At 61.0% G+C, this 57,671-nt stretch carries 50 protein-coding genes (1 of these 50 running past the window's edge); 24 read left to right on the top strand and 26 right to left on the bottom strand.

Features of this window, described 5'->3' with window-relative positions:
• Positions 1 to 268 carry the end of a DNA topoisomerase (ATP-hydrolyzing) subunit B gene (gene gyrB / locus FHT85_RS25035; protein ID WP_112400240.1) on the top strand. The gene continues 2,168 nt to the left of window position 1, outside the view, so only the last 268 of its 2,436 coding nucleotides appear in the window; the start codon falls outside the window, past its left edge; its stop codon occupies positions 266 to 268.
• Between the two features lie 62 nt (positions 269 to 330).
• Here gyrB and FHT85_RS25030 read toward each other — a convergent pair whose 3' ends face one another.
• A complete protein-coding gene (locus tag FHT85_RS25030; RefSeq protein ID WP_015338178.1) occupies positions 331 to 930 on the bottom strand; it encodes a nitroreductase family protein in 600 nt (199 codons plus the stop codon).
• A 79-nt stretch (positions 931 to 1,009) separates the two neighbouring features.
• On the bottom strand, positions 1,010 to 1,300 hold the full coding sequence (locus tag FHT85_RS25025) for a DUF2218 domain-containing protein (RefSeq protein ID WP_112338599.1): 291 nt from the start codon (positions 1,298 to 1,300) through the stop codon (positions 1,010 to 1,012).
• A 161-nt stretch (positions 1,301 to 1,461) separates the two neighbouring features.
• Here FHT85_RS25025 and FHT85_RS25020 point away from each other — a divergent pair, with 161 nt between their 5' ends.
• The 6 genes from FHT85_RS25020 (at position 1,462) to FHT85_RS24995 (ending at position 8,051) form a co-directional block, all read left to right on the top strand.
• Positions 1,462 to 2,415, top strand: a complete 954-nt coding sequence (locus FHT85_RS25020; RefSeq protein WP_112410473.1) for a glutathione S-transferase family protein — start codon at positions 1,462 to 1,464, stop codon at positions 2,413 to 2,415.
• A 63-nt stretch (positions 2,416 to 2,478) separates the two neighbouring features.
• Entirely contained in the window at positions 2,479 to 3,897 is a 1,419-nt protein-coding gene (locus tag FHT85_RS25015; protein WP_112410472.1) for a pyridoxal phosphate-dependent decarboxylase family protein, read from the top strand.
• Between the two features lie 132 nt (positions 3,898 to 4,029).
• Complete coding sequence (locus FHT85_RS25010) at positions 4,030 to 4,872, top strand: fumarylacetoacetate hydrolase family protein (protein WP_112410471.1); 843 nt, start codon at positions 4,030 to 4,032, stop codon at positions 4,870 to 4,872.
• 286 nt (positions 4,873 to 5,158) lie between these two features.
• Positions 5,159 to 6,436, top strand: coding sequence for a polyhydroxyalkanoate depolymerase (gene phaZ, locus FHT85_RS25005; protein WP_112410556.1), 1,278 nt, complete (start codon positions 5,159 to 5,161; stop codon positions 6,434 to 6,436).
• Between the two features lie 323 nt (positions 6,437 to 6,759).
• A complete protein-coding gene (locus tag FHT85_RS25000) occupies positions 6,760 to 7,200 on the top strand; it encodes a DUF2852 domain-containing protein (RefSeq protein ID WP_112410470.1) in 441 nt (146 codons plus the stop codon).
• An 89-nt stretch (positions 7,201 to 7,289) separates the two neighbouring features.
• Positions 7,290 to 8,051, top strand: coding sequence for a M48 family metallopeptidase (locus tag FHT85_RS24995; RefSeq protein ID WP_112410469.1), 762 nt, complete (start codon positions 7,290 to 7,292; stop codon positions 8,049 to 8,051).
• 99 nt (positions 8,052 to 8,150) lie between these two features.
• On the opposite strand, the gene FHT85_RS24990 is transcribed toward FHT85_RS24995, so the two are convergent.
• Positions 8,151 to 8,582 carry a winged helix-turn-helix transcriptional regulator gene (locus tag FHT85_RS24990; protein WP_112410468.1) on the bottom strand — a complete coding sequence of 144 codons (432 nt, stop codon included), beginning with the start codon at positions 8,580 to 8,582 and terminating at the stop codon, positions 8,151 to 8,153.
• An 89-nt stretch (positions 8,583 to 8,671) separates the two neighbouring features.
• On the opposite strand from FHT85_RS24990, the gene FHT85_RS24985 reads away from it, so the two are divergent.
• The 7 genes from FHT85_RS24985 (at position 8,672) to FHT85_RS24955 (ending at position 15,812) form a co-directional block, all read left to right on the top strand.
• Positions 8,672 to 9,487: an oxidoreductase gene (locus FHT85_RS24985; RefSeq protein ID WP_112410467.1), complete on the top strand. Its 816-nt coding sequence runs from the start codon at positions 8,672 to 8,674 to the stop codon at positions 9,485 to 9,487.
• Positions 9,488 to 9,557: 70 nt separating this feature from the next.
• Positions 9,558 to 10,559 (top strand): NADP-dependent oxidoreductase, encoded by a 1,002-nt coding sequence (locus FHT85_RS24980; RefSeq protein WP_112410466.1) that lies wholly within the window; start codon positions 9,558 to 9,560, stop codon positions 10,557 to 10,559.
• 111 nt (positions 10,560 to 10,670) lie between these two features.
• Positions 10,671 to 11,345, top strand: a complete 675-nt coding sequence (locus tag FHT85_RS24975; protein WP_112410465.1) for a phosphoribosylanthranilate isomerase — start codon at positions 10,671 to 10,673, stop codon at positions 11,343 to 11,345.
• Positions 11,342 to 12,556 carry a tryptophan synthase subunit beta gene (gene trpB, locus FHT85_RS24970; RefSeq protein ID WP_112338588.1) on the top strand — a complete coding sequence of 405 codons (1,215 nt, stop codon included), beginning with the start codon at positions 11,342 to 11,344 and terminating at the stop codon, positions 12,554 to 12,556. The genes FHT85_RS24975 and trpB overlap by 4 nt, the downstream gene beginning before the upstream one ends.
• Positions 12,557 to 12,566: 10 nt before the next feature.
• Entirely contained in the window at positions 12,567 to 13,406 is an 840-nt protein-coding gene (trpA, locus tag FHT85_RS24965; RefSeq protein ID WP_112338587.1) for a tryptophan synthase subunit alpha, read from the top strand.
• Positions 13,407 to 13,515: 109 nt separating this feature from the next.
• Positions 13,516 to 14,427 (top strand): acetyl-CoA carboxylase, carboxyltransferase subunit beta, encoded by a 912-nt coding sequence (accD, locus tag FHT85_RS24960; RefSeq protein ID WP_112338586.1) that lies wholly within the window; start codon positions 13,516 to 13,518, stop codon positions 14,425 to 14,427.
• Positions 14,428 to 14,459: 32 nt separating this feature from the next.
• On the top strand, positions 14,460 to 15,812 hold the full coding sequence (locus FHT85_RS24955) for a bifunctional folylpolyglutamate synthase/dihydrofolate synthase (RefSeq protein ID WP_246780086.1): 1,353 nt from the start codon (positions 14,460 to 14,462) through the stop codon (positions 15,810 to 15,812).
• A 250-nt stretch (positions 15,813 to 16,062) separates the two neighbouring features.
• Here the strand turns inward: FHT85_RS24955 and trxA are convergent, their stop codons facing one another.
• The 12 genes from trxA to FHT85_RS24895 all read right to left on the bottom strand — a co-directional run bounded on the left by trxA (position 16,063) and on the right by FHT85_RS24895 (position 33,916).
• Entirely contained in the window at positions 16,063 to 16,383 is a 321-nt protein-coding gene (trxA, locus tag FHT85_RS24950; RefSeq protein WP_015338194.1) for a thioredoxin, read from the bottom strand.
• A 75-nt stretch (positions 16,384 to 16,458) separates the two neighbouring features.
• A complete protein-coding gene (gene addA / locus FHT85_RS24945) occupies positions 16,459 to 20,025 on the bottom strand; it encodes a double-strand break repair helicase AddA (RefSeq protein ID WP_112410464.1) in 3,567 nt (1,188 codons plus the stop codon).
• A complete protein-coding gene (addB, locus tag FHT85_RS24940; protein ID WP_112410463.1) occupies positions 20,018 to 23,209 on the bottom strand; it encodes a double-strand break repair protein AddB in 3,192 nt (1,063 codons plus the stop codon). The genes addA and addB overlap by 8 nt, the downstream gene beginning before the upstream one ends.
• Positions 23,210 to 23,213: 4 nt before the next feature.
• Positions 23,214 to 23,945 carry a nucleotidyltransferase family protein gene (locus FHT85_RS24935; protein WP_112410462.1) on the bottom strand — a complete coding sequence of 244 codons (732 nt, stop codon included), beginning with the start codon at positions 23,943 to 23,945 and terminating at the stop codon, positions 23,214 to 23,216.
• A 72-nt stretch (positions 23,946 to 24,017) separates the two neighbouring features.
• Positions 24,018 to 25,529: a tRNA (adenosine(37)-N6)-threonylcarbamoyltransferase complex ATPase subunit type 1 TsaE gene (gene tsaE / locus FHT85_RS24930; protein ID WP_112338582.1), complete on the bottom strand. Its 1,512-nt coding sequence runs from the start codon at positions 25,527 to 25,529 to the stop codon at positions 24,018 to 24,020.
• Entirely contained in the window at positions 25,526 to 28,096 is a 2,571-nt protein-coding gene (locus FHT85_RS24925) for a PAS domain-containing sensor histidine kinase (RefSeq protein WP_112410461.1), read from the bottom strand. The genes tsaE and FHT85_RS24925 overlap by 4 nt, the downstream gene beginning before the upstream one ends.
• Before the next feature lie 204 nt (positions 28,097 to 28,300).
• On the bottom strand, positions 28,301 to 29,701 hold the full coding sequence (gene ahcY, locus FHT85_RS24920) for an adenosylhomocysteinase (RefSeq protein ID WP_112338580.1): 1,401 nt from the start codon (positions 29,699 to 29,701) through the stop codon (positions 28,301 to 28,303).
• A 177-nt stretch (positions 29,702 to 29,878) separates the two neighbouring features.
• Positions 29,879 to 30,154, bottom strand: coding sequence for an HPr family phosphocarrier protein (locus FHT85_RS24915; RefSeq protein WP_015338201.1), 276 nt, complete (start codon positions 30,152 to 30,154; stop codon positions 29,879 to 29,881).
• A gap of 19 nt (positions 30,155 to 30,173) precedes the next feature.
• A complete protein-coding gene (locus FHT85_RS24910; RefSeq protein WP_015338202.1) occupies positions 30,174 to 30,575 on the bottom strand; it encodes a PTS sugar transporter subunit IIA in 402 nt (133 codons plus the stop codon).
• Positions 30,576 to 30,727: 152 nt separating this feature from the next.
• Complete coding sequence (locus tag FHT85_RS24905; protein WP_112410460.1) at positions 30,728 to 31,180, bottom strand: HPr kinase/phosphorylase; 453 nt, start codon at positions 31,178 to 31,180, stop codon at positions 30,728 to 30,730.
• A gap of 8 nt (positions 31,181 to 31,188) precedes the next feature.
• Positions 31,189 to 33,027, bottom strand: coding sequence for a sensor histidine kinase (locus tag FHT85_RS24900; RefSeq protein ID WP_112338578.1), 1,839 nt, complete (start codon positions 33,025 to 33,027; stop codon positions 31,189 to 31,191).
• A 157-nt stretch (positions 33,028 to 33,184) separates the two neighbouring features.
• Positions 33,185 to 33,916 carry a response regulator transcription factor gene (locus FHT85_RS24895; RefSeq protein WP_197923095.1) on the bottom strand — a complete coding sequence of 244 codons (732 nt, stop codon included), beginning with the start codon at positions 33,914 to 33,916 and terminating at the stop codon, positions 33,185 to 33,187.
• Positions 33,917 to 34,266: 350 nt separating this feature from the next.
• Between FHT85_RS24895 and FHT85_RS24890 the strand changes: the two genes are divergently transcribed.
• The 3 genes from FHT85_RS24890 to FHT85_RS24880 all read left to right on the top strand — a co-directional run bounded on the left by FHT85_RS24890 (position 34,267) and on the right by FHT85_RS24880 (position 37,327).
• A complete protein-coding gene (locus FHT85_RS24890; protein ID WP_112400228.1) occupies positions 34,267 to 35,877 on the top strand; it encodes a phosphoenolpyruvate carboxykinase in 1,611 nt (536 codons plus the stop codon).
• Between the two features lie 118 nt (positions 35,878 to 35,995).
• Entirely contained in the window at positions 35,996 to 36,430 is a 435-nt protein-coding gene (gene arfB, locus FHT85_RS24885; RefSeq protein ID WP_183774364.1) for an alternative ribosome rescue aminoacyl-tRNA hydrolase ArfB, read from the top strand.
• A gap of 288 nt (positions 36,431 to 36,718) precedes the next feature.
• A complete protein-coding gene (locus tag FHT85_RS24880; RefSeq protein WP_112413177.1) occupies positions 36,719 to 37,327 on the top strand; it encodes an alpha-ketoglutarate-dependent dioxygenase AlkB family protein in 609 nt (202 codons plus the stop codon).
• Between the two features lie 3 nt (positions 37,328 to 37,330).
• Here the strand turns inward: FHT85_RS24880 and coaA are convergent, their stop codons facing one another.
• Genes coaA through hisB form a run of 7 tightly spaced genes read right to left on the bottom strand, consistent with a single transcriptional unit; the run spans position 37,331 to position 42,000 of the window.
• Complete coding sequence (coaA, locus tag FHT85_RS24875) at positions 37,331 to 38,326, bottom strand: type I pantothenate kinase (RefSeq protein ID WP_112413176.1); 996 nt, start codon at positions 38,324 to 38,326, stop codon at positions 37,331 to 37,333.
• A gap of 7 nt (positions 38,327 to 38,333) precedes the next feature.
• A complete protein-coding gene (locus FHT85_RS24870) occupies positions 38,334 to 38,648 on the bottom strand; it encodes a phosphoribosyl-ATP diphosphatase (protein WP_112338573.1) in 315 nt (104 codons plus the stop codon).
• A gap of 14 nt (positions 38,649 to 38,662) precedes the next feature.
• Positions 38,663 to 39,451, bottom strand: coding sequence for an imidazole glycerol phosphate synthase subunit HisF (hisF, locus tag FHT85_RS24865; RefSeq protein ID WP_112413175.1), 789 nt, complete (start codon positions 39,449 to 39,451; stop codon positions 38,663 to 38,665).
• Positions 39,448 to 40,191, bottom strand: a complete 744-nt coding sequence (hisA, locus tag FHT85_RS24860) for a 1-(5-phosphoribosyl)-5-[(5-phosphoribosylamino)methylideneamino]imidazole-4-carboxamide isomerase (RefSeq protein ID WP_112413174.1) — start codon at positions 40,189 to 40,191, stop codon at positions 39,448 to 39,450. The genes hisF and hisA overlap by 4 nt, the downstream gene beginning before the upstream one ends.
• 25 nt (positions 40,192 to 40,216) lie before the next feature.
• The gene (gene hisH / locus FHT85_RS24855) at positions 40,217 to 40,867 is read right to left on the bottom strand and encodes an imidazole glycerol phosphate synthase subunit HisH (protein WP_112413173.1); all 651 of its coding nucleotides are present in this window, start codon (positions 40,865 to 40,867) and stop codon (positions 40,217 to 40,219) included.
• Positions 40,868 to 40,869: 2 nt separating this feature from the next.
• Positions 40,870 to 41,367 carry a DUF2628 domain-containing protein gene (locus FHT85_RS24850; RefSeq protein ID WP_112413172.1) on the bottom strand — a complete coding sequence of 166 codons (498 nt, stop codon included), beginning with the start codon at positions 41,365 to 41,367 and terminating at the stop codon, positions 40,870 to 40,872.
• Between the two features lie 24 nt (positions 41,368 to 41,391).
• Positions 41,392 to 42,000, bottom strand: a complete 609-nt coding sequence (hisB, locus tag FHT85_RS24845) for an imidazoleglycerol-phosphate dehydratase HisB (RefSeq protein ID WP_112413171.1) — start codon at positions 41,998 to 42,000, stop codon at positions 41,392 to 41,394.
• Between the two features lie 213 nt (positions 42,001 to 42,213).
• On the opposite strand from hisB, the gene hslV reads away from it, so the two are divergent.
• The 6 genes from hslV to FHT85_RS24815 all read left to right on the top strand — a co-directional run bounded on the left by hslV (position 42,214) and on the right by FHT85_RS24815 (position 51,106).
• On the top strand, positions 42,214 to 42,744 hold the full coding sequence (gene hslV / locus FHT85_RS24840; RefSeq protein ID WP_112338568.1) for an ATP-dependent protease subunit HslV: 531 nt from the start codon (positions 42,214 to 42,216) through the stop codon (positions 42,742 to 42,744).
• Positions 42,745 to 42,788: 44 nt separating this feature from the next.
• Entirely contained in the window at positions 42,789 to 44,099 is a 1,311-nt protein-coding gene (gene hslU / locus FHT85_RS24835) for an ATP-dependent protease ATPase subunit HslU (protein WP_075853300.1), read from the top strand.
• A 163-nt stretch (positions 44,100 to 44,262) separates the two neighbouring features.
• Positions 44,263 to 45,216, top strand: a complete 954-nt coding sequence (locus tag FHT85_RS24830; RefSeq protein WP_112400218.1) for a DUF1402 family protein — start codon at positions 44,263 to 44,265, stop codon at positions 45,214 to 45,216.
• A 118-nt stretch (positions 45,217 to 45,334) separates the two neighbouring features.
• A complete protein-coding gene (locus FHT85_RS24825) occupies positions 45,335 to 46,729 on the top strand; it encodes a cytochrome P450 (RefSeq protein WP_112413170.1) in 1,395 nt (464 codons plus the stop codon).
• Positions 46,730 to 46,815: 86 nt separating this feature from the next.
• Positions 46,816 to 48,819: a hydantoinase/oxoprolinase N-terminal domain-containing protein gene (locus FHT85_RS24820; RefSeq protein WP_112413179.1), complete on the top strand. Its 2,004-nt coding sequence runs from the start codon at positions 46,816 to 46,818 to the stop codon at positions 48,817 to 48,819.
• A gap of 118 nt (positions 48,820 to 48,937) precedes the next feature.
• Positions 48,938 to 51,106: a malate synthase G gene (locus FHT85_RS24815; protein WP_112413169.1), complete on the top strand. Its 2,169-nt coding sequence runs from the start codon at positions 48,938 to 48,940 to the stop codon at positions 51,104 to 51,106.
• Positions 51,107 to 51,285: 179 nt separating this feature from the next.
• On the opposite strand, the gene FHT85_RS24810 is transcribed toward FHT85_RS24815, so the two are convergent.
• Entirely contained in the window at positions 51,286 to 51,960 is a 675-nt protein-coding gene (locus FHT85_RS24810) for a L,D-transpeptidase (protein ID WP_112338657.1), read from the bottom strand.
• A 181-nt stretch (positions 51,961 to 52,141) separates the two neighbouring features.
• Here FHT85_RS24810 and FHT85_RS24805 point away from each other — a divergent pair, with 181 nt between their 5' ends.
• Complete coding sequence (locus FHT85_RS24805) at positions 52,142 to 52,678, top strand: MmcB family DNA repair protein (RefSeq protein WP_112413168.1); 537 nt, start codon at positions 52,142 to 52,144, stop codon at positions 52,676 to 52,678.
• A 59-nt stretch (positions 52,679 to 52,737) separates the two neighbouring features.
• Here FHT85_RS24805 and FHT85_RS24800 read toward each other — a convergent pair whose 3' ends face one another.
• From FHT85_RS24800 to hrpB, 3 genes are all read right to left on the bottom strand, one after another.
• Complete coding sequence (locus FHT85_RS24800; protein WP_015338224.1) at positions 52,738 to 53,325, bottom strand: ActR/PrrA/RegA family redox response regulator transcription factor; 588 nt, start codon at positions 53,323 to 53,325, stop codon at positions 52,738 to 52,740.
• 75 nt (positions 53,326 to 53,400) lie between these two features.
• Entirely contained in the window at positions 53,401 to 54,693 is a 1,293-nt protein-coding gene (locus tag FHT85_RS24795; protein ID WP_183774371.1) for an ActS/PrrB/RegB family redox-sensitive histidine kinase, read from the bottom strand.
• 47 nt (positions 54,694 to 54,740) lie between these two features.
• On the bottom strand, positions 54,741 to 57,206 hold the full coding sequence (hrpB, locus tag FHT85_RS24790; RefSeq protein ID WP_112413167.1) for an ATP-dependent helicase HrpB: 2,466 nt from the start codon (positions 57,204 to 57,206) through the stop codon (positions 54,741 to 54,743).
• Between the last annotated feature and the right edge of the window lie 465 nt (positions 57,207 to 57,671).

The following is a 57,671-nucleotide window of genomic DNA, read 5'->3' as shown; positions in this document are numbered from 1 at the left end:
TTCCGGCCCTCGCCAGCTGCTGGACACGATCTTCGCCGGCGGCCGCAAGGGGCTGACGCTGCAGCGTTATAAAGGCCTCGGCGAGATGAATGCCGAGCAGCTCTGGGAAACGACGCTCGACCCGAACGTCCGCTCGCTGCTGCAGGTGAGGGTCACGGATGCGACCGATGCAGATGGCCTCTTTGCCCGGCTCATGGGCGATGAGGTCGAGCCGCGGCGCGAGTTCATTCAGGACAATGCGCTGAACGTCGCCAATCTCGACATCTGATTGTTTGACGAAGACACAAAAGGCCCGCCGGATAGTTTCGGCGGGCCTTTCTTTTTTATCGATTACTTGGCGATGAAGGTACCGTTGAAGGCCAGTCCTGAAAGCGGATTGCGCTGGCTCGGCACTTCGCGCTCGCGCAGCTTTTCCGGAAGTTGATTCTTGTCGCCGATCTTGCCGATCGCAACGGCAGCCTCGACGCGGAAGCCATCCGGAATGCCGAGAACCTCATACGCCTTTTCGACGTGGAAGCCCGTCATGCCATGAGCTTCATAGCCGGCTAAATGTGCTTGGATGGCCAGGAAGCCCCAAGCCGCGCCCGCATCGAAAGAGTGGCTGTAGCTGGGCTTCTGCTCGGCGGAGCCAAGCTCGCCGCTGTGAGTGCGGGAAATGACAAAAAGCAGCGCACCAGCGGATTTCACCCAGCCCTGATTGAAGTCGATCAGGACGCTCAAAAACCGGTCCCAATGTTCCGAGCCGCGCAGAGCATAGAGGAAACGCCAGGGCTGCAGGTTCGAGGCGGAGGGTGCCCAATGCGCCGCTTCCAGAATGGTCAGCAGGTCGGCTTCCGGCAGGGTCTCGTTGGAAAAGGCGCGCGGCGACCAGCGGTCGAGAAAGAGCTTGTCGATCGGATATTGGGATTCGCGGCTATTGCTTGATGTCATGAGGGCTTCTTCCTTAGAGAGCATTTGCCGCAGGCGATCGAAACTGGCCGTTGGCTGGTTATAAATAGCGGATGAAAACTTAAATTCGAGCAGCCCAGCTTACGTCGAGCTCCTCGCGGAAGGCGAAGCGCTTGAGGTGGTCGGCAACGACGTTCTGCATGCGCTCGAGGTCTTCGGGCTTCTCGACCGTCAGCGTCATGACGAGGTTGCCGGGTTCGGCCGCCAGATCGAGGAAGTTTTCCGCGCCGAACGGCACCCTGCCGGCAGCCGCATCGAATTCCACGCTGAAGCGATGGCTCCAATGCTTGCAGAGCTGCTGGAGATAGCGGCTGGCATGGTCGGTCCTGACGTTGGAAACGGATGTCGCCATGGGATTTCTCCGATAAACCTGATCGCAAACGCGTCATTTGATACATAGAGGCATCTGCATTCGCCAGGTAGACAGTCTGTTTCAAGTTTGCGTTATTCCAGTGAAATTTTGTTCCGCTATGCTTCGCGCCTATAGGAACGCGTGCGAGCGGAGACAGAGCCTTGCTGGTAAATGGAAAATGGACTGAGGATTGGCAGCCGGTCCAGGCCAAGGATGAGAAGGGCGGTTTCGTTCGCCAGATTTCGAGCTTCCGCAACTGGGTCACGCCCGATGGTCGTGCAGGACCGACGGGTGACGGCGGTTTCAAAGCAGAGGCCGGCCGCTATCATCTTTACGTCGCTCTGATCTGCCCCTGGGCTTCACGTACCCTGATTGGCCGCAAGCTGAAGGGTCTGGAAGAGGTCATTTCCGTTTCCATCGTCGAACCCGTGTTGTCCAAGCAGGGCTGGCAGTTTGGCGACTATCCCGGTGCGACGAACGATCCGATAAACGGCGCCAGCTACATGCATGAGATCTATACCAAGGCTGATCCGACGTTTACTGGCCGCGCCACCGTACCGGTCCTATGGGACAAGCAGAAGGGCACGATCGTCAACAACGAATCCTCCGATATTCTGCGCATGCTGAATGATGGCTTTGGCGATCTTGCCCGCAATGACATCGATCTCTATCCGGCCGGTAAGCGGGATGAAATCGACAGTTTCAATGCCCGGATCTATCCCGCTCTCAACAATGGCGTCTATCGCGCGGGCTTCGCCACGACGCAGATCGCCTATGAAGAAGCCTTCAACGAGGTCTTCGATTGCCTCGATCAGATCGAAACCGAGCTGGAGAGCAGGGATTTCCTCTTTGCCGCCAATCCGACGGAAAGCGATATCAGGCTCTTCGTCACCCTCGTCCGTTTCGATGTCGCCTATCACGGCCTGTTCAAATGCAATCTCCGCCGGTTGTCGGACTATGCCAACCTCCAGTCTTTCTGCCGCCGTATGTTCGATTGGCCAGGTGTTGCCGAAACCGTTGACTTCGATCATATCAAGCGCGGCTACTACTCGATTTCGACGCTCAATCCCACCGGCATCGTACCGCTGGGGCCGGCGCTGGACGAGCTTTTCTGATACTCGACCGAGTATCGAAACCGGTCTAAGGTCCGCCCGTCCGATGGAGCAGGGAGGATCGTCATGGATTGGGAGCAGTTTCGGCAGTGGTCGGAGAAGGCGGCCAATTGGGGCGCGGATTATCGTGCTTCGCTTCGCGACAGGCCGGTCCGGGCGAAGATGGCGCCGGGCGAGATTGCGGCTCATATCGCCGATTCTCCACCGGAAACGGGCGAAACCATGGAGGATATCTTCAAAGATTTTGAGGATATCCTGGTGCCCGGTATGACGCATTGGCAGCACCCGCGCTTTTTCGCCTATTTCCCCGCCAATGCCGCTCCCGTTTCGGTCGTTGCCGAATATCTGGTCAGCGCCATCGCCGCGCAATGTATGCTCTGGCAGACATCGCCTTCCGCGACCGAACTTGAAACGAAGGTCGTTGACTGGCTGCGCCAGGCGCTCGGCCTGCCTAAAACCTTCACTGGCGTCATTCAGGATTCTGCCTCGACCGCGACCCTTGCGGCCGTGCTGGTCATGCGCGAAAGAGCGCTGGACTGGCAGGGCAACAAAAGCGGGCTTGCGGCCAACAAGGCAGTGCGCATCTATTCCACGGATCAGGTCCATACGTCCATCGACCGCGCCATCTGGATTGCTGGCATCGGCCATGAGAATCTGGTGCGTATCCCCACCGACGGTCCTAACAAGGCCATGGACCCGAAGGCGCTTGCCGAGGCGATCGAGCGTGATCGCGCTGCCGGTTTGCTGCCGGGCGGCGTCATCGCCTGCGTCGGCGGCACCAGCGTCGGTGCTTGCGACGATATCGCCGCCGTCGTTGAGGTCGCCCATGCGCATGGGCTCTATGTCCATGTCGATGCCGCGTGGGCGGGCTCGGCGATGATCTGCCCGGAATTCCGCACTCTGTGGCAAGGCGTCGAACAGGCCGATTCCGTCGTCTTCAACCCGCATAAATGGCTCGGCGCGCAATTTGATTGCTCCGTCCAGTTCGTTCGTGAGCCGGAGACGCTGGTCCGCACGCTGGCGATCCAGCCCGAATATCTGCGCACGCACGGCCACGATGGCATCATTAATTACTCGGAATGGTCCGTGCCGCTCGGCCGCCGCTTCCGTGCGCTGAAGCTCTGGTTTTTGTTGCGCTATCACGGCCTGGAAGGATTGCGCACGATGATCCGCAACCATGTGTCCTGGTCGCAGAATCTGGCGGTGCGCCTAGCTGCAGAGCCGGATTTCGAGGTTGTCACCGAGCCGTTCCTGTCGCTGTTCTCCTTCGATCATAAGGCGCCTGCGGGGGTCGATCAGGAACAGCATACGCAGCGACTGCTCAATGCCATCAACAATGACGGCCGCATCTATCTGACGCAGACCCGCGTCGGCGGCCGGCTGGTCATCCGCTTCCAGGCCGGTCAGTTCGAGGCGACGGCCGAAGACATCAATACGGCCTTTGACGTCATCGTCGAAATCGCCAGGTCATTATCCCCGAACTAGAAAAGCTGTTTTTCCAGCGCGAAGGGCCGAGCCATGCTAGGCTTTCGGAAATCGATTGATGACACTGGTGAATAACTCGTTCATATATGACGCCATCGATCTCGTCTTTGAAAATGCAGGGAAGGAAAATCCATGAAACTGTTGCGTGTTGGCGAAGTCGGCAAGGAAAAGCCGGCGCTTCTGGATAGCGACGGCAAGATCCGCGATCTCTCCGCCCATGTCGCCGATATCGGCGGCGAGGCGATTTCGCCGGCAGGTCTGGCAAAGATTGCGGCCCTCGATCCGAAGAGCCTGCCCGAGTTGCCGGAAGGGCGTCTCGGTGCTTGCGTTGCCGGCACCGGCAAGTTCATCTGCATCGGCCTGAACTTCTCCGACCATGCTGCCGAAACCGGCGCCACCGTACCGCCGGAGCCGATCATCTTCATGAAGGCAAGCTCTGCTATCGTCGGCCCGAACGACAATGTGCTGATCCCGCGCGGTTCTGAAAAGACCGACTGGGAAGTCGAACTCGGCGTCATCATCGGCAAGAAGGCGAAATATGTCAGCGAAGCCGATGCGCTTGATTATGTCGCCGGTTACTGCGTTTCCCACGATGTCTCCGAGCGTGCCTTTCAGACCGAGCGTTCGGGACAGTGGACCAAGGGCAAGTCCTGCGACACCTTTGGCCCGATCGGCCCCTGGCTCGTCACCAAGGACGAGATTGCCGATCCGCAGAATCTCGGCATGTGGCTGAAAGTCAACGGCAAGATGATGCAGAATGGCTCGACCAGGACCATGGTCTATGGCGTCTCCTATCTCGTCTCCTATCTCAGCCAGTTCATGTCGCTGCACCCGGGCGACGTCATTTCCACCGGCACGCCTCCCGGCGTCGGCATGGGCATGAAGCCGCCGCAGTACCTGAGGCCGGGCGATGTCGTCGAGCTCGGCATGGAAGGCCTTGGCACCCAACGCCAGACCTTCCTCGCCGATGCCTGAGCTCAGGAACTTTAACCTTTCGAGATCATTCTTGATGCCGGGGAAGCGATTCTCCGGCGTTTTTTATAGATAAGAACCAATTGTAGTTATGTTGCTCTGCAGCAAAAACTGCTAGGTTGGATTATAGGAAGGATGAGGATCGCGCCCGAGGAGCCGTCATTATCCTGCTGCACAGCGCGACCGGAGGAGCGCCGCAGTGAAGGCAGCGACACGCAAGAGCGTGCGCTTCAATGATTTAGGTGATTTGCGCGGCCGGATGCCCCGCATCACGAAAGGTAAAGCCCCCATGTTTTATCAGTTTTATGAACTCAATCATGCCGCTCTCGCCCCTTTTCGCGCCGCGGCGGACATGATGCGCCTAGCCTACGCCAATCCCCTTAATCCCCTCTCTCATACCGTGTTCGGCCGCACCTTGACGGCGAGCCTCGAGGTTTTTGAGCGCACTACACGGCGCTATGGCAAGCCGGAATTCGGCCTGCCTGAAACCGAGATTGAGGGCAAACGCGTCTCCGTGCACGAAAAAATCGTCTGGAAGAAGCCCTTCTGCAATCTCATCCATTTCGAGCGCAGCCTGCCCGCCGGCCATGGTGCCGATCCCCGCATTCTGATCGTCGCGCCGATGTCGGGCCACTATGCGACGCTGCTGCGCGGCACCGTGGAAGCCCTGCTGCCGGGTGCTGACGTCTACATCACCGACTGGATCGATGCGCGTATGGTGCCGATGACAGAGGGCACCTTCGATCTGGAGGATTATATCGATTACGTCATCGAGATGTTGCACCACCTCGGCCCGGATACGCATGTCGTCGCTGTCTGCCAGCCCTCGGTGCCGGTTCTGGCCGCAGCTGCCGTTATGGAAGCGGCGGGCGATCGCTTGGCGCCCTCATCCATGACGCTGATGGGTGGTCCGATCGATACCCGCATCAATCCGACTGCCGTCAACCAGCTCGCCAAGGAGAAGCCGCTGGAATGGTTTGCCGACAACGTCGTCATGAACGTGCCCTGGCCGCAGCCGGGTTTCATGCGGCCCGTCTATCCCGGCTTCCTGCAGCTTTCCGGCTTCATGTCGATGAACCTCGATCGGCACATGATCGCTCACAAGGACTTCTTCGTGCACCTCGTCAAGAATGACGGCGAACCGGCTGAAAAGCACCGCGATTTCTATGATGAATATCTGGCCGTCATGGATCTGACGGCGGAATTCTATCTGCAGACGGTCGATCAGGTCTTCATCAAACACGCGCTGCCCAAGGGCGAGCTCATGCATCGCGGCGAGCGCGTCGATCCCTCCGCCATCCGCAACGTCGCGCTTCTAACCGTCGAAGGTGAAAACGACGATATTTCCGGCGTCGGCCAGACGCATGCGGCACAGACCATCTGTACCAATATCCCCGACCATATGCGCATGCACTATCTGCAGCCGGATGTCGGCCATTACGGCGTCTTCAACGGCTCGCGCTTCCGCCGCGAGATCGCGCCGCGCATCCTCGCCTTCACCCGCGAGCATGCCCGTACCGGTCGGTCGGTCGTCAAGCGCGTCATCAAGGGCGGAAAGTCCGCCTGAAAGTAAATAAAATCAGATAGATGGAGCAGTTCGGAGCGTTGTTGAACGGCTGAGTGGTTCCTGCCGTGCAAACTATTAGCTTTTGTTGAATTATCCGGGTGGATTCAAGGACTTGTCCGATTCCGCCTGGCGATCCCATTGAAGCCTCACGAAGAGGTTACCATCTCGATTGCAGCGGTACCGCAGAGATGATCGGGCCGTTTACCGCGCCGCGCGTCCTTGGAACGCGCTGAGATGCAGGTAGAGCTTTAAAAACCGCGCAGAAGCCTGACCATTGACCGGTATCGGTCGAGGGGCGATGCGCCGTGCGAGGATACCTGACAATGAATCAATCTGCATTGCTTCGCCCGGATTGGACTCCGGCTACTATTGCCCTAATGGTGCTTGGCTTCGTGGTCTTCTGGCCGCTGGGCTTCGCCATGCTCGCCTATATTCTCTTCGGAGAACGTTTGCGGGAATTCAAACGGGATGTGAACGAAAGGACTGACGGCATGTTTGCTGGCTGCGGACGTCATCGCAATCGTCATCGCCACTCTTTCTCCTCGACCGGCAACGTCGCCTTCGACGACTGGCGCCGGGCAGAGCTTGAGCGCCTCGAGCAGGAACGCCGCAAGCTGGATGAGATGCGCGCCGAATTCGACTCCTATGCCCGCGAACTGCGCCGTGCCAAGGACCAGGAAGAGTTCGACCGTTTCATGCGCGAGCGCAACAGCGTCAAGCGCAATGACAATGGTGGCTCGCCGACTGAATTCCAGACGCCGTGACGGAAGTTCCGTCACGAGGTCAAAACCGGCATCATCCGATGCCGGTTTTTCTTTGCCAGAAATCCCTGCGAATCATATAAAACTGCCTCATGTTTCCGCTGCTCTCCAGATCCCGCAAACAGCCGGCCAAGCCGCCCGCGCCGGAAACGCGCACCCTCGAGGTCGCCGGCCGGCTGATGCCGCTGACGATCCGCCAGCACGAGCGCGCAACGCGCATCACGCTCCGGATCGAGCCCGGCGGGCGGTCGCTGAAGATGACCATTCCACGTGGGTTGGCGGCACGCGAGGTCAATGCCTTCCTCGATCGGCATCAGGGTTGGCTACTGACGAAGCTCGCGAAATTCGCGGCCGATGGCAGCCTGCGCAGTGGCAGCGAAATCCTGCTGCGCGGTGTCCGCCATCGAATCGAGCATACCGGAACCCTGCGCGGCCTCACCGAAGCGATCGTGATTGAAGGCGTTCCAGTGCTGCGCGTCAGCGGCCTGCCGGAACATGCCGGCCGCCGCATCGCCACTTTCCTCAAGAAGGAGGCGCGCGCCGACCTGGAAAAGCTTGTCGCTGTCCACGCCAAATCCATCCGCGCCACCGTCACGTCAATCGCTATGAAGGATACTCGCAGCCGCTGGGGCTCCTGCTCCTCGCAAGGGAACCTGAGCTTCTCGTGGCGCATTGTAATGGCGCCGCCGTTGGTCATCGATTACCTCGCCGCCCATGAGGTCGCGCACTTGCGCGAGATGAACCATGGCCCTCGCTTCTGGGCGCTCTGCCGCAAGCTTTGCCCCGACATGGACGAGGCCAAGGCCTGGTTGAAGCGCCATGGCAGCCAGCTGCACGCGATCGATTTTGATTGAACATGCTGTTTGGGTCGATCGAAGGCGCTCAAACTCCGCTGTGAGCCGATAGCGGCATGTTACACGAGCAAGACCTCTGCTCCTCGCGCCCGGGACATTTCATTCCGGCATGGCAATGCGGATCCGGCGCGTTCCGATGGGAGCCCCTGTCGCACGGTCAATCGTGACGGCATCGATCTCTGTTCCAGTTTCAGCGTCGAAGAAACGGGTCGCGCCGTCGCTTGGGCGATGCTTGCGCCCCCATGCCCCGATTGCAAACAGGACCGGCAGGAAATCCTGACCAGCCGCCGTCAGCACATATTCATCACGCGGAGGCCGCTCGGAGTAGCGGCGTTTCTCCAGCAGGCCGTCTTCTGTGAGCGCGGATAGCCGAGCGGTTAGCATCGTCGGCGCAATGCCGAGACTCTTGCGAAACTCGTCAAAGCGGGTGAGCCCTGCATGGGCATCCCGCAAGATTAACATGCTCCACGCATCGCCCACCAATGCGAGGCTGCGGGCGATCAGACATGGCTGGTTTGAAAGATTCTTCATGTCGATATCTTTTTGATAGTGACTTACTACTGATTTGATAGTAACAGAATGTTCATCGATGTTCCACGTGAAAATGAAAGCGAAGACCGATGAGTAAGACAGAACGCGGCGTCGCCCTGGTCACGGGCGCCTCTTCCGGTATAGGGCGAGTGACCGCGCAAGCGCTACTGCGCGAGGGATACAAAGTATTTGGAACCAGCCGGAAACCGTTGGCCGACGCTCCCGACGGCGTTTCGATGCTGGTCTGTGATGTCACGGACGATAGATCCGTGCAGGCGGCAGTCGATGATATAATGGTCCGCGCCGGAAGGATCGATCTGCTCGTCAACAATGCGGGAATTGGCTTGCTTGGCGGCGCCGAGGAATCCTCCGTGGCACAGGCGAGGGCGCTTTTCGATGTCAATGTTTTCGGCGTTCTGCGCGTGACGAACGCGATCCTGCCCGTGATGAGACGGCAGAGAAAAGGCAGGATCATCAATATCAGCTCCATCCTCGGGTTGATTCCTGCGCCCTACAATGCGCTCTATGCATCGACCAAACATGCCCTAGAGGGATATTCCGAATCCCTCGACCATGAAGTCCGCACGCAAGGCATACGCGTCGTCCTCGTCGAACCAGGCGTTACCCGCACCGCCTTCGAAGAGAACATCACGCGGCCGGATCGACCGCTCTCTGCGTACGATAAAGCTCGCGCCGATGCGGAAAAGCTGATGCGTGAGATCGTCGAGAGAGGCGACGCGCCGGAGGTGGTCGCCGACATGGTGGTCAAAGCCGCCAATGCCGCATCGCCGAAGAGACGCTATACCGCAGGCAGGATGGCAAAGCAGGTTCGCTTCATACGCCGTTTTCTGCCGGAAGCGTTCGTCGACAAAAACCTGCGCAAGTTCAACGGGCTTCCCGCCTGATAACCTCCATTGCCGATGCTGCGTCTTCGATGCCCGGCTATTCGCTACCCTGGAAACGGAAGTCAGTCCCATGAAAGCATTTCTGATCGATCGCTATGCGAAAGGCGGCGCTCTTCGGTTCGGTGAAAGCTCGGTGCCGGAGTTGAGAGAGAACGATGTGATGGTGGAGATACATGCCGCCAGCGTGAATCCTCTCGATGCCAAAATCAGAGATGGTGAGTTCAAGCTCATCCTGCCTTATCGCCTTCCGCTCATCCTCGGCAACGATGTCGCGGGCGTCGTCGTCCGGGTCGGCCCCAGTGTCCGTGGCTTCAAGCCGGGTGACGAAGTTTATGCGCGTCCGGGCCACGATCGCATCGGCACATTCGCGGAGTTCATCGCGATGAACGAGGCTGACGTGGCGCTCAAGCCGCAGAACCTGACAATGGAAGAGGCGGCGTCGGTGCCGCTCGTTGCGTTGACCGCCTGGCAGGCGCTTGTCGAGAAGGCAAAACTGAGGAAGGGGCAAAAGGTACTCATCCACGCGGGCTCGGGTGGCGTGGGAACGGTCGCCATCCAGCTCGCCAAATACCTTGGAGCGCATGTTGCGACGACGACGAGCGCAGCCAATGTCGATCTCGTCAAAAGCCTCGGAGCCGACGTCGTCGTCGACTACAAAAAAGATGATTTTGAAAAGGTATTGCAGGGTTACGACGTCGTGCTGAACAGCCTTGGCAAGGATACGCTGGAGAAATCGCTTCGTGTCCTGAAGCCGGGCGGGAAGCTCATCTCAATTTCCGGTCCACCGGACGCGGCGTTTGCCAGGCAGAATGGTTCCGGATGGTTGTTTCAGCTGCTCATGGGGCTGTTGAGCTTCGGCATTCGCAGAAAATCAAAACGTCGTGGCGTTAGCTATTCGTTCCTCTTCATGACCGCGAACGGCGGACAGCTCCGCAAGATCACCTCTTTGATAGAGGCAGGAGCCATAAGAGCGGTCGTCGATCGGGTCTTCCCGTTCCAGAGCATGAATGAGGCGCTGGCCTATGTCGAGACCGGCCGCGCCAAAGGCAAGGTCGTAATCGCCGTGAAATAAAGCGCGAACTTTTGTTTCAAGAGGCCATCGCGTGGGTCGCGGGCCGAAAAACCGCCCTTGACCCTCGCCTTTAGGCTCGACTCTTTCGAAATTTCGTGTCACTCCGCTGCCATGAACCCCGATGTCAAAATTTGCGGTCTGAAGACGCCGGAAGCGGTGGATCGTGCTCTCGAGCGCGGCGCCACCCATATCGGCTTCATCTTCTTCGAAAAGAGCCCGCGCTATATCGAGCCGGATCTCGCCGGCCAGCTGGCGGAGCGCGCGCGCGGTAAGGCCAAGGTCGTTGCCGTCACGGTCGATCCCACCAATGACGATCTCGACGAGATCATGGCGCTGGTGAAGCCCGATATGCTGCAGCTCCATGGCAATGAGAGCCCGGAGCGTGTGCTGACCATCAAGGCGGTCCATAACGTGCCGGTCATGAAGGCCATGTCGGTACGCGATGCCGACGATCTGAAGCGGGTGGAGTCCTATATCGGCATTGCCGATCGGTTTCTGTTCGATGCCAAGCCACCGGCCGGCTCTGTGCTGCCGGGCGGAAACGGGGTATCCTTCGATTGGAGCCTGATGAGCTGGCTCGACGATCGCGTGGATTACATGCTGTCGGGCGGCGTCAACAAGGACAACGTCGCCGAGGCGTTGGCTTCCACCAAGGCCAGCGGCATCGATCTTTCCTCCGCGCTGGAAAGTGCGCCCGGCGTGAAGGATCTCGGCAAGATCGACCAGTTTTTCGACGCTTTTGCAGAAGCATGTCTGCCGGAACCGGCAGCAGGGAGTAGAAAGTGAACCAGACGCCTAAACTCAATTCCTTCCGCTCCGGCCCCGATGAGGATGGCCGTTTCGGCATTTACGGCGGTCGTTTCGTTGCCGAAACGCTCATGCCGCTGATCCTGGACCTGCAGGAGGAATGGGCGAAGGCGAAGGACGATCCGGCCTTTCAGGCGGAGCTGAAGTCTCTCGGCACGCATTATATTGGCCGTCCGAGCCCGCTTTATTTCGCCGAGCGCCTGACGGCTGAGCTTGGCGGCGCGAAAATCTATTTCAAGCGCGAAGAGCTAAACCATACCGGCTCGCACAAGATCAACAACTGCATCGGCCAGATCCTGCTCGCCAAGCGCATGGGCAAGACCCGCATCATCGCCGAAACCGGTGCCGGCCAGCACGGTGTCGCGTCGGCGACCGTCGCCGCCCGTTTCGGCCTGCCTTGCGTCGTCTACATGGGCGCGACCGATGTCGAACGCCAGGCGCCGAACGTCTTCCGCATGAAGCTCTTGGGCGCCGAGGTCATTCCGGTGACAGCCGGCAGCGGCACGCTCAAGGACGCCATGAACGAAGCCCTTCGTGATTGGGTCACCAATGTCGAAGACACCTATTACCTGATCGGCACGGCCGCCGGCCCGCATCCCTATCCGGAAATGGTCCGCGATTTCCAGGCCGTGATCGGCACCGAAGCCCGCGCGCAGATCCTGGAGGCCGAAGGCCGCTTGCCGGATCTCGTCATTGCGGCCGTCGGCGGCGGCTCGAATGCGATCGGCATCTTCCATCCCTTCCTCGATGACGAGGGTGTCAAGATCGTCGGCGTCGAAGCCGGCGGCAAGGGTCTGCAGGGTGACGAGCATTGTGCCTCGATCACCGCCGGTTCGCCCGGCGTGCTGCACGGCAATCGCACCTACCTGCTGCAGGACGGCGATGGCCAGATCAAGGAAGGTCATTCCATCTCGGCCGGCCTCGACTATCCCGGCATCGGTCCTGAACATTCCTGGCTGAACGATATCGGCCGCGCCGAGTATGTCCCGATCATGGACCACGAGGCGCTCGAAGCCTTCCAGACGCTGACGCGCCTTGAGGGCATCATCCCGGCGCTGGAGCCGAGCCATGCGCTCGCCGAAGTCATCAAGCGCGCGCCCAAGATGGGCAAGGACGAGATCATCCTGATGAACCTCTCCGGCCGTGGTGACAAGGACATCTTTACCGTCGGCAAGATTCTGGGAATGTGAGTTAGACGCCATGACCGCACGTATGGACAAACGCTTCGCCGCTTTGAAGGCTGAAGGCCGCCCGGCACTCGTCACCTATTTCATGGGCGGCGATCCCGATTACGAGACCTCGCTCGGGATCATGAAGGCGCTGCCGGAAGCCGGCGCCGACGTCATCGAGCTCGGCATGCCCTTTTCCGATCCCATGGCCGACGGCCCGGCGATCCAGCTTGCCGGCCAGCGCGCCCTGAAGGCCGGCCAGACGCTGAAGAAGACGCTGCAGCTCGCCGCCGATTTCCGTAAAGTCGATGCCGATACGCCGATCGTCATGATGGGCTATTACAATCCGATCTACATCTACGGCGTCGAAAAGTTCCTCGACGATGCGCTGGCCGCCGGCATCGACGGCCTGATCGTCGTCGATCTGCCGCCGGAAATGGACGACGAGCTTTGTATCCCGGCGATCCGCAAGGGCATCAACTTCATTCGCCTGGCAACGCCGACCACCGATGACAAGCGCCTGCCGACGGTTCTGAAGAACACGACCGGCTTCGTTTACTACGTCTCGATGAACGGCATCACCGGTTCAGCATTGCCCGATCCGTCGCTGGTCTCGGGTGCCGTCGAGCGCATCAAGCAGCACACCGAGCTGCCGGTCTGCGTCGGCTTTGGCGTCAAGACTGCCGAGCACGCCAAGCTGATCGGCGCCTCCGCCGATGGCGTCGTTGTAGGCACCGCGATCGTCAACCAGATCGCCACCAGCTTGACCAAGGACGGCAAGGCAACAGCAGACACCATCCAGGCTGTCGCCACCCTGGTGCGCGGCCTGTCGACAGGAACGCGTTCCGCCCGCCTTGTTGCCGCCGAATAGTTTTCCCATATAGGCCTCTCATCAATCCCCTGCGGATTGAGGGAAAAGCCCTATGGGCATTTGGTGACGACTAGGATATCGATTAATTCGGTCGATTAGGAGTTTCGAATTGAACTGGATCACGAACTACGTCCGCCCGCGGATCAATTCCATGCTGGGCCGTCGCGAGGTTCCGGAGAATCTCTGGATCAAGTGCCCGGAAACGGGCGAGATGGTCTTCCACAAGGATCTGGAAGACAACAAGTGGGTCATCCCCGCATCCGGCTTCCATATGAAGATGCCGGCCAAGGCTCGCCTTGCTGATCTCTTCGACAACGGCGAATACGAAGCCCTGCCGCAGCCGAAGGTCGCGCAGGATCCGCTGAAGTTCCGGGATTCGAAGAAATATACCGACCGCCTGAAGGACAGCCGCTTGAAAACCGAGCAGGAGGATACGATCCTCTCTGGCGTCGGCAAAGTTCGCGGCCTGAAGCTCGTTGCCATCGTGCATGAGTTCAACTTCATCGGCGGCTCGCTCGGCATGGCGGCCGGCGAAGCTATCGTGAAGGCTTTCGAGCGTGCGATCGCCGAAAAATGCCCTGTCGTGATGTTCCCGGCTTCGGGCGGCGCCCGCATGCAGGAAGGCATTCTGTCGCTGATGCAGCTGCCGCGCACGACGGTTGCCGTCGACATGCTGAAGGAAGCAGGCCAGCCCTACGTCGTGGTTCTGACCAATCCGACAACCGGCGGCGTCACGGCCTCCTACGCCATGCTTGGCGACATTCATTTGGCCGAACCCGGGGCTGAAATCGGTTTCGCCGGCAAGCGCGTGATCGAGCAGACGCTGCGCGAAAAGCTACCCGAGGGTTTCCAGACCTCGGAATACCTGCTGGAGCACGGCATGGTGGATATGGTGGTCAAGCGTCACGACATTCCTGACACCCTGGCGACGCTTCTGAAGATCCTGACCAAGGCGCCGGCAAACGACGTATCGGTCAAGAGCAAGAATGGCGCAGCACTGGCGATAGCAGCGAGCGCCTGACATCATCGATTGCCGACGGGCGGAGGTGCGGGATGACGTCTATGGATCAGTCCGCAATGAGCGAGGCAGCACGCGAGATCGAGAAGCTCATGGGGTTGCACCCCAAGGGCTTCGATCTTTCTCTGGAGAGAATAACCCGGCTGCTCGACCCCCTCGGCAACCCTCATCAGAAATTGCCGCCGGTGATCCATATCGCCGGCACCAACGGCAAGGGATCCGTCACGGCCTTCTGCCGCGCGCTGCTCGAAGCCGGCGGCTACAGCGTCCACGTCCACACGTCGCCGCATCTCGTCAATTGGCACGAGCGCTATCGCATCGGCGTCAAGGGCGGCCGCGGCAAGCTCGTCGACGATGCCGTGTTTGCCGATGCGCTGAGACGCATCGCCAAGGCCAATGGCGGGCAAAAGATCACCGTCTTCGAAATCCTGACGGCAGCGACCTTTCTCCTCTTTGCCGAACATCCGGCAGATGTTGCCGTCATCGAGGTTGGTCTTGGCGGCCGTTTCGACGCCACGAATGTTATTTCCGATCCTGCCGTGTCGGTCATCATGCCGATTTCGCTCGATCACCAGCCCTACCTCGGCGACCGCGTCGAGCTGATCGCGGCCGAAAAGGCCGGCATCATGAAGGCAGGCCATCCGGTTGTCATCGGCCATCAGGACTATGATGCAGCACTCGACGTGCTGATCTCGACGGCCGAGCGGCTTCGTTGCCCGACCGCCGTCTTCGGCCAGGATTTCTCCGCCCATGAGGAATACGGCAAGCTGGTCTATCAGGACGAGTTCGGCCTTGCCGACCTGCCGCTGCCGCGCCTGCCGGGCCGTCACCAACACGGCAATGCGGCCGCCGCCATACGGGCGGTCAAGGCCGCTGGCTTCGTCGTGACTGAAGCGATGATGGAAAAGGCGATGACCTCGGTCGAATGGCCGGGCCGCTTGCAGCGACTGACGGAAGGAGAGCTGGTTACGCATGCGCCGGAGCGCGCCGAGATCTGGGTCGATGGCGGCCACAATCCCGGCGCCGGCGAAGTCATCGCCGAGGCCATGGCGAATTTCGAGGAGCGCCAGCCGCGGCCTCTGTTTCTGATCATCGGCATGATCAATACCAAAGATCCGATCGGCTATTTCAAAGCCTTTGTCGGCCTGGCCGAAAAGGTTTATTGCGTGCCGATCCGAGGCAGCGAAGCCATGATCGATCCAGTCATCCTGGCGAATGCAGCCTATGATGCCGGCCTTGTCGCCGAACCAATGTCCAGCGTCGTTGAGGCGCTGGATGCGATCAAGGGTGCGGCCGTGCCAAATTCGCCTCCCCCACGCATCCTGATCGGCGGTTCGCTCTATCTGGTCGGCGATGTCCTAGCCGACAACGGCACGCCGCCACGGTGATTCTGGTCGGGTGGTCAACCACCCGCCCTCGTGCTTCGAGACGGCCTGTGCCTCCTCAGCATGAGGGCTGACCTTCGCGCCCAGCCGCTACGGGCTCATTTCTTCGTTGCCTCTGCGTTGCCATGGAGACGAGGCTGCTCCATCCTCACCCCTGAGGTGCGAAGCCTCGAAGGGCAAGGATGACCCGCTCTCTCCGCACCAACAAAAAACCCCGCCGAAGCGGGGCTCTTGTTTCTACAGTCGATACCGATCAGGCTGCGCTGGAGATCCAGTTCTGCAGGGCCGTCTTGGGAGCGGCGCCGACCTTGATGTCAGCGACTTCGCCGGCCTTGAACATGGCGAGCGTCGGGATCGAGCGAACGCCGAACTGGGCGGCCAGTTCCGGATTTTCGTCGATGTTGAGCTTGGCAACCTTGACCTTGCCTTCGAACTGCACGGCAAGCTCTTCCAGAGCCGGGGCGATCATCTTGCACGGACCGCACCATTCGGCCCAGAAATCAACGACAACAGGCTCTGCAGACTGCAGCACTTCGGTGGCGAAGTTGGAGGTATCGACTTTAACGGTAGCCATAGGCTGCTCCTTACCAGGATTTGCGGGTTGCTAGATATGTGATGGTGCGGTGCCCATATTTCAATATCTGGTATTTCACTTTGTCTCGAGCTCCGCAAGCGCCAATGCAAGTGCCCTGTCTGACAGCGTGTAGATCGAGGCATTTTCGGTATAGACCAGCATGCAGTCGACGCGCTTTCCCGGATAAAGCGGCGAAAGAATCTCGCGGTAGATGGCCAGCTGAGCTTTGTGAGCGAAGGGGATGCCGCTTTCCTCGGCAGGAGGTACGCGATTCGTCTTATAGTCGAGAATGATGACGCGATCGTCCAGGTCAGCCAGCCGGTCGATACGGCCGGAGACGGCATAGGACTGGTTGGCGAGCTTCAGCGTGCCCATGATCGACACTTCCGCCTGCGCATGAGTGCTGAAGGTGCCTTGCAGATCCGGATGGGAGAGCAGCGCCATGACGGACTTCACCAGGGCCTCTTGCTCGGCCTGCGGCCAGAAGCGCGCGGCTCGCTCCGCGTAGCGTCGGGCGGCATCGGCGCGCTCTTCGGGCGCGATTTCAGGCAAGGTCTGCAGCATACGGTGGATGAAGCGACCCTTCTGCAAGGCGCGGTCGGATTTGGCTTTCTCGCCGAAAAGCGCCGAAGTCACCAGCAGATCGTCGGCTTCCTCATCGATGACGGTGCCGACGCCGGAGGGGCTCAGCGGCCGCGGCAAGCTTTTCTGCGGCGGCAATGGCCGGCTCAGACCTGCAGGCAAATCCGCCCGTTCCGAACGCTTTTCATGCTCTCTCGCGGCCTTGAATTCGAGCTGAACTTGGGCGACGCGCCAGCTCAACCCCTCCCAGTCGCCATCCGGGCCGGTGAAGGTCTTCTGTGTGCAGTGCAGCTCATCGCCGCGCAGGGCAGCTGAAATCATCGCATGCCAGGTATCGGCATTCTCGCGGATGCCGCGATAACCGCAGATGATCAGGCGGTCGGCGGCGCGGGTCATGCCGACATAGAGCAGCCGTCGATATTCCTCTTCAGCCAGCGCCTGCAGCCGCGCGGTATCGGCCTGCGTCAGCGAATTGGCAAGCGCGGAGACCGGCACCCAGACAGGCAGCGGGATTTCGTCTCTGCCGGTTTCGATCAGCCGCAGCTTCGGCAGGTGCGTATGGGTGAAGGCCTTACCGCCGCCATCGACGAGAAAGACGATCGGCGCTTCCAGCCCCTTCGAGGCATGCACCGTCATGATCCGGACTTCGTTGCGGCCCTTGTCCTGCTCCCGCTTGACCGTCGGTGCTTCCAGCTCCAGCGTCGAGATGAAGGATTGCAGACCGGGCAGGCCGCTCGTCTCGTGATCGAGCGTGAAGGTCAGGAACTCGTCGAGGATATCGCTAACCTCGGTGCCGAGCCGCGCCAGAAATTTCCGCCGGCCGCCAAAGCTGCCGAGCACGCGCGCATAGAAATCATGAACGGGAAGGTTCTTCGACAGAGCAAGGAAGGTTCGCAGCCGCTCGACCGCCTGACTGAAGCGGTCATGGCCATCTGCGGCAAATCTCTGTAGGTGGCTCCAGACGCTTTCCTCGTCGTCGCGATAGGCGGCAACGGCAAAGACATCCTCTTCGCTAAGGTCGAACAATGGGCTCTTCAGTAGCGCACAAAGCGAAAGATCGTCTTCCGGCAACAGCAGGAAGCGGCCGAGCGCCAGAAGATCCTGAATGGCGATATGGCTCGTCAGCAACAGACGATCGGCGCCGGCAACAGGAATGTTGCCACGCCGCTTCAGGGCGCGGGTCAGAGCATTGACGAAGCTGTCGCGCTTGCGCACCAGCACGAGAATGTCGCCAGCCTCGATGAAACGGGCTTTACCCTTCTCGATGATCGTTTCCCGACCGACAAGATTGCCGATCGTATGCGCCATCCGTCGCGCCAGGATGGCGGCCGGCGCACTCTCCGGTGTCGAATCGAAAGGCGCGGTCCAGTCTTCTTCCCTGGCGGCCGGCTCCGGTGCAATCATCTCCCAAAGATCGACGGCGCCGGGATGGCCGATGCGGCTGGAGCGATGCACCACCGGCTCGTTGAGGGCGCTGAGTCCTCGGGCATTCTCCGGGCTCGTAAAGACATGGTCGACGGCGCCGAGCACATCGGCCGTCGAGCGGAAGGAGAGAGGCAGGCGAATCGACGAGAATTGCTGGCCGCTCGCCGCCACGCGCCGCCGCGTGCGATCGCTTTCCTCGGAAAAGCGTTCGGGACGAGCGCCCTGGAACGAATAGATCGATTGCTTCTCGTCACCGACGGCAAAGATCGTGCGCAGGGTCGGCCGGGCGCTGTCGCCGGAGAAGAAATCCTCGGCCAGCGATTGGATGACGCTCCACTGGATCGGGCTCGTATCCTGCGCCTCGTCCACGAGAATGTGGTCGATGCCCTGATCGAGCTTATAGTGAATCCACGGCCCGACATCCTTCTTGGTCAAGAGATCGGCCGTGCGGGTGATGAGGTCTTCGAAATCGAGCTGGCTGCGGCGCTTCTTCAGCTCCTCGTAGTCGCGGTTCAGGCGATCGGCAAGAATGAGGGCCGCGTGGGTGGCGCGATACATCCGCATCAGCTTCAGCCGGTCGCGGCAGGCAATGACATGGGCGCGTGCTTCAGCGACGGCATCCGCGAGTGCCGGCGTATCCGCAAGCATCGCCTTGACGAAGAATTGGCTGTCCGACTTCGGTTCGCCCTTGGCGGTTAGCATGGCCTTTTCGAGGATTTCGGCGCGTGCGATCGGATCTGCCTCGCGCTTGGCAAGGCGCAGTGCGTAGGCCATTTCCTGCGCCTTGGCGCCGCCCTTCTCGTCTGCGAGCCTGAGATAAAGCTCCAGCGTCGCGCCTGAGAGGCCCGGCAGCGGCCAGTATTGCTCGGCAATGCTCCTTTCCGTCTCGCCTGGCGAAAGGCCAAGCCGGGCAAGCAGCGCGGCCTCGATGCCGCCTTTGCGCTCGGCCGCTTCGGTGAAGCGTCGGATAGCATTGCGATTGGCGACGATATCACCCAGTAGGGTCTCAAGGCCGGATTCATCGCCGAGATCGAGTATATAGTCGAAAGCTCGCGCCAGTTCGGCATCACCATGCGGCGTCGTTGCCGTCAGCAACGCGCGGCGTGCATCATCGAGCAGGACTTCGGCCGCTCGATCATCGAGAACGGAGAAGTGCCCGGCGACGTTTGCCTCGAGCGGGAACTGATGCAGCAAAGCCTCGCAGAAAGCATGGATGGTCTGGATCTTCAATCCGCCGGGCGTCTCCAGCGCCTTGGCAAAGAGCCGCCGCGCCTCGGCGAGCTTGAAGAGATCGGGCTCCTTGCCCTCGATATCGGCGATGCGTTTCTTCAGTTCCTCGTCCGGCATCGTCGCCCAGGCGGCAAGCCGATCGAAGACACGGTTCGACATTTCGGACGCTGCCGCCTTGGTATAGGTGAGGCAGAGGATGGCCGAAGGGCGTGCGCCTGCGAGAAGCAGGCGGATGACGCGCTGCGTCAGCACATGGGTCTTGCCGGAGCCGGCATTGGCCGAGACCCAGGCCGAGCGTTCGGGGTCGGAGGCGATCGATTGCTGGATGGTCGTCCAGCTGATCCACACACCGGGATCGTCGCTCTCGGGCAGGATGGCGATATCGTCGGCGGGAAAATCACTCATCGCCGCCGCCTTCCTGCTCGGTCTCCGCCGTCGACCATTCCGAAACGCGGGCGAGGTGATCATAGTCGCCGCCATACTCGAACTGCTGAGCAGGAATCAGCCGCGAGGAAAAGCCCTTCTCGCCGGATTGCAGCAGCGAGACGAATTTCACCAGCTGGTCCATCGATTCCTGCGCGAGATCCATAGCCGACTTCGTTTCCGTCTTGCCGCCACGGCTGGAATGCTCGTTGTTGACCTGGTCGACCTTGAAGCGGTCACCGGGCCGCAGCCGGACATAAAGCAGGTTTTCGGGGATCAGTGCGCCGATGTTGCGGAACGCGCCGGCCTTCAGCGCATAGGCTTCCAATGCCAGCTGTGGATCGAGAAGCGCGCGCGCCTGTGGCGGAGAGGGATTGTAGCCGGTCTTGTAGTCGATGAGATCCGCGCCCTTGTCGCTCTTGATGTCGATGCGGTCGGCAACGCCCGTGAGCCGAATGCCGATCGGCTCGATCTCGACGCCGGCGGGCACTTCCGTCGCCGTTTTGCGCACTTCGGGGCGCCGTTCCGCTTCCCAGGCAAGGAAGGCGCGCGCCACTTCGCGGAACCGCGGCCGCCAGACGCTGTCGATATGAACGGGAAGCCGCTCGGCATCGAAAAGCTCGGCGATGATGTGATCCATGGCGAGTGCCGCGTCCGGCGTGCCGGCCACATGCCCTTCGCGGACGAAGCGATCGATGATCTTGTGGTAGAGCGTGCCGCGCTCGGCCGGGCCGGGATCGCGGTTGAACGCATCGACCGGATCGAGCCGCAGCACGCGCCGGGCGTAGATCGAGTAGGGATCGCGCCGCAGCCGCCCCACCTCGCTGAAGGAATAGCTCTTCGGCTGCAGCTCCGCTGGCGGCTTTGGTGCCGGGCGCAGCGCCGGGGCCTGATTTTCGCCCTCGTCGATCATCGCGGCCCAATGGCGATACTGGTCGCCGCGGGCCTTCATCGCGTCCTCCAACTCCCTGCCGCCGAGCGCGATCAGCCGCTGCAGCCAGCGCGACGCGACCGTCGGCGTCGAACCCTGGCGCAGGGCGCGGGAATAGATCAGATCGCGGGTACCGTTCGCCATTTCGAAATCGTGCGCAAGCTGACCGATGCGGCGCTCCGGTGGCTCCAGACCGATCTCGGTCTTCATGCTGCGCGAAATGAAGGGGTTGTTGGCCGTCTGCCCCGGCCAGGACCCTTCGTTTAACCCGCCGAGGATCAGCGTATCGACGCTCTGCAGGCGCGCTTCCAGCGTACCGAAGATGAAGAGGCGGGGATGGCTGAGTGCGCGGGGCTTTACCGCCTGCCCCACGCAGAGCGCGGCCATGATATCGATCCACTGCACACCGTCGGCCTCCAGCTGGCCATCGGTCTCGATGACATCGCGAAGGAGCCCGGCCAGGGTGTCCCCCGCCTCGCCGGACCAGAGGCCCCCCAGGCTGCCACGCTCATCGACGGCCGCGGCTTCCAGGGCGCGGCCGGTACGCTCCGCCCAATCCGAAAGTGCGAGGAGACCCTCTGATGCGGGTAGGGAAAGCGCCGATACCAGCGGCTCGCATGCTGCAGTCACTCGCTGGGCAAGCGCCCGCGCATGCTCGATGGCCTCGGGCGGCAGCGCTTTGCGCCATTGCGGCGCATGGCGGTCATCGGCCTGTTCCGCTACGCGGTCGTCCAGCAGGGCTTCCAGCCTGCCGATGTCGATGGTGTCGACGCCGCCCCTGAGCGCCAGGATCTCCAGCGCATCGACAGCAGGTTGATGTGTCTCCGCAGGCAGGCCGAACAAGGCGAGGGGATGTTTCAGCAGCGCGACGACGGCAACGGGATCGCCGGGGCGAAGGGATGCTTCCAGCAGCAATTGCAGCAGCGTGCCCTGAGGCGTGGCGTTCAGCGGCGTACCGGCGGAATCGTCGGCGGTGATACCGAAGCGGGCAAGCTCGGCTGTTACCCGTCGGGCGAGATTGCGGTCGGGGGTAATCAAGGCCGCCTGGCTTTCGCCGCCGTTGCGCCCCGGTTTCTCCAGCGCTAGCCGCAAGGCGATGGCGATGGCGGTCGCCTCTTCGCGCTCATTGGCAGCTTCGATGAGGGCGACGTCGGCGAAAGCATCCGGGATCGCCTCGGGAGAAAGCGTCTTGCGCCAGCTTCCCCAGCCGCTCGTCGCCTTGGCCGGCGCCAGCGCGCGCGACAGGATCTGCGCCCGCATCTGCATGGTTTCAGACACATTGGCTATGGGTTCGACATCGCGCCGCGTGACCTGCAATCGCTTCAACAGCAGTGAAAGACCATATTGCGGATGGCTGCGCGTCGTCGGATCGGCTCTTTCGCCGATGGAGATTTCCGGCGCCACGAGCTGCCAATCCTCTTCCGGCATCGCAAGATCGAGGCCGGGCAGCACGATCACACCTTGCGGCAGGGCCGCGACTGCCGCAATCAGCTCAGCCGTTGCCGGCACCGAGCCGGTCGAGCCGGCAATGATGACGGGGCCGGGGTGCCGCATGGTGGATATCCGCTGCGCTTCGGCGCGCAGAATGGCGTTGCGGTTGCGGGCGGGCGATGATTTGCCGAGTTCTTCGAGGCGCGCCGGCCAGAAGGCGCTGGCGATCGCCAGGAATTCGGCCGTTAGCTGCCACCAGAGCGCATGATCCTCCGCGCTGAGAGTGGCAAGCTCGCTCCATTCCCTGTCCTCGGTCTCCAGCGAATCGATGAGTTCGGCGAGATTGCGTGCGAGCCAGATGGCATCCGCCGGGCTTGCCGGCGCCACCAGCGGCGAATCGGAGTGAATGTCGCGCACGATCTGCGGCAGCTTGTTGCGCCAGGCAAGGATCAGCCGCGCCAGTTCCAAGAGCCGTGCCGTATTGGCAAGCGGCTGCGCCAGATCGGCCGTTTCGGGCAGTGCTTCTTCGAAATAGCCGCTGTCGTCATCGGTTTCGCCGAGCGGGCGGATGACGGGCAGAATGGCGGAGCGGCCGCCGAGCAGATCGACGAATTCCGAGCGCAGCACGCGCGCCGCGCGTCGCGTCGGCAGGAAGATGCTGACCTTGGCGAGCGACAGCGGGTCGCTCGGATCATGACGGAAATGTTCGGTCAGCCGGCCATCGCAGAGCGCTGTCGCAAGCGTTTTCAGGAAGGGCAGGCCTGCCGGAATCGTCAGAATGCGCTGCCGGTGTCCGCCCGCCATAGGCTCACGCAAACGCCCGGAAATTCCGGATCGTTTCCTCCGCCTCGCCGACTGCCTCCGGCGTGCCAACGGTCAGCCAGTGGCCGTCGAGCATGGTGCCATAGAGCCGGCCCTTGGTGATGGCCCTGTCGAAATAGATGTTGATGTTGAAGGCATCATCAGGCGCATCATCGAGGAAGGATGGCTTCATGGCGAAGGCACCGGCATAGACGACACCGTTATATGGGTTGTCGCGATAGCGTGTGAGCCGACCATCGTCAGCCATGCTGAAGTCATTCTTGCCGTTGTGGCCCGTGGTCCGCTCCAGCTCGACGCAGAGCATTGCCATATCCATACGCTGTTCGTCGTAGAATCCGGCTAAATGATCGAGATTGCTCGGATGGCCGGGCTTCTCGCCGATCCAGAACAGATCGGCATTCATGACGAAAATCAGGTCGCGGCTCAGCAACTTCAAGCCTTTGACGATGCCACCGCCATTGTTCATCAGCGCGTCCCGCTCGTCGGAAATCAGGATTTCAAGGCCGCGATACCCGCGAAGATGCGCTTCCATCTGGTCGGCATGATGATGGACATTGACGACGGCCCGCTCTACACCTGCCTGCACCAACGCATCCAGCGTATAATCGATCATTGGCTTGCCGCCGATCTTCACCAGTGGCTTCGGAATGGTGTCGGTGATTGGTCGCATGCGGGTTCCAAGCCCCGCGGCCAATACCATGGCTTGCTTGATGGTCATTTCGTCTCGAACTTTCGATTCATATCTTCTTCCATAGCACAAGGCCGGAAAGCCGTCGCGGGTCTCTGGCTGTTATGCCCGGCCAATCCCGGCCTTCTCACACCATTCCTTGAGAGGCGCGAGCGCTTCGTGCTCGAAGGCGATGACGAGATAGGCGAGCGTGCGCGGCATATGCTTCAAATATCCCGGCTTGCCGTCACGCTGTAAGAGCCGCACCCAAAGGCCGGCAAGCTTGCAATTGCGCTGTGCCGACATGATCGCCCAGCTCTTCAGGAATTTCGCCTCGTCGAAGCCGCCCTGGGCGTGACGAAGTGCGAGATAGTCAGCCATCAGCTGATCATGCAGATCGCGCTCGATCGTCACCCGCGCATCCTGCACGAGCGAGGCGACATCGTACGAGGTCGGGCCGATCATCGCATCCTGGAAATCGATGATGCCGACGCGCTTGATACCCTGCTCATGCGCGCGCCAGATGATGTTCGGCGAATGCATGTCGCGCAGCAGCAGGTTCTTTTCCACGTCGTCGAGCTGGTCGATTAGTCTGTCCCAGATCGCCAGGTAGTCGGCCCGTTCCTCGTCGCTTGCCGGCGTGCCGCGCTTCCAGGGCAGATGCCAGTCGAGAAGCAGCCGCGCTTCCATCTTCATCGCGGTCCGGTCGAAATCCGGAATGTGATGGATGTGGCTGGGCGTGACTGGAATATTGTGGGGAATCGAAAGGCTGTGCAGATGCGCAAGGCAGGCGACGCTAGCCCGATAACGCTCGGCAATCGGCTTGCCGTCTTCATCGAGCACGCCGTCGGTGCCGAGATCTTCGATCAGAAGAATGCCGAGATCGTAGTCGGCGGCGAAAATCTGGGGGGCGGCAAAGCCGTTTTCGCTGAGAATATTGGCGATCGCCACAAAGGGGTAGGTATCCCAGGCGAGATGCGCGACCTTGGGATAGGGCTTGCCGTCCAGAACCGGCGGCCCTTCCGGCAGGCGCGGCCAGTCCATCAGGATCACGCGGTCGCTGCCATCGGCAGGATAAAGGGACTCGTAGGCCCGCAGCGAGGCATCGCCGGTGAGGAAACGTCTGGCGGCACTGCGATAGCCGTGCGAATCGAGAAACGCGCGGATAGCAAGCACGCGCTCAATGCGCGCCATCTGCTTGTCCGGTGCCGTGAGGACGGCGCGCCGTCCTTCGCCCTCATGCGTCAGTTTGAGATCGATGCGTTCCTTCGGCAGCTCGCCCTCGGCCATTTCGGGCCACTCGACAAGGCAGATGCCGGTCTGCAAGGCTTCGTCGAAGCCGAGCTCCGTCAATTCGCTGGGGTCGCCGAGACGATAGAGATCGAAATGCGAGACCGGGACGCGCAGCTCGTAGGATTGCACGAGAGTAAAGGTCGGGCTCGGCACATCCATTTCCGGATCGTCGGCCATTGCGCGCAACAGCGCGCGGGCGAGGGATGATTTCCCAGCGCCGAGATCGCCTGACAGCGCCAGACAATCGCCGACCTTCAGGGCCAGCGCCAGATCCTCGCCGAGCTGAGCCGTGGCTGCGTCATCTGCAAGGAAGAGGGAAATGCTGCTCTCTGAGGCTGTCATTCTGCTGCGACGGAGTGGGGCAGTTCGGCCGAAGGAATCCGGCAGGTGACCGTCGTTCCCTTGCCCGGCTGGCTTTCGATCGAAACTTCGCCTTCATGCAGGCTGACGAAGCTTTCGACGATGGAAAGGCCGAGACCGGCGCCGCTGCGCTTGCCGCCCTTGGCGCCGGAGGCGAAGCGGTTGAAAACCGCGTTGATCAAATCCTCCGGGATGCCTGGACCTTTGTCGGCAACCGAGAAGACGAAATCCGTGCCTTCGCGTCCGCATTTCAGCGAGATCGTTGATCCCTCAGGCGCGAAATTGGCGGCATTGGTCAGAAGTTTGAGTAGGATCTGCTTCAGTCGCTGCTGGTCGGCGACAATAGAGCCGAGATGCGCCGGCACGGTGATCTCAAGCATCACGCCGCTTTCCTGAAGCCGATCTGCGATCTGCATCGACACTTCGTCGAGCAGGTCGTTGAGCACGATTTCGGAATAATTCAGGCGCATGATGCCGGCATCGACCGTCGCAAGGTCGAGGATGTCGTTGACCAGTGTCAGCAGCACCGAAGAGGAGGTCGAGATATGGTCGATATATTCCGCTTGCCGATCGTTCAGCGAGCCGATGCCCGGCGTCTTCAGGAGGTCGGTGAAGCCGATGATGTTGGTCAGCGGCGAACGCAGCTCGTAGGAGACATGCTGGACGAAATCGTTCTTTAGCTCGTCGGCCTTCAGCAGCGCTTCATTCTTTTCGGTCAGGGCGCGCTCGGCGCGAACGCTGTCGGTCTTGTTGACGAAGGTCAGCATGGTCTGCGCATTCGGCAGCGGAATGACGGCATAGTCGAGCACGAGATTGGAGTAAAGTTCCAATGTGCCCTGCGATGAGGGCCGCTCGTCGTCGAAACTTGTGATCTGTTCGGCAAACCGCTTCCAGCCATCCGGCCGGTCGTAGGAAGGCGAGCATGCCTCCGCCAGAGCCTGGATATGCGTGCCGGGCTTGGCCTGTGCCTCGGTAATGTTCCAGAGAATGCGAAAGGCGGGGTTCGAGAGCCGAATGCGACCATCGGGGCCGAAAACGGCGACGCCTTCCGAGAGGTGATCGATGGTTTCGCCCTGGACCTTGACCAGCGTGTTGTAGCGCGTTTCAAGATCGACCTGCTCGGTCAGGTTCTCGAAGACCCACGTGGCGCCACCCTGCGGATGCGCGGTCGCGAAAACCTTGAGAATCTGGCCGTTTGGCAGATGCCAGAGATCCGTTTGCGTATCGAGCGCACGATAGACCGAAAGGACGTCGTCCTTCCAGGTCTTCCAGTTCAGCTGTTCCGGCAGCTTCTTGGCGCCGCGCAGCCTGTCCAGGAGCTCGCCGTTGTCGGGTCGTTTCTCGAGGAAAGCAATATCGAGTTCCCACAGCTGGACGAAAGCCTGATTGTAGAATTGCAGCCGCCTGTCGCCATCGAAAATCGCAACCGGCGTCGCCAGATGGTCGAGGGTCTCGGCGTGGCTCTTCAGCGTACGGGCCAGCTCGGCGCGAACCGCTTCTGCTTCGGAAACATCGATCGCAATGCCGGCCGAGCCGTTTGGCGATTTGACGTCGATAACGTCGAAGAAGGTTCGGTTGCCGTGTACGACGGTCGAAATCTTGTCGTGGAATGGCGACTCCGGCGTGGCGGCCGCGCGAATGCGTTCGCGAGCCACGGTCGTCAGGAATTCCCGCCCCTCGCGCACCGCTTCATCGGTCGAAACCGCTTCCACGGCCTCGCCATAGGCCTGATTGACCCAGGTGAGCTTGCCTTCCGCGTCGCGCTGCCAGACCGGCAGGTCGATGGCATCGAGCAGATTCTGAAATGCGGAGATCGAGGTCATCAGCCGATCGCGCTCGATCTTCAGCTCGGCGAGTTCGGCACGCAGATTGTTGAGAGCGATGAAGCGGACGAAAGCTCGCCCGCCGGAAATGCGACCCTGCGCTTCCAGGATTTCGTCGCGGTTGGTTTCGACTACCATATCGAAGCTCTGACCGCTGCCGCGCAGCTTGTCGATTGCCTTGTCGAGTTCGCCAGCCGACCATGATCTCAGCCAGCGCCCGAAGGCGAGGAATTCATTGTCCTGCGGCGCGCCCGTCTCGACCGGCAGCTGGCCGAGCAGTTCCGGCCGGGCATTCTGGCCATCCCAGATGACGATCCGGCGGTTCTTGTCGGCAATCAAAGCCTGATACTGGGAAATACGCTGATTGGCATCCGAAAGGGCCGTGCGGATCTCGCGGCTTTCGCTTTCCATATTGCCGCGCTGCCGAACCATCCACATGGTCGACAGGAGTGCGGCGGAAATCACGCCGATGATGACGGAGAAGACGGCCATTTCCGACGAGGTGAAGAGGCGCATGCTCGTCTGAGCAGCGTCATTGCCCTGTGCAAGAACGGGTCCGGTCAACAGGCCGCCGAAAACGCTGAGCCTCAACAATCGGCTCAGGCGAGCGAGCCGGCCCTTGCCCTGCTTCGCGCCCGTCGGGAGCCGATGTGCCCCGCCCCGCAGCAACAGCGCTGCCGCTCGGCGTAACGCTGGCCGATGCAGGTTGTCTTCCCCTTCAATCATAAGAGGTCTGTCTCCGTCCCATAATGTGCCGCATCCTGACAAGACATCCCATTTTCATGGCTCCGGGCACGCCCGGTTCGTCACGAATCAAGTGTAAAAACAATACTGCCTAGGAGAATCTGGGGGAAGGGAGCTGGCTAAAAAATAAGCCCCGGCATTTGTCAATGCCAGGGCCACAAGATGTTGTGGATACTGTCTTAATAATCAGTATCTGTAGTGGTCAGACTTGAACGGGCCCTTCGGCGTGACGCCGATATACGAAGCCTGCTCTTCCGAAAGCTCCGTCAGCTTCACGCCAAGCTTGGCAAGATGCAGGCGGGCAACCTTCTCATCGAGGTGCTTCGGCAGAACGTAGACTTCGTTCTTGTACTGGCCGGGCTTGGTGAAGAGCTCGATCTGCGCCAGCGTCTGGTTGGTGAAGGAAGCCGACATCACGAAGGACGGGTGACCGGTGGCGTTGCCGAGATTCAGGAGACGGCCTTCCGACAGCAGGATGATGCGGTTGCCCTTGGAGAATTCGACCATGTCGACCTGCGGCTTGATGTTCGTCCATTTCTGGTTCCGCAACGCGGCAACCTGGATTTCGTTGTCGAAGTGGCCGATGTTGCCGACGATCGCCATGTCCTTCATCGCACGCATGTGGTCGATGCGGATGACGTCCTTGTTGCCGGTCGTGGTGATGAAGATGTCGGCCGAGGAAACGACGTCCTCGAGCTGAACGACTTCATAGCCGTCCATGGCAGCCTGCAGTGCGCAGATCGGGTCGACTTCCGTGACCTTGACGCGAGCGCCGGCCCCGGAGAGCGAAGCGGCAGAACCCTTGCCGACATCGCCATAGCCGCAGACGACGGCGACCTTGCCGGCCATCATGACGTCGGTGGCACGGCGGATACCGTCGACCAGCGATTCCTTGCAGCCGTACTTGTTGTCGAACTTCGACTTGGTGACGCTGTCGTTGACGTTGATGGCCGGGAAGGGCAGAAGGCCCTTTTGGCTGAGCTGGTAGAGGCGGTTGACGCCCGTGGTGGTTTCTTCCGTTACGCCCTTGATGGCATCGCGCTGCTTGGTGAACCAGCCAGGCGTTGCCTGAAGGCGCTTCTTGATCTGCGCGAAGAGGATTTCTTCTTCTTCCGAATGCGGGTTGGAGAGCACGTCCTCACCGGCTTCGGCGCGGGCGCCGAGCAGGATGTACATGGTGGCATCGCCGCCATCGTCGAGGATCATGTTGGAAAGACCGCCATCGGCCCACTGGAAGATCTTGTCGGTATAGATCCAATAATCTTCGAGGCTCTCGCCCTTGACGGCGAAGACCGGAACGCCGGATGCGGCGATTGCGGCGGCGGCATGGTCCTGCGTCGAGAAGATGTTGCAGGAAGCCCAGCGCACCTGAGCGCCGAGTGCCACCAGCGTCTCGATGAGAACGGCTGTTTGAATCGTCATGTGCAGGGAGCCGGTGATGCGGGCGCCCTTCAGCGGCTGCGCTTCGCCGAATTCGGCGCGGCAGGCCATCAGGCCCGGCATCTCGGTTTCGGCGATCGTGATTTCCTTGCGGCCGAAGTCGGCAAGGCCGATATCCGCGACGATGTAGTCCTTTTCAGTGCTCATGAAGGTCTCCAGCCTGAACGATGCATCGCGCCGCGGGCAGACGCCTCGGCCGAATGCAACAAGAATTGCACGCTGACAGCGTGTGGATGATGCCGTGTAGCAGGCTTCAGGGTGGAAATCAATAATGATATAAAGAAGTCTTTATGTCTTTATATCCGCGATAGCAGGCGGAAAAGCCTACATTTCCTCGCCAAACTTGTTGGCGACCAGTTGGTCGAGTGCCTCGAGCGCTTCGGCTGCCTGGTTGCCGCTTGCCGCGACAAGCACGCTGCAGCCCGGGCTGGCCGCCAGCATCATCAGGCCCATGATCGAAGTTCCGCCGACCGTGGTGCCGTCTTTTGAAACGGTGATCACGGCGTCGTAGGCTTCGACAGTCTGGACGAATTTCGCGGAGGCACGGGCATGCAGGCCCCGCTTGTTGATGATCAGGAGTTCCCGGGAAAGCTCGGTCATGGGAGCGGTGTTTGCCTCGTTATTTGCCACTGAGCACACGGCTGGCCACGTTGATATATTTGCGCCCGGCCTCCGAAGCTTCCACCAGGGCCCTTTCCATGTTGTTGTCGCCGCGTACGCCCGCGAGCTTGATCAGCATCGGCAAATTGACGCCGGCGATGACCTCGGTATGGCCGCTATTCATGACGGAGATTGCGAGATTGGAAGGAGTGCCGCCGAACATGTCGGTGAGGATGATGACGCCATGCCCGTCATCGGCGCCGGCAACGGCTTGCAGAATGTCCTGCCGCCGCTTGTCCATGTCGTCTTCGGGACCGATGCATACCGTCTCTATGAACTTCTGCGGACCAACGACATGCTCGACGGCATGCCGAAACTCTTCAGCCAGCTTGCCATGAGTGACAAGCACAAGTCCAATCATGATATTACTGCTCCCATGGCATACGCAAACAGGTGGCCAATATCGCAATGCAGCAATGTCGTCCACCGGTGGGGGGACATCTTGGCGATGAAAAGGCGAAGTGCAAGCTTAAAATATAGGATTTGCATGCCTGCTCGGGCCTAAATGGCCGATTAGCCGAAACTCGCGCCGATTTTCGCTATTATTACGGCCAGCGGATTCGCGGAGGTTGCGGCCAGGCGGATCACGGGCAACCGGATGGAGCGGGTTATATCGACCTGCTCGTCTTCCGGCGGCATCCTTTCCGCGGTGGCCGGATCGACGGGGCGGACAGCGAAGTGCATTTCGCCTTCTGAAATGCAAGGCATCCGGACGATGCCGGTATAGCGGATTTCCATGAGCCCTTCGATCGAGGGCGGGCATTTCGCAATCACGGAGCCACTTTGCTCGCTGATCAGCACCCGGTCGTCGGCAACAAGGCTTGCAGTCAGTCCGAGCGGTTTGGCAGCGGCAAGGCACGAAAAGGCGAGGGCGGATTTGCCGCTGCCCGAGGGGCCGAGAAACAGGAGCCCGGTCCTGCCGATGACAATCGCCGTGGCGTGGATATTGGTCGCTTCGCCGGTCATGCGAGCGCTCACGCCTGCGTCTGGGCGGGAAGCGACAGGATGAACCGTGCCCCGAGCAGCGTCGAGCCATCGCTGTCGACGATATTCTCGGCGCGTAGCGAGCCGCCATGCGCTTCGGCGATCTGCCGGCTGATCGAAAGGCCGAGACCGGAATTCTGCCCGAAACCTTCGGATTCGGGCCGGTCGGTATAGAAGCGTTCGAAGATGCGGTCGATATTTTCGGCCTGAATGCCGGGACCGTTATCTTCGATATAGATGACGCAACGCGTCCGCGTCCGCGTCAGCCGCACGGTGATCTTACCGGTTTCCGCCGGGACGAAGGATCGTGCGTTTTCGATGAGATTGGTGACGATCTGACCGATGCGCAGGTCGTGACCCTCGACGGAGAAATTCGTCTTGTTGCCCGGCTTGCGGTCGACGACATATTCGATTTCGACGGCCTTCTTGCTGTGTCCGACTTGTCTGGAAATATCGATCATGTCGCGCAGCAGTACTTCCAGATCGAGCGACTTCGCATCCGGGCGCGCAAGTTCGGCGTCAAGGCGCGATGCATCGGAGATATCGCTGATCAGGCGGTCGAGGCGGCGAACGTCGTGCTGGATCACGTCCATCAGCCGCTTCTTCGAATCATCGCTCTTGGCGAGCGGCAGCGTTTCGACAGCGCTGCGCAGCGACGTCAACGGGTTTTTCAGCTCGTGGCTGACGTCGGCTGCGAAACTCTCGATGGCATCGATGCGATCATAGAGCGCCGATGTCATGTCGCGCAATGCGATCGACAGGTTGCCGATCTCGTCCTGGCGGGCGGAAAAGTCAGGGATTTCCTCGCGCTCCTTTGCCCCGCCGCGCCGCACGCGGATAGCCGCAGCCGAAAGCCGGCGCAGCGGATTGGCGATGGTGGAGGATAAAAGCAGCGACAGCACGACGTTGACCAGCGTCGCGACGCCGAAGACGCGCATGATCGCGAGACGCTCGGCATGAACGATCTTGTCGATGTCGCCGGCCTGGGTCGAGAGTAGCAAGACGCCGAGCACGGCGCGGAAGCGCTGGATCGGCACGGCGACCGAAACGATCAGCTCGCCCTTCTCCGTGGTGCGGACCACAGCGCCGCGCACGCCGGTCAGCGCATTCATGACTTCCGGATAGATCGAACCGTCGCCACCGGGCGCTTCCTTATAGACAGGCAGATTACCCGGCTGCAGCATCTTGTTGAGCAACCCGCTGAACCAGTCGGACCAGCTCTGCTTCTCGTCGTCGACGGGGGGCAGGTCGTAGCGCAGCACCTGGCCGCGCGAATAAAGATGGCGGCTGTCGAGCAGCAAGTTGGCATCGGCATCGAAGATGCGGGCGCGGGTGCGCGTCGGCGAGATCAGCCGCGTCAGTACCGGCGCCACCTTTTCCGGATCGATCGGGAATTCGAGATCCTCATCGTTCGGAACGGGCGTGATGCTCTGGCCGGCCTGCAGCTCCAGCAGCTTCTGCGGATCGATGGTGATGGAGTTGGTATCGACCGATGCCGACGCCGAGACGGCACCGGCGATGATCTCGCCCTGCGTCAAGAGGCTCTCGACGCGGGCATCGATCAGGCCTTCGCGGAACTGGTTGAGATAGAGAATGCCGCCGACCAGAACGACGAGGGCGGCCAGATTGAAGAACAGGATGCGCCGCGTCAGGCTCGAAAAGACAGCATTGCCGAAGATCCGGCGGATCAGCACGAAGGGATGAGTCCAGCGCCGGCGCGCGATCCGAGCGCCGCTCGGGCTTTCCGAGTCGTCTATATCCCTGTCCTGCACCAGCTGTGCCAAGCCTACGGCCCTTTCGAAGAACGGGATTCGCAACCCCGTCCGCATGCTCTTATTCCATCGTCCGCCGCATGGTCCAGTTAACTATCCGAGCATGATGCCGAAAAGTGTAAGCCGTTTTCCGACTACATCATGCTCCATTCTTTGATTCTAGAGCGGATTCATATTTTAGGTTTTAGGTCGTTTCGACCTAAATCATCCGGCTCTAGGCGGCTTCGCGGAAACGGTAGCCGACGCCATACAGCGTCTCGATCATATCAAAATCGAGGTCGACCATCTTGAATTTCTTGCGCAGCCGCTTGATGTGGCTGTCGATCGTGCGGTCGTCGACATAGACCTGCTCGTCATAGGCCGCATCCATCAGCGCGTCGCGGCTCTTGACCACGCCGGGGCGCTGGGCAAGCGAGTGCAGGATGAGGAATTCGGTGACGGTGAGCGTGACCGGCTCGCCCTTCCAGGTGCAGGTATGGCGTTCCTGGTCCATGACGAGCTGTCCGCGTTCCAGCGAGCGGGCCTGCTGCGCAGCACCCGGCTTGGCGGCCGCTGCGCCGCCGGCAGCATTTGCGGCTTCGCGAGCGGAGGCACGGCGGAGAACGGCCTTGACGCGTTCTACCAGCAGACGCTGCGAGAACGGCTTGGTGATGAAGTCGTCGGCGCCCATCTTCAAGCCGAAGAGTTCGTCGATTTCCTCGTCCTTCGAGGTCAGGAAAATCACTGGTATATCGGATTTCTGGCGCAGGCGGCGCAGAAGTTCCATGCCATCCATGCGGGGCATCTTGATATCGAAGATCGCCAGTTGCGGCGGCCGGGCAAGCAGGCCGTCCAGCGCCGAGGCTCCGTCCGTGTAGGTCTCTACCTTATATCCCTCTGCTTCCAAGGCAATCGAAACGGAAGTCAGGATATTGCGGTCGTCGTCAACGAGCGCGATTGTCAACATGGTGTTCGTCTCCGTCATCAGTGCGCGTCTCCCGGATTTGGAATCCAGCCCAGGCGGTCTGCCAGCTCGGTCGGCGGTAACCTGGCGCGCTTATGGGGATAAAGGTGGAACAAATTGTGGCAAAGATAAAGGGGAGGATTGTTGCGGAGAAAAACCCTTGCGCAAGGGTTGTGTAACGTAACGTCCCGTAGCCTGCTATTCAAACGATTTAAAATTATGGAAATTTATTTAAATCGATTAAATAACTGATATCATTAAATATTTCTCACGGCAGGCTCTTGTGCTTTTAAAAAGACCTCTCTACGCTTTAGATAATTCTAACGGCCAAGCCCCTTGTAGAGGAAAAAGTGATGGAGCAATTCGGCGTCCGCAATCCCGCGACTGAACTGGGATCGATCGGCCTGGGAGCCGCCGCCAGTGTGCGTTACAACCTCATGGAAGCCCATCTTTACGAAGAGGCGATTCGCCGTCGTGAGGCCGATCTGACCGCCGATGGCGCACTCAGGGCCTTGACCGGCCAGCACACCGGCCGTTCGCCGAAGGACAAGTTCGTGGTGCGCAACGCCACCACCGAAGACCAGATCTGGTGGGACAACAACAAGCCGATGTCGCCGGAGCATTTCGCGCTGCTGCACGAGGACATGCTGGCCCATGCTCGCGGCAAGGACCTGTTCGTGCAGGATCTGATCGGCGGTGCCGATGCCGAATACGCCTTGCCGACGCGCGTCATCACCGAATTCGCCTGGCATTCGCTGTTCATCCGCAACCTGTTGATCCGCCCAGATCGCTCTGAGCTCGAAAGCTTCGTACCGCAGCTGACGATCATCGACCTGCCAAGCTTCCGCGCCGATCCGGAGCGCCATGGCTGCCGCACCGAAACAGTGATCGCCTGCGATTTCGTCAATGGCATCGTCCTGATCGGCGGCACCTCCTATGCCGGCGAGATGAAGAAATCGGTATTCACGGCGCTGAACTACATGCTGCCCGAGCGCGGCGTCATGCCGATGCACTGCTCGGCCAATGTCGGCCCTGAAGGCGATGCCGCGATCTTCTTCGGCCTGTCGGGCACGGGCAAGACAACGCTATCGGCTGATCCCACCCGTACGCTGATTGGCGACGACGAGCACGGCTGGGGCGAAAACGGCATCTTCAACTTCGAAGGCGGCTGCTATGCCAAGACCATCCGCCTTTCGGCAGAAGCCGAGCCGGAAATCTATGCCACTACGCGCCGTTTCGGCACCGTCTTGGAAAACGTCGTGCTCGACGAGCATGGCCGCCCGGATCTCGACGATGGCTCGCTGACGGAAAACACCCGCAGCGCCTACCCGCTGCATTTCATCCCGAATGCCTCGGAATCAGGTATCACCGGTCATCCCGAGACGATCATCATGCTGACGGCGGACGCTTTCGGCGTCATGCCGCCGATCGCCAAGCTGACACCGGATCAGGCGATGTACCACTTCCTGTCCGGCTACACCGCCAAGGTCGCCGGCACGGAAAAGGGCGTCGTCGAGCCGGAAGCGACCTTCTCGACCTGCTTCGGCGCTCCCTTCATGCCGCGCCATCCGGCCGAATACGGCAATCTCCTCAAGGAGCTGATCGCCCGCCACGGCGCTCGTTGCTGGCTGGTCAACACCGGCTGGACCGGTGGCGCTTACGGCACGGGACGCCGTATGCCGATCAAGGCGACGCGCGCGCTGTTGGCGGCCGCTCTCAAGGGCGATCTCGACAATGTCGAATTCCGCATCGATGCGAATTTCGGCTTTGCGGTTCCGGTGGCCGTCGAAGGTGTCGACACGGCCATTCTAGACCCACGCTCCACCTGGGCCGACGGCGAAGCCTATGATGCGCAGGCCAAGAAGCTGGTGCAGATGTTCGTCACCAACTTCGCCAAGTTCGAGGATCATGTGGACGGCAACGTCCGCGATGCGGCACCGGGAATCCGCGTTGCAGCAGAATAAACATCCAGAACGGGAATGACTCACGTGAAACCCGGCGGCCAGTTCGCCGGGTTTCATTTTATCCGGCAGTAGTTTTCAACCGCGCATCAATGTGGGATAGACAGGCGCGGAGAAAACCATGGCCAGCGACGCGCTTTACATCAATGACCGGATCACCATTGCCGGCTGGGAACTGACGGAGCAATTCGTTCTGGCGGGCGGTCCCGGCGGTCAGAATGTCAACAAGGTCGCGACCGCGGTCCAGCTTTTCTTCAACCTCCAGAATTCCCCCTCGCTGACCGACCGCGTCAAGGCGAATGCGATCAGGCTCGCCGGCCGCCGGGTTTCCAAGGATGGCGTGCTGATGATCGAGGCCAGCCGTTTCCGCAGTCAGGATCGCAATCGCGAGGATGCGCGCGAGCGGCTGAAGGAACTGATCCTCGAAGCCGCCGCCCCCCCGCCGCCGCCCCGCCGGAAGACCAAGCCGACAAAGGGATCGATCGAGCGCCGGCTGAAGGAGAAATCCGGGCGCTCCGAGGTCAAGAAGATGCGCGGCAAGGTCGGCGGCGACTAGATTTGGTTTTCGGGCTGCAGTTTTGGCTTGGCTGGGTAAAATTGAAGCTCGTCGGGCGAGTTCAGTTTTGTGGACGCTGTCTGCCCGGCCCCTCATCCTAGCCTTCTCCCCGCTTGCGGGGAGAAGGGACGACACAGCGAAACAGCAAGACTCTCAGTTGCGGCGGCTGGCTTGAGGCAGGATAAACCCCCTCGCCCCGCTTGCGGGGAGAGGGTTGGGGTGAGGGGCCGGGCACCAAAGCGCTGGAACGACACGCTCACATGACCCACACCACTGCAGGAAACCAAAATGCTGCTCCCCAACGGAATTCGCCATCTTCCTGGATATCTCGACCGCCCCGCCCAGGAAGCGCTCGTCGAGGCGATCCGCAGCATCGTGGCAGAGGCGCCGCTCTACACACCGGTCATGCCGGGTACCGGCAAGGAGATGTCCGTGCGCATGACCAATTGCGGTTCGCTCGGCTGGGTGACGGACAAGCAGCGCGGCTATCGCTATCAGCCGACCCATCCGGTCACCGGTCGCCCATGGCCGGCCATACCGCCGCAACTGCTCGATCTCTGGCGCGATATAGCAGGCTATGAAAAGCCGCCCGAAGCCTGCCTCGTCAATTTCTATGGCGACGATGCCCGCATGGGCCTGCATCAGGATCGTGACGAGCAGGATCTCAAGGCGCCCGTGCTGTCGATCTCGCTCGGCAATACCTGCCTCTTTCGGGTCGGAGGTCTCAACCGCAACGATCGCACGCTATCCTTTAAGCTTGCGAGCGGCGATATCGTCGTACTCGGCGGCGAAGGAAGATTGTGCTTCCACGGCGTCGATCGCATCTGTCCGGCAACGTCGACATTGCTGAAGAATGGTGGACGTATCAATCTGACGTTACGGCGTGTTCAGCCCTGAGCCTCAGAGCTTTCTGAGCGCCACCTGCTCGATTAGATGATTCTTGCCCTTCTGCAGGATGAGATCGGCGCGCGGCCGCGTCGGCAGAATGTTCTGGCGCAGGTTCTTGAGGTTGATGTTCTTCCAGAGCCCCTCGGCGATCGCCAGCGCCTCTTCTTCGCTGATCGAGGCGTAGCGATGGAAGAAGGAGTTGGGATCGCGGAAGGCGGTCTCGCGCAACCGCATGAAACGGGCGACATACCAGTTGTGGATGAGTTCTTCGTCGGCATCGATATAGATGGAGAAATCGAAGAAATCCGAGACCATCGGCACGATCTTGCCGTCGGCCGGCAGATGCCGCGATTGCAGCACGTTGATGCCCTCGAAGATCAGGATATCCGGGCGGTCGACCGTCTTGAATTCATTCGGCAGCACGTCATAGACGAGGTGCGAATAGGAAGGCGCCTGCACATTCGGCTGGCCGGCCTTGATCGCCGAGAGGAAACGCAGCAGTGCTGCGGTATCGTAGCTTTCCGGAAAGCCCTTGCGCTGCATCAGGTTGCGGCGCTGCAATTCGGCGTTCGGATAGAGAAAGCCGTCCGTGGTGACCAGATCGACCTTCGGGCTCGACGGCCAGCGGCCCAGCAATTCCTTCAGGATACGAGCTGTCGTGGACTTGCCGACCGCGACCGAACCGGCGATGCCGATGACGAAGGGCGTCTTGGCGATATCGGAGAGGCTGAGGAAGCGGTTGCGCTGCTCGAACAGGATCTGCGAGGATTCCACATGCGAGGACAAAAGCCGCGACAGCGACAGATAGATGCGCCTGACTTCGTCAAGATCGATCGGGTCGCCCATGGAGCGCAGTCGCTTCACTTCGTCTAATGTCAGCGTCAGCGGCGTGTCGGCCCGGAATTTCGCCCATTCTTCCGAGGAAAAGAAGTAGTACGGCGAATAGGCCTTCGCCTCGAAAATATCGAGTGTCTCGGGCGCGGGATCGCTCTTGGTCGCTATTGTCATCGCGTTCTTACCGGCTGGCCTTTTCCTGAAGGCCGGATTGGGCGGTGCGCCTTTCGAGCTCACCCATGACATTCTCTAACGGAATGCCGGCAATCTTCAATACGACTAAAAGATGATACAGCAGATCGGCCGCCTCGTAGGCGAGGTTGTCGCGATCATCGGTGACCGCGGCCATCACGGCTTCGATCGCTTCTTCGCCCAGTTTCTTCGCTGCCTTCGGCTGGCCGGCGGCGAAAAGCTTCGCCGTCCAGGATTCGTCCGGCGAAGCCTTGGAGCGTTCCTCGATGATTCGTTCGAGGTCGGAAAGGGTAAATCCGCTCATTGGTCCGCTGTCTCCTAATCCAGCCGCATCGGAATGCCGCGCTCGGCCATATAGCGCTTTGCCTCGCCCACCGAATAGGTGCCGAAGTGGAAGATCGAAGCGGCAAGCACCGCCGTCGCATGGCCTTCCTTGACGCCGGCAACGAGGTCGTCGAGATCGCCGACGCCGCCTGAGGCGATAACCGGCACGCGCACCGCATCGGCAATCGCCCGTATCAGCTCCAGATCGTAGCCGACCTTGGTGCCGTCGCGGTCCATGGAGGTGACGAGCAGCTCGCCGGCGCCGCGCTCGACCATCTTGCGCGCAAAATCGACCGCGTCGATGCCGGTCGCGTTGCGGCCGCCATGGGTATAGATCTCCCAGGCGCTCAGATTGTCGCCGCCGAGCGCCTCGGTCCGGCGTCGCTTGGCATCGATGGATACCACGATGCACTGGTTGCCGAACTTGTCCGCCGCTTCGGCCACGAAATCGGGATTGTTGACTGCTGCCGAATTGATCGAGACCTTGTCGGCGCCGCAGAGCAGCAGCTTGCGGATATCGGCAATGGTGCGCACGCCGCCGCCGACCGTGACAGGCATGAAGCACTGTTCGGCGGTTCGGGCGACAACATCGAAAATGGTGTCGCGATTGTCGGAGGAAGCCGTGATGTCGAGAAAGCAGAGTTCGTCGGCACCGGCGGCGTCATAGGCCTTGGCGGCTTCGACGGGATCGCCGGCATCGATAAGATTGACGAAGTTGACGCCCTTGACGACGCGGCCGTCCTTGACGTCGAGGCAGGGGATGACGCGGGCTTTCAGGGTCATTGCGCTGCCTCCTTGGCTTGCTTGATCAGCGCCAGTGCTTCTTTCGGATCGATCCGGCCATCATAAAGCGCGCGGCCGGAAATCGCACCTTCCAGTTTGCGGGCATCCGGCTGCGTCATTCGGCGGATGTCATCAAGCGAGGCAAGTCCGCCCGAGGCGATGACGGGAATGGAAACGGCATCGGCCAGTTCCAGCGTCGAGTCCCAGTTGATGCCGGTCAAAATGCCGTCGCGGTCGATGTCGGTGTAGATGATGGCGGCAACGCCGACACCCTCGAATTTCTTCGCAAGCTCGATCACGCCAAGCTCGGAAGCCTCCGCCCAGCCTTCGACCGCCACCTTGCCGCCCTTGGCATCGATGCCGACGGCGATATGGCCCGGATAACGCCGGCAGGCTTCGACGACGAGCGCCGGATCGCGCACTGCCACGGTGCCGAGGATAACGCGGGCAAGCCCGCGCGACAGCCAGTTTTCGATGTGGTCGAGCGTGCGGATACCGCCGCCGAGCTGCACCGGGTTCTTCGTCGCCTTGAGAATGGCATCGACGGCGGCGCCGTTGACGGTCTCGCCAGCGAAGGCGCCGTTGAGATCGACGACATGTAGCCATTCGAAGCCCTGGTCTTCAAAGGCTTTCGCCTGGGCACCGGGATCGGGGTTGTAGACGGTCGCCTGCTCCATGTCGCCGAGCTTGAGGCGCACGCATTGGCCGTCTTTTAGGTCGATAGCAGGAAAAAGAATCATGATGTCTGTCCTTGGAGCGCGAGCCTTATGGCTTCCAGCGCAGGAAATTGGCGATCAGGGCAAGGCCGAGCTTCTGGCTCTTTTCCGGATGGAACTGCGAGCCGGCCATATTGTCGCGACCGACGAAGGCGGTCATCGCGCCGCCATAGCTTGTGGTCGCGATGACGTCGTCGCCGTGGTCGGCGGCCAGATGATAGGAATGGACGAAATAGGCGTGCAGCCCGTCGGGGCCTGTGGGTATGCCGTCGAACAGCGCATGCGGATGGCGGAGATCCAGCGTATTCCAGCCGATCTGCGGAATTTTCAGGTTGGGATCGCTCGGCGTCATTTCCTTGACGTCACCCTTGATCCAGCCGAATCCTTGCGTGATCGTCTTTTCCAGCCCGCGCGACGACATCAGCTGCATGCCGACGCAGATGCCAAGGAAGGGGCGGGCCTTGTGTTCCACGACGTCGATCACAGCTTCCGCCATACCGGAAACGGCATCGAGGCCATGCCGGCAATCGGCATAGGCGCCGACGCCGGGAAGCACGATGCGATCCGCGGTGGCAACGCGCTCGGCGTCATCGGTCAGGTCGATCTCGGCGTCGATACCTGCCTCGCGGGCAGCTCGCTCGAAAGCCTTGGTGGCCGAGCGCAGATTGCCGGAACCATAGTCGATAATCGCGACCCGCATGGTCAGCGTCCTCCGTCATAGCCGGGAAGGCCGAAGCTCGGGCCTGAGCGGCTAGTATTGGTGTTTTTGGCCGGGATATCCCAATTTTCAGAACGGATATTCCGGTTTGGCTGCTGCTCAAGTTCGGAAAAGTGGATTTGCTCCGCAGTTGCCAGATCAGGCGCCGAGACGAGATTTTCCACTTTCCAGCCGCGGCCGATGAGACGATCGCTGATCGCATGCGGGCCTTCTAGAGCGGCAAGAACATGCACGCCAAGCAGAAGTGTTGCGCCCGCGGCGAAAAAGCCCGGCTGACGCATCAGTTCCAGCGCAATACCCTGCAGCAGAACGACGGCGATCGCGTGCAGCCAAAGCCTATGGAAGAGCATCCAGAGCGTCGGAAACAGGAAAGCCGTCCATGAAAAGCCGTCGCGGATGAATCGTGTTTCGTCGCGATACCGATCTGATGCTTCGGATCGGTTCGTCGCTCCAGGCGGAGTCAAAATCAGATAGCTTGCCATTTCCTCAATTCCCCAGTTCGGGGCTCAGGCGAGCGTGCCTTTCGTCGAGGGCACCCGGCCTGCCTGCCGCGGATCGATCTCGGTTGCGGTGCGCAAGGCGCGCGCAACGGCCTTGAAGCATGTCTCGGCTATATGGTGATTGTTGGCGCCATAATGGTTGAGGATATGCAAGGTGATGCCGGCATTCTGCGCCAGCGCCTGGAAGAATTCGCGCACTAGTTCGGTATCGAAGGTGCCGATCTTCGGCGCGCTGAACGAGACATTCCACACGAGAAAGGGCCGGCCGGAAAGATCGACGGCGGCCTTCGTCATCGTCTCGTCCATGGCGAGGTCGATCGAAGCGTAGCGCGTGATGCCGCGCCGGTCGCTCAGCGCCTTGGCAATCGCCTGGCCGATTGCGATGCCGGTATCCTCGACGGCATGATGATCGTCGACATGCAGGTCGCCCTTGGTGTCGATCTCCATGTCAATCAGCGAATGTCGCGACAGCTGTTCCAGCATATGGTCGAAGAAGCCGACTCCCGTCGAAATCGTCGATTTGCCGCTGCCGTCGATGTTGACGGAAACGGAGACCGAGGTCTCGTTGGTCTTGCGGGAAACGCTTGCCGTGCGGCTCGCTGCGGTCTCTGCCATGGGCTGCTCCATCGGAATACGGCCGTTCCTTATCAGGCGTATCGGGAAATATCCAGAAGTTACGCAAGGGCCTTACGCGTTTAGCCGGCTTGCCGCCATTATTCGGGCGCGGTTGCCATTTGCAATCGCCAAAACCCCTCTTACATAGGTGCTGACGGGGCCGATACGCGGCCCGGCAGAAAGCCCGCCGAAACGGGGGCAAACAGGTGTTAAATGACGACAATCGTGACTATTCGCAAGGACGGCAAGGTCGTGATGGCTGGCGATGGCCAGGTCAGCCTTGGCCAGACCGTAATGAAGGGCAATGCGCGCAAGGTTCGCCGCATCGGCAAGGGCGATGTCATCGCCGGTTTCGCCGGCGCGACTGCCGATGCCTTCACGCTGCTCGAACGGCTTGAAAAGAAGCTCGAACAATATCCCGGCCAACTGATGCGCGCCGCCGTCGAGCTCGCCAAGGACTGGCGCACCGATAAATATCTGCGCAATCTCGAAGCCATGATGCTGGTTGCCGACAAGAACATAACGCTCGCCATCACCGGCAACGGCGATGTGCTTGAGCCCGAACACGGCGCCATGGCAATCGGCTCCGGCGGCAATTTCGCGCTCGCTGCTGCCCGTGCGCTGATGGATAGCGACAAATCGGCTGAAGACGTCGCCCGCCGGGCCCTCGATATCGCCGCCGACATTTGCGTCTACACGAACCACAATGTGGTCGTCGAAACGCTCGATGCCGAAGCCCAATAAGTTCCTCTCTTGATAGTTTCCAGCCCTGATAGGGAACATACGAAATGACCACTTTTTCCCCCCGCGAGATCGTTTCCGAGCTCGATCGCTATATTGTCGGCCAGCATGAGGCCAAGCGCGCCGTGGCGATTGCGCTGCGCAACCGCTGGCGTCGCCAGCAGCTCGAGCCCGAGCTGCGCGACGAAGTCATGCCCAAGAACATTTTGATGATCGGCCCGACCGGCGTCGGCAAGACGGAAATCTCCCGCCGCCTTGCCAAGCTTGCCGGCGCCCCCTTCATCAAGGTCGAAGCCACCAAGTTCACCGAGGTCGGCTATGTCGGCCGCGATGTCGAGCAGATCGTCCGCGATCTCGTCGAAGTCGGCATCGGTTTGGTGCGCGAAAAGAAGCGCGCCGAGGTGCAAGCCAAGGCGCATATGAGCGCCGAAGAGCGCGTGCTCGATGCGCTGGTTGGCGCCACCGCCTCGCCGGCAACGCGCGACAGCTTCCGCAAGAAGCTGCGCGACGGCCAGCTTGACGACAAGGAAATTGATATCGAGGTGGCCGATACCGGCTCCGGCATGCCCGGCGGCTTCGAAATTCCCGGCATGCCCGGCGCCAATATCGGCGTGCTCAATCTCTCCGAAATGTTCGGCAAGGCCATGGGCGGCCGCACGAAGAAGGTGCGCACGACGGTCAAGGATTCCTACAAGGAGCTGATCCGCGACGAGTCCGACAAGCTGATCGACAATGAGGCTATCCAGCGTGAAGCCGTGCAATCCGCCGAAAATGACGGCATCGTCTTCCTCGACGAGATCGACAAGATCGCCGCCCGCGATGGCGGCATGGGTGCCGGCGTCTCCCGCGAAGGCGTGCAGCGCGACCTGCTGCCGCTGGTCGAAGGCACGACGGTGTCGACCAAGTATGGTCCGGTGAAGACAGATCATATCCTCTTCATCGCCTCCGGTGCCTTTCATGTCTCGAAGCCTTCGGATCTTCTGCCGGAGTTGCAGGGCCGCCTGCCGATCCGCGTCGAGCTCCGGCCGCTGACCAAGGAAGACTTCCGCCGCATCCTCACCGAGCCGCAGGCTAGCCTCATCCGCCAGTACAAGGCACTGATGGAAACGGAAGACCTGAAGCTCGACTTCACGGATGACGCGATCGACGCTCTCGCCGATGTCGCCGTGCATCTGAATTCGACCGTCGAGAATATTGGCGCCCGCCGCCTGCAGACGGTCATGGAGCGGGTGCTCGACGAGATCTCCTACAACGCCTCGGATCGCGCCGGGGTATCGATAACCATCGATGCCGCCTATGTCCGCGAGCATGTCGGTGACCTCGCCACCAACACCGATCTGTCCCGCTTCATTCTGTAAGCGGGCCGGCAGAAGCGATTTAAGACAGTAAACACTCGACAGCGGGCCGTTAACTTTTTAGTTAGGGGCCCGTTTCTTTGTGTCGCGTGGCTTTATTCGGCCAAGATTATCCGTCAGGCAACCGCACGGAAACATCGGTTTAAACTTCGACAGGACAGCCATCTTGCGACGGATACTGATCACTCTTCTTCTGGCAGTTGTCAGCCTTTCCTGGATACCAGCCTATGCGGAGGCGGCGACCGCGGTGCCCCCGGGCAATCGCAATGCCGAGCAGCCGCCGGTTCCCGGCGCTTCGGTCCGGCGGACCCGCGGCACGAATTCGAGCTTTGAGCGCAAGTATCAGAAAGTCCGCGAATTGCTGGCGACCGATACCAAACTGATGGCAAAGATCAAGTCGACAGCGCGGGCCTATGGTATCGAGCCCATCCACATCATCGGCGCGCTCGTCGGCGAGCATACCTACAATGTCGATGCTTATGATGGCCTGCAGTCCTATTACGTCAAGGCTGCCTCCTATGCCGGCCAGAGCTTCCGCTTCGCCTATAATGGCGAAAACGTCGATGATTTCGTTGCGCGGCCGCAATTCGATGCCTGCAAGGGCAAGAGCGATTCCTACAGCCTCTGGACCTGCCGTGAGGATGTTTGGGAAGATGACTTCCGCGGCAAGACCGTCGGCGGCACATCCTATCCCGACAATCGTTTCAGCGCGGTCTTCTTCCAGCCCTTCTATGCCGGTCAGACTTTCGGCCTCGGCCAGGTCAATCCGCTGACGGCCCTTGAGCTATCGGATCTCGTCAGCCGCACCTCGGGCATCCCGAAGCTCAGCGAGAAGGATGCGGGCGGCGTCTACAAGGCGATCATGGACCCGGACCTGTCGCTGGCCTTCGTCGCGGCCTCGATCCGCAAGTCGATCGATGACTACCGCTCGATCGCCGGCATGGATATATCAGGCAATCCCGGCATCACCGCGACACTCTACAACCTCGGCAACTCCCGCAAGCGCGCCGCAGCCCTCGCTGCCAAGAACCGCGGCTCTTCGCAGCCGGTCTGGCCGGAAGAAAATTACTATGGCTGGCTCATCAATGATAAGCTGAGCGACCTGAAGTCGCTTTTGTAAGCACTGAGCGCGACGTTTTATCGTCTGGAATTAGCAGGTGGCGTTCCCCATATCGGACGGGTGCGCAGCTCCGGCTGCTTTAGGTCGAGCAATGTTCGGTTTCGAGGAGAGTTGATCCATGGATATGATTCCGGAAGCCTTCTCTCCGCCGGCGCCGATCCCGCGTACCATTCCGCCGTCGCGATGGACGATCATCAAAACCATCCTGCGCAATCCGCTCGAACTCTGGGGCGAGCCTTCCTATACGCTGCCCTGGATCAAGACCAAGTTCTTCAACGAGCGGACGCTCATCGTCAACGATCCCGGCCTGATCAAGCATGTTCTGGTCGATAATGCCGCTAATTATCGCATGGCCGATATCCGCCAGCTCGTGCTCCGGCCGATCCTGCGCGATGGCCTGCTGACGGCGGAAGGGCCGGTCTGGAAGCGCTCGCGCAAGGCTGTGGCACCGGTGTTCACGCCACGTCACGCGCAGGGCTTCGCCGGCCAGATGCTGAGCCAGAGCCTGGAATATCTGCAGAAATACGAGGACATCGGCGCGGAGGGCGCCGTGTTCGATATTGCCACCGACATGACCGAATTGACCTTCGCCATCCTGGCAGAGACCTTGTTTTCCGGCGAGATCGTCACCGAAGGCGAGCATTTCGCCGATGAGGTCAATGAGCTCCTGCATCGCATGGGCCGGGTCGATCCGATGGATCTTTTGCGCGCCCCTGCCTGGGTGCCGCGCATCACCCGCATCGGCGGCCAGCGCGTGCTCGACAAGTTCCGCGGCATCGTCCGCACCACCATGGATCAGCGGCTGGACAAGATGCGCCGGGATCGCGCCAGCGCGCCGGATGATTTTCTGACGCTGCTGCTCGAAAAGGCCGGTCCGGATGGACTGACCATGGAGGAGATCGAGGACAATATCCTCACTTTCATCGGCGCAGGCCACGAGACAACAGCCCGTGCCCTTGCCTGGACGCTCTATTGCGTCGCCAATAGCCCGCATATTCGCGATGACATGGAAGAGGAAATCGACCGCGTGCTGGCAACCGATGCCGAGCCGGTCGCCTGGCTCGACCTGATGCCGAACGTCCGCGCCGCCTTCGAGGAGGCGATGCGCCTCTATCCGCCGGCACCGTCGATCAATCGCGCCGCGATCGCCGATGACGAATGGGTGAGCGACAAGGGCGAGCGCGTGACGATGGAGAAGGGAATCACCGTCCTCATCATGCCCTGGACGCTGCATCGCCACGAACTCTACTGGGAAAAGCCGCGCGCCTTCATGCCGGAGCGATTTCTTCCCGAGAACCGGGCCAAGATCAACCGCTTCCAGTATCTGCCTTTCGGCGCCGGTCCGCGCGTCTGCATCGGCGCCACTTTCGCGCTTCAGGAGGCCGTCATCGCCCTTGCCGTCATGATGCGTCGCTTCCGCTTCGACCTGACTGATGAGACTGATCCCTGGCCGGTGCAGAAGCTCACGACTCAGCCGCGCGGCGGATTGCCGATGCGGGTGACGAGACGATAGGACTGTTTTTGCCGCTTGCCAGCTAGCGGCCCGGCCCGGAAGGGTGCAATAACGGCATCGCAGTGCATTCAAGGCTGGATATTGTCGTGACATCTCACTTCCTGCTCGGCATCGATACGGGTGGAACCTACACCGATGCCGTTCTCTTCCATGAAACCGAGGGCGTGGTCGCCAAGGCGAAATCGCTGACGACGCGGCATGATCTGGCCGTCGGCATTGCCGGCGCCGTCGATGCCGTCATCGCCAAGGCCGATATTCCCGTTTCGGCCATCGGCCTCGTATCGCTGTCGACGACGCTTGCCACCAACGCGCTTGTCGAAGGGCAGGGCGGCCGGGCCGGTCTCATCATGATCGGTTTCGGCCCCGAGGATCTCAAGCGTGATGGCCTTGCGGAAGCGTTGGGCTCCGATCCTGTGCTGTTCCTCCCCGGCGGCCACAATGTTCACGGCAATGAAAACCCGCTCGATCTGACGGCGCTGCGCGATGCGTTACCCGATTTGGCGAAGTCGGTGTCGTCCTTTGCCGTCGCCGGCTATTTCGCCGTGCGGAATCCGGCTCATGAAATCAGGGTGCGCGATTGCATCCGCGAGATCTCGCATCTGCCGGTCACCTGTAGCCATGAACTCTCTTCCAAATTGGGTGGACCGCGCCGCGCCCTGACGACGCTGCTCAATGCGCGCCTCGTCTCGATGATCGATCGTCTCGTCGGTGCTTGCGAAGGGTTTTTGGCGACGCGCGGCATTGCCGCGCCGATGATGGTGGTGCGCGGCGATGGCGCCTTGATTTCGGCCGATGAAGCCAAGCTCCGCCCGATCGAGACGATCCTCTCGGGTCCGGCGGCAAGCCTCGTCGGCGCGCGCTATCTCACCGGCCTCGACAATGCCGTCGTTTCCGACATCGGCGGCACCACCACGGATGTCGCCGTCATGGAGGATGGCAGGCCGCGTCTGGATGCCGATGGTGCCGTGGTCGGAGGCTATCGCACCATGGTGGAGGCCGTTGCCATGCGCACTTATGGCCTTGGCGGCGATTCCGAAGTGAAGATCAACGACCGCGGCCTCGTCGCCGCTTTCGAACTCGGTCCGCGCCGCTTGTTGCCGCTGAGCCTCGCCGCTCACATACATGGCGATGCTGTCTTGAATGTCCTGGAGCAGCAGCTGCGGGCGACGCATCTCGCCCGCAATGCCGGCCGCTTTGCGCTGCGCACCGGCGTGCCGGATCATCTGGCAAGCGGCCTCAGCAGCCCGGAGCAGGCGTTGTTCGATCGAATCGGCAGCGTGCCCGTGGCGCTCGACAAGCTCCTGACGATGACGTCGCAGAAGGCGACTTTGGATCGGCTTGTCGCGCGAGGCCTCGTGCATCTGAGCGGCCTGACGCCTTCCGACGCCATGCACGTGCTCGGCGGGCAAAACCAGTGGAATGCAGAGGCCGCCCGCCTTGGGCTCGCTCTGGCGATGCGGCTGAAGGATGGTTCGGGACGTCTCATCGCCGAATCTGTCGAGGAATTGGCGCAGAAGATCGTCGATCGCCTCACCCGCCAGTCGGCCGATGTCATTCTCGCCGCCTGCCTTGCTGAAGATGGCGTGGCCGATCTGGATCCCGCGAAATCCATCTCCATCGATCGCGCCCTTCGCCGTGCGCCGGGGATCGCCCGTTTTGCCGTTTCGCTCGATCGACCGCTGGTCGGGCTCGGCGCTTCCGCTCCGGTCTATTATCCTGCGATCGCGAAGATGCTGGCGACCGAGAGCGCCATTCCTGGTGATTCGGATGTGGCCAATGCCGTCGGTGCAGTCGTCGGCCAGGTCCGCACCAGCGTCACCGTTTTCGTCACCATGCCGGAGGATGGCATCTATGTGCTGAACGGCGCCGGCGAGAGCCTGCGTTTCACCGACGAGAGCCGCAGTTTCGCCGACGCCCGCGCGCGGGCGGTCGAAGCTGCAATGGCACAGGCAAAGCTCAATGGCGCGGTCGATCTCGTCGTGGCAGTGGACGAGCAGGTGGATGCGCCGGAGGTCGAAGGCAGTCGCAAGCTGATCGAGGCCCGGTTCGTGGCGACCGCTACGGGCCGTCCCCGTATCGCCGCGGACTAATTATTTCCCGAGTGGCATAAATCTTTCGAACCATTGCCAAATTGACAGAAGTGAAACCGTGAGCAAAGTGGCAACATGTAAAAATTGAGCCGTGGAACGGCCTTGAGGAGTATATGGCATGAGCCGCATTGAAAAACACGGGCTTCAGATCGAACAGGTCCTCTACGATTTCCTCGTCAAGGAGGCGCTGCCCGGTTCCGGCGTGGATGCGGAGGCCTTCTTCGCCGGCTTTTCCAAGATCGTCCACGATCTCGCGCCAAGGAACCGTGAGCTTCTCGCCAAGCGCGACCGCATGCAGGCAGCACTTGACGATTGGTATCGCAAGAACGGCGCCCCCGTCGATCTCGCCGCCTACGAAGCTTTCCTGCGCGAGATCGGCTACATCGTGCCCGAAGGCCCGGCCTTCGCGATCTCGACCGCCAATGTCGACCCGGAAATCTCAGAGATCGCCGGTCCGCAGCTCGTCGTTCCCGTCATGAATGCCCGCTATGCCCTGAACGCGGCCAATGCCCGCTGGGGGTCGCTTTACGACGCGCTCTACGGCACCGATGCCATTCCCGAGACCGATGGCGCGGAAAAGGGCAGGGGTTATAACCCCAAGCGCGGCGAGAAGGTCATCGCCTGGGTTCGTGATTTTCTGGATTCCACCGTGCCGCTTGATGGTACCAGCTGGAAGGATGTCACCGGCCTTGCCGTAAAGGATGGCGCCTTAGCGGTTACGACCAACGGCGGCGCTGTAAAGCTGGCCGATAGCGGCCATTTCGCCGGCTATCTGGGCGATGCCGCTGCCCCCACCCATATCCTGCTGAAGCAGAACGGCATCCATATCGAAATCGTCATCGACACGGGCACGGCCATTGGCAAGTCCGATCCGGCGGGCATTTCCGATGTCCGCCTGGAATCGGCAATCACGACGATCATGGACTGCGAGGATTCGATCGCAGCCGTCGATGCCGAAGACAAGGCGGAGGTTTATCGCAACTGGCTCGGCCTGATGAAGGGCGACCTGACAGAGGAAGTCGTCAAGGGTGACAAGACCTTCACGCGCCGGCTGAACCCCGATCTCGCCTATACCGCGCCGGATGGCAGCACCTTCGACCTGCATTGCCGCTCTCTGATGCTGGTCCGCAATGTCGGCCACCTGATGACCAATCCAGCCATCCTCGACCGCGACGGCAACGAGGTGCCGGAGGGCATCATGGATGCCGTTATCACCGGCCTGATCGCACTCTACGACATCGGCCCGAATGGCCGCCGCAAGAATTCCCGCACCGGCTCGATGTATGTCGTCAAGCCAAAGATGCACGGCCCCGAAGAGGTCGCCTTCGCAGCCGATATCTTTACGCGCGTCGAAGACCTGCTCGGCATGCCCAGGAACACCATGAAGATGGGCATCATGGACGAGGAGCGCCGCACGACGGTCAACCTTAAGGAAGCCATCCGCGCCGCCCGCGAACGCGTCGTCTTCATCAATACCGGCTTCCTCGATCGCACCGGCGACGAGATCCATAGCTCGATGGAAGCCGGTCCGATGATCCGCAAGGGCGATATGAAGCAGGCTGCCTGGATCGGCGCCTATGAGAACTGGAATGTCGATATCGGCCTGGAATGCGGCCTTTCCGGCCATGCCCAGATCGGCAAGGGCATGTGGGCGATGCCGGACCTGATGGCCGCCATGCTCGAGCAGAAGATCGCCCATCCCAAGGCCGGCGCCAACACCGCCTGGGTGCCGTCCCCGACAGCAGCGACGCTGCACGCCACCCACTACCACCGCGTCAATGTCGCCGATGTCCAGAAGAGCCTGAAGAGCCGCGCCCGCGCCAAGCTGTCAGACATCCTCTCCGTGCCGGTCGCCTCGCGGCCGAACTGGACGCCGGAGGAAATCCAGCGCGAGATCGACAACAACAGCCAGGGCATTCTCGGCTATGTCGTGCGCTGGGTGGATCAGGGCGTCGGCTGCTCCAAGGTGCCTGACATCAACAATGTCGGCTTGATGGAGGATAGAGCCACCCTGCGTATCTCGGCGCAGCATATGGCGAACTGGCTGCATCACAAGGTCATCAGCGAAGCGCAGATTGTCGAAACGATGAAGCGTATGGCCGCCGTGGTTGACCAGCAGAATGCCGACGATCCCAATTACATCCCCATGTCCGGCAATTTCGACGACTCCGTCGCCTTCCAGGCAGCGCTCGATCTCGTCCTCAAAGGACGCCAGCAGCCGAACGGCTATACCGAACCGGTCCTGCATCGCCGCCGCATCGAGCTGAAGGCAAAGCAGGCGGGTTGATCCCTTCTCTCGATCAGAGGCCACCTCGATCCTTCGAGGTCTTGTCGTCTGCGCTGACGCTTCGACGGCAAGACGCCTCCGGATGAGGGCAGATGGGACGCTTAGATATCCTGAGTCCCTCAAACAAAAAGGCCGCCGGATACCGATCCGGCGCCTTTTTCAATCCGAATATCCAGTGATTACTGGATCACGACAACCTTGGTGCTGCGGCCCGGAAGAACGCGGCTGTACAGATCGATCACGTCCTGATTGATCAGGCGGATGCAGCCAGAGGAGGCGGCGGTGCCGATCGAAGCCCATTCCGGCGTGCCGTGCAGGCGGAACAGGGTATCCTGGCCCTTTTCATTATAGAGATACATGGCGCGCGCGCCGAGCGGGTTGGAAAGGCCCGGGTTCATGCCGCCATCGACATACTTGGCGATTTCCGGACGGCGGACAGCCATTTCCTTCGGCGGATGCCAATTCGGCCATTCCTGCTTCCAGGCTACGTATGCAGTGCCGGACCAGGAGAAGCCCTGCTTGCCGACGCCGATGCCGTAGCGCATCGCTTCGCCATTGCCGAGGATGTAGTAGAGGTGACGCTCGCGCGTGTTGACGATGATCGTGCCTTCGGCCTCATCCGTCTTGTATTCGACGATCTGACGGCGGAACTGCGGCTTCACCTTCTGGATCGGGATCGCCGGCAGCTGAAAGCCATTGTCGGTCGTCACACCATAATCGCCATCGAACGTCTTGATGGTCTCGGTAGCCGAATTTGCGGTAGCGGCCGGCGCTGCTGCGGCGGTGGTGGCATAGCCAGCCGATGCGAGCATTGCGACAAGGCCGAGTGCGGTCATAGCATTACGGATGCGCATGGAAGTCTCTTGAATTTTCGTGGCGGGAAACGGATGGCTATCAACCATCTTTGTCTAAAGTTTATTTTCCATTAAACTTGGCTTTGCAAGCTGCTCTGGCCCTACAAAAATAGCGCCGGCGCGCAAATTAGAAGGACATGGTTTTTTTGCAACAACGCCAGGCCTGTCTCCGAGACAATTCATGACGATTTTGAACGTTTACAATAACAATCCGTTAATAGATGGCCGGCAGTCGGAACGGGCCATGCTTGTACGCAAGGGCGTGCAACTATTACTGCACGACATGCGTCAGGCCGTGCTACCCGAGCTGCCGCTCGCCAGCGGCCGCCGCGCCGATCTCATCAGCCTTTCGGAAAAGGGCGAGATCTGGATCATCGAGATCAAGACCTCGATCGAGGATTTCCGCGTTGACCGCAAATGGCCCGAATACCGGCAGCATTGCGACCGGATGTTCTTCGCGACGCACAAGGACGTGCCCCTGGATATCTTCCCGGAAGATTGCGGGCTGTTTCTGTCAGATGGTTATGGCGCCCATATGATCCGCGAGGCGCCGGAGCATCGCCTGCCGCCGGCGACGCGCAAGTCGGTAACGCTCAACTTCTCCCGCGCTGCCGCCCAGCGCCTAATGCTGGCCGAGTGGGCAACGGGTAAAGATTTTGCCTTCTCCCCTCGGGGCGAAGGTGCCCGAAGGGCGGATGAAGGGGATGGGGAGCTTTAGCTTCGAGTGGTTTTTGCAACTCGCACTTACAGCGTCCTTCTCCCGAGGCAAAGTATGCTCTATTTCGGCGCCCGCTTGGCAAGGATGCGCTGCAAGGTGCGGCGATGCATGTTTAGCCGGCGAGCCGTCTCGGAGACATTGCGCTCACACATTTCATAGACGCGCTGAATATGCTCCCAGCGCACGCGGTCCGCCGACATCGGATTTTCGGGCACTTCAGCCTTCTCGCCGGGGCGCTGCGTCAGCGCGGCATAGACGTCGTCGGCATCGGCGGGCTTGGCGAGATAGTCGAGCGCGCCGAGCTTGACGGCGGTGACCGCCGTCGCGATGTTGCCATAGCCCGTCAGCACCACGATATGCGTGTCGTCCCGCCGTTGGCGGATGGCTTCGATCACGTCGAGCCCGTTGCCGTCGCCGAGGCGAAGGTCGACCACGGCATATTTCGGCGGGGTCGCCTTGGATTTGGCAACGCCTTCCGCGACGGATTCCGCCGTCTCGACTGCAAAGCCGCGTGTCTCCATTGCCCGCGCCAGCCGGCGCAGAAAGGGGCCGTCGTCATCGACGATCAGCAATGTAGCATCCGGGCCGATATGGGCCTCGGCATCCTTGGCCCCTGCTTGCGGGGCCACGCTTTCCTTATCCGTCATTTTATCTTCTATCCCGGCGACCATCCGCCTGCATATTCAACCAATTTTGACGATGGCAGTTTTAAGCCGCGAAAATCATTTTGTCGAATTACTGTCGATTAACACGCGCGGCCATTCGACGCGGACGCGCGCTCCCGGCGTCTCCGCATCGCGATTGCCGAAGGAAAGGGTAGCACCCGAGCGCTCGAGCAGCGTCTTGGCGATGAAGAGCCCCAGCCCGAGCCCGCCTGCCGTGTCGTCGCGCTGGCGTGAGGTGACATAGGGTTCGCCGATCCGTGCCAGTATTTCCGGTGAGTACCCGCCGCCATCGTCCTCGATGATAATAGTTAGAGTTTCGGCGGTGTATTCCACCGTGACGGTCACAGTCTTGCGGGCGTAGTCGACCGCATTTTCGATGAGGTTGCCGAGGCCGTACATGATGCCGGCATTGCGTGACAGAACAGGTTCGCCCGCCCGCGGGCTCTTCTCGATGAATTCCAGGTTGATTCCGAATTCGCGGTGCGGCGCGATAACCTCTTCCATCATCGAAGACAGCGTCAGCCGCCGCATATGCGCTTCGTCCTCGGAGGAGAGCGTCGTCAGGCGTCGCAGGATATCGCGGCAGCGCTCGCTCTGGCTGCGCAGCAGTGCCACATCCTCCCGAAACCGATCGTCTTCCCGGAGTTCCCGCTCCATCTCCTTGGCGACGACGCTGATCGTCGCAAGCGGCGTACCGAGCTCGTGCGCCGCGGCCGCCGCCAACCCATCCAGCTGCGACAGGTGCTTTTCCCGCTGCAGCACCAGCTCCGTCGCTGAAAGAGCATCCGCAAGCTGCGAGGCCTCCATGGAGACGCGATAGGCATAAAAGGCGGCAAACGCCATGGTGGAGGCAATTGAGCACCACACGCCCAGCTGCATGACGCTATGCACGCTGACCGAAACGCCTTCATACCAAGGCAAGGGGAAGGGAGAGAATGCCAGAGCGGTAATGCAGATCATCGCAAGTCCGATGAGCGGCATGCTGTAGCGGATCGGCTGCGAGGCAAAGGAAATGATGACGGGCACGCAGACCAGCGCCGAGAAAGGGTTGGAAAGCCCACCGGTGATTAAGAGCAGCCCGCAGAGCTGCAGCAGATCGAGGCTGAGCAGCGCGAAGGCGGCCGGCGGTTCCAGCCGGTGCGTCGGCGGGTAGCGTAGCGTCAGGAAGAAGTTGATCCAGGCAAGGCAGGCAATCAGCACGCAGCATGGCAGGAGCGGCATCGGAAATTTCAGCCAGAAGGCGACGATCATGACCGTCACCGTCTGACCGCCGACTGCAAGCCAGCGCAGGCGTACCAGCGTCTGCAGTCTCAGCCGCCGGCTGGTATGATGGCCCTCCTGCGCCTTCATTTCGGCTTCGGAGAGTTTTTCCAGTCCCCGGAAGAAGCGTGCCATCATCAGGTCCCTCTCGGCTTGGCGCGTGTTGTCGGCAAGGCCTCGGCCGGATCTTCCGGCCAGGGATGCCTCGGGTAGCGGCCGCGCATGTCTGCGCGCACATCCTTCCAGGATCCGGCCCAGAAGCCCGGCAGGTCGCGCGTCGTCTGGATCGGGCGATGTGCGGGCGATGTCAATTCCAGCACCAGCGGCAATCTGCCGCCGCCGATGGCCGGATGCTGTTTCAGCCCGAACAGCTCCTGCACGCGAATGGTCAACAGCGGCTCTTCGCCGTCATATTGTATGGGATGGCGCTGGCCGGTGGGTGCCTCGAAATGCGTCGGCGCCATCCGGGAGAGATCGCGCTGCAACTCATGCGGCACCAGCGACATCAGCCCATTGGAAAGTCCGCCGGCCGAAATATCGGAGAGGCCGCGCGCATCGCTTTGAAACGGAGTGAACCATTCATCGAGCCTCGCGAGTAGCGCCTCCTCGCTCATATCGGGCCAGGGCTCGCCGATCGTCCTGTATAAGAAGCCGATCCTGTCCCGCAGCTGCATCGCTTCCTTGGAGAAAGGCAGGACGTCAATGCCGAGTTCGCGAATACCTTCGGTCAGCGCTTTCGCCGCCTGTTCACCGGAGGGGCGGGGCAGGGGCGTTTCCTCGAAGATGATGGCGCCGAGCCTTGTCGCCCGCCGCGCCCGCACCTGTCGGCTCGCTCTATCGAAAAAGCTTTGATCTTCGGTGCGGATCTCGCCCGGCAAATGCTCTTCGACATCGGCGCGGGAAATCTCCGCCGCCGCCAGTATGCGCGCCTGCGCCGCACGTCCGGTCAAGTCGGCAATGACAAGCATCTGCGCGCCGGCAAGCCGCTCGGTTTCCGGCAGCTCCGCGCCGCGCCCATTGGCCATGACGAAACGTCCTCGCCCGCCGCGCTGCAGCGCGATCCGATCGGGAAAGGCATGCAGCAGCAGCGTGCCGGCAAGCGGAGGAGTAGAAGCGGCAAAGCCGCCATTGCCGCCGGCAGCCTGAGCAAGGCGCCCGGCCAGCCGCCGCGCCGCCTCGGCCCGCTCGCCCTTCTCCGTCTTGAAGCGCCGCAAACGATCTTCCAGATCGATGCTCTGGCCGCCAAGCCCTTGTTCCGTCAGCAGCACAGCAAGCAGCGCCGCCTCCCGCGCCTGGCCGAATTCGCCAGCGGAAATCACCATGGCCGCCAGTCGCGGAGGTAGGGCGAGCTCGCGCATCAGCCGGCCGCGCGCCGTCAGCCCGTTTTCCGCATCGAGCGCTCCCAGCTGCCGCAGCAAGGCCCGCGCCTCGGCGAGCGTGGTCGCAGGCGGCTGATCGACGAAGGCAAGCGTTGCCGGATCCTGCACGCCCCAATGGGCGAGATCGAGCGCTAGGCCTGAAAGGTGGCTGGAAAGGATTTGCGGCGGCGTAAAGGCCGGAAGCGCCGCGGTCTGCCCCGGATGCCAGAGCCGGATGGCAATGCCCGGCTCGGTTCGCCCGGCACGGCCGGCGCGCTGATCGGCCGAAGCACGCGACACACGCACCGTTTCCAGCCGCGTGATGCCAGTGGAAGCCTCGAAAACAGGTAGGCGCTGTAATCCGCTGTCGATGACGATGCGCACGCCATCGATGGTGATGGAGGTTTCGGCGATCGAGGTCGCCAGTACGATCTTGCGTGTGCCCGGCGCGGCCGGCTTTATCGCCGCGTCCTGCTCCTTTTGGCTGAGATTGCCGTAGAGCGGCCCAATCACCGTCTCCGGCCCGAACCGGCCTTCGAGCCGCTCCACCGTGCGGGTGATTTCCGCCTGACCGGGCAGGAAGGCGAGGATGGAACCTTGTTCGCTCGCATGCGCGTTGAGGATCGCCCGCGTCACCGTATCCTCGATCCGCTCTCCCGCTGGCCGATCCTGATGGCGGATATCGATCGGAAAGCTGCGGCCCATGCTTTCAATCACAGGCGGATGGTCGAGGAGTGCTGCGACGCGCTCCACATCGAGCGTTGCAGACATAACAAGGATGCGCAGATCGTCGCGCAATGCCGATTGCACGTCGAGCGCCAGCGCCAGGCCGAAATCCGCATCCAGCGAGCGCTCGTGGAATTCGTCGAAGATGACGGTGGAGATGCCTGACAGTTCGGGATCGTCGAGGATCATCCGCGCGAAGACACCCTCCGTCACCACCTCAATACGGGTCTTGGAGGAGATGCGGTTGTCGAGTCGCATGCGATAGCCGACTGTATCGCCGACCTGTTCGCCAAGTAGCGAGGCCATGCGGGCAGCAGCGGCTCTTGCCGCCAGCCGCCGTGGTTCCAGAAGAATGATCCTGCCATCGCCGCGCCAGGCTTGCCCTAAGAGATAAAGCGGCACCAGCGTCGTCTTGCCGGCGCCGGGCGGCGCGGAGAGTACCGCGCGCCGCTCTCCACTGAGCGCGGCGCCAATATCGGCAAGCACATGCGAGACCGGCAGCTCCGGCAATGAAGGCACTCTATATGTCACGCCGGCTGGCTCCACATATGTCTATGGGCGAAAGCTGGAGTTTGCGGGTTCGACGCGGCGCGCGCCGCCTTTTATCGAGAGGCACCGTGTCTGCTCCCTTCAATCTCTCGATGTCTATTAGGTCCTGGGTGTTCGGCTGGCAATGAGAGCGGATCCAATGCTTGCAACAGGGCGCAAGCAGCCCTTTGGGAGTGGCTATCTGGACGATTCCGGCAGGCGGCGTAAAATGAATCCTGAAATCGCGACTAATCGCGAAAAAATCTCCCGGATTTCAACGGCATTTACAAAACCCCGTTTAAAATCAATCCCTTACAAAAATGTCAGAATTTTTACAGTATGAGTGTTGACTTGGTTCGGAGGTAGGGTCTATAAGCCCGATCACTGACGAGGGCGGCGGCGCTGCTGGCGACGAAGTCCTTCGCTCTAGTGTTTCCTGGATTGGCTGCGATGCTG

The organism is Rhizobium sp. BK312, assembly GCF_014193605.1.
GTDB lineage: Bacteria > Pseudomonadota > Alphaproteobacteria > Rhizobiales > Rhizobiaceae > Rhizobium.
Note: the sequence above shows the minus strand (reverse complement) of the source record. Positions and strands in the feature narration are given on the sequence as shown.

Coding starts and splice junctions, on each gene's coding strand:
- FHT85_RS24915 (WP_015338201.1), bottom strand. CDS start 30,154: ATGACCGAGCTTTCCCGGGAACTCCTGATCATCAACAAGCGGGGCCTG.
- trpA (WP_112338587.1), top strand. CDS start 12,567: ATGACCGCACGTATGGACAAACGCTTCGCCGCTTTGAAGGCTGAAGGC.
- coaA (WP_112413176.1), bottom strand. CDS start 38,326: ATGACAATAGCGACCAAGAGCGATCCCGCGCCCGAGACACTCGATATT.
- FHT85_RS24890 (WP_112400228.1), top strand. CDS start 34,267: ATGGAGCAATTCGGCGTCCGCAATCCCGCGACTGAACTGGGATCGATC.
- hisF (WP_112413175.1), bottom strand. CDS start 39,451: ATGACCCTGAAAGCCCGCGTCATCCCCTGCCTCGACGTCAAGGACGGC.
- hisB (WP_112413171.1), bottom strand. CDS start 42,000: ATGGCAGAGACCGCAGCGAGCCGCACGGCAAGCGTTTCCCGCAAGACC.
- tsaE (WP_112338582.1), bottom strand. CDS start 25,529: ATGACAGCCTCAGAGAGCAGCATTTCCCTCTTCCTTGCAGATGACGCA.
- trxA (WP_015338194.1), bottom strand. CDS start 16,383: ATGGCTACCGTTAAAGTCGATACCTCCAACTTCGCCACCGAAGTGCTG.
- FHT85_RS25000 (WP_112410470.1), top strand. CDS start 6,760: ATGAATCAATCTGCATTGCTTCGCCCGGATTGGACTCCGGCTACTATT.
- FHT85_RS24910 (WP_015338202.1), bottom strand. CDS start 30,575: ATGATTGGACTTGTGCTTGTCACTCATGGCAAGCTGGCTGAAGAGTTT.
- FHT85_RS25030 (WP_015338178.1), bottom strand. CDS start 930: ATGACATCAAGCAATAGCCGCGAATCCCAATATCCGATCGACAAGCTC.
- FHT85_RS24795 (WP_183774371.1), bottom strand. CDS start 54,693: ATGAAGGCGCAGGAGGGCCATCATACCAGCCGGCGGCTGAGACTGCAG.
- FHT85_RS25025 (WP_112338599.1), bottom strand. CDS start 1,300: ATGGCGACATCCGTTTCCAACGTCAGGACCGACCATGCCAGCCGCTAT.
- addA (WP_112410464.1), bottom strand. CDS start 20,025: ATGAGTGATTTTCCCGCCGACGATATCGCCATCCTGCCCGAGAGCGAC.
- FHT85_RS24980 (WP_112410466.1), top strand. CDS start 9,558: ATGAAAGCATTTCTGATCGATCGCTATGCGAAAGGCGGCGCTCTTCGG.
- FHT85_RS24985 (WP_112410467.1), top strand. CDS start 8,672: ATGAGTAAGACAGAACGCGGCGTCGCCCTGGTCACGGGCGCCTCTTCC.
- FHT85_RS24895 (WP_197923095.1), bottom strand. CDS start 33,916: ATGTTGACAATCGCGCTCGTTGACGACGACCGCAATATCCTGACTTCC.
- FHT85_RS24990 (WP_112410468.1), bottom strand. CDS start 8,582: ATGAAGAATCTTTCAAACCAGCCATGTCTGATCGCCCGCAGCCTCGCA.
- FHT85_RS24805 (WP_112413168.1), top strand. CDS start 52,142: ATGACGATTTTGAACGTTTACAATAACAATCCGTTAATAGATGGCCGG.
- hslV (WP_112338568.1), top strand. CDS start 42,214: ATGACGACAATCGTGACTATTCGCAAGGACGGCAAGGTCGTGATGGCT.
- hisH (WP_112413173.1), bottom strand. CDS start 40,867: ATGCGGGTCGCGATTATCGACTATGGTTCCGGCAATCTGCGCTCGGCC.
- FHT85_RS24800 (WP_015338224.1), bottom strand. CDS start 53,325: ATGACGGATAAGGAAAGCGTGGCCCCGCAAGCAGGGGCCAAGGATGCC.
- hisA (WP_112413174.1), bottom strand. CDS start 40,191: ATGATTCTTTTTCCTGCTATCGACCTAAAAGACGGCCAATGCGTGCGC.
- FHT85_RS24880 (WP_112413177.1), top strand. CDS start 36,719: ATGCTGCTCCCCAACGGAATTCGCCATCTTCCTGGATATCTCGACCGC.
- phaZ (WP_112410556.1), top strand. CDS start 5,159: ATGTTTTATCAGTTTTATGAACTCAATCATGCCGCTCTCGCCCCTTTT.
- FHT85_RS25010 (WP_112410471.1), top strand. CDS start 4,030: ATGAAACTGTTGCGTGTTGGCGAAGTCGGCAAGGAAAAGCCGGCGCTT.
- arfB (WP_183774364.1), top strand. CDS start 35,996: ATGGCCAGCGACGCGCTTTACATCAATGACCGGATCACCATTGCCGGC.
- FHT85_RS24955 (WP_246780086.1), top strand. CDS start 14,460: ATGACGTCTATGGATCAGTCCGCAATGAGCGAGGCAGCACGCGAGATC.
- FHT85_RS25015 (WP_112410472.1), top strand. CDS start 2,479: ATGGATTGGGAGCAGTTTCGGCAGTGGTCGGAGAAGGCGGCCAATTGG.
- FHT85_RS24815 (WP_112413169.1), top strand. CDS start 48,938: ATGAGCCGCATTGAAAAACACGGGCTTCAGATCGAACAGGTCCTCTAC.
- FHT85_RS24975 (WP_112410465.1), top strand. CDS start 10,671: ATGAACCCCGATGTCAAAATTTGCGGTCTGAAGACGCCGGAAGCGGTG.
- FHT85_RS24870 (WP_112338573.1), bottom strand. CDS start 38,648: ATGAGCGGATTTACCCTTTCCGACCTCGAACGAATCATCGAGGAACGC.
- FHT85_RS24825 (WP_112413170.1), top strand. CDS start 45,335: ATGGATATGATTCCGGAAGCCTTCTCTCCGCCGGCGCCGATCCCGCGT.
- FHT85_RS24925 (WP_112410461.1), bottom strand. CDS start 28,096: ATGATTGAAGGGGAAGACAACCTGCATCGGCCAGCGTTACGCCGAGCG.
- addB (WP_112410463.1), bottom strand. CDS start 23,209: ATGGCGGGCGGACACCGGCAGCGCATTCTGACGATTCCGGCAGGCCTG.
- FHT85_RS24850 (WP_112413172.1), bottom strand. CDS start 41,367: ATGGCAAGCTATCTGATTTTGACTCCGCCTGGAGCGACGAACCGATCC.
- FHT85_RS24905 (WP_112410460.1), bottom strand. CDS start 31,180: ATGACCGGCGAAGCGACCAATATCCACGCCACGGCGATTGTCATCGGC.
- hslU (WP_075853300.1), top strand. CDS start 42,789: ATGACCACTTTTTCCCCCCGCGAGATCGTTTCCGAGCTCGATCGCTAT.
- FHT85_RS24995 (WP_112410469.1), top strand. CDS start 7,290: ATGTTTCCGCTGCTCTCCAGATCCCGCAAACAGCCGGCCAAGCCGCCC.
- FHT85_RS24935 (WP_112410462.1), bottom strand. CDS start 23,945: ATGACCATCAAGCAAGCCATGGTATTGGCCGCGGGGCTTGGAACCCGC.
- ahcY (WP_112338580.1), bottom strand. CDS start 29,701: ATGAGCACTGAAAAGGACTACATCGTCGCGGATATCGGCCTTGCCGAC.
- FHT85_RS24900 (WP_112338578.1), bottom strand. CDS start 33,027: ATGCGGACGGGGTTGCGAATCCCGTTCTTCGAAAGGGCCGTAGGCTTG.
- FHT85_RS24810 (WP_112338657.1), bottom strand. CDS start 51,960: ATGCGCATCCGTAATGCTATGACCGCACTCGGCCTTGTCGCAATGCTC.